Origin of the sequence: Bradyrhizobium sp. Leo170, from assembly GCF_004296405.1 — a bacterium.
Lineage (GTDB): Bacteria > Pseudomonadota > Alphaproteobacteria > Rhizobiales > Xanthobacteraceae > Bradyrhizobium.
Window position 1 is genome coordinate 1 of record NZ_PSRR01000035.1, and the last position, 41,101, is coordinate 41,101.

Consider the following 41,101-nt stretch of genomic DNA (forward strand, 5'->3'; position numbering starts at 1 on the left):
AAAAACTTAGCGCCAGCGTCGGGGCGCCAGGACCACACGACTTCGCCGTCCGTGATGCGCGCGCTCGTCAGTCACACACTTCACGTCCACCGCATCTCACCGCAACGTTCGTGACGATCGCGAGCCGCCCCTCATTCGCGCTGAGACGCGCGGAGTTAAATCACTGATTTGCCCGACGACGGAAGCGGAATGTTTTTTCTGCGAGGGCTGGACAGACTTTTGGTGATTTGCCCGTCGGGTTGTTTTGTCGCACCCAAAGCGTCCACATCGTCATTGCGAGCAGAGCGAAGCAATCCATAGCGCCGCAAGTGGAGGCATGGATTGCTTCGCGGAGCCTGTCATCGGGCGCGCGTTCGCGCGACCCGTTGGCTCGCAATGACGGGGGCCGTCATTCCGGGGCGATGCGACAGCATCGAGCCCGGAATCCATTTCACCACAGGCGCTTGCGGCCCAATGGATTCCGGGCCTGCATGCTTCGCACGCATCCCGGAATGACGGCGAAGTTTGCGGCGAGCGACGGCGCAAGGCGTCACCCACTATCATAGTCGCAAGCGAACGCCGGGCTATGCTTCGTCATCAATTGGGCCGTGGGCTCATTAGCGCAGAGCTACAACCGTGGGCCTCACCGGCTGCCAGTGCGATCCAGACCGGCAGGCGTTGATACCGACCAAATCGAGGTGTCGATCATCTGGACAGCTTCTTCGTCACCGTTCGCCCTTGTCATGCTTTAGCGGCCAAGCGGACATCAACCGATCGGTACACCCGGCTCACTCGGTCGAAAATGACCCGGAACGGACCTCCCGCGATGCCTGGTTGATGCGCTGCCGAGCATACAGCTGACATCCATTTTCGCGAGTAGGTCGATGTCCTCAGCCTGAACTGGTGACCTGAAACTCATGTATCACTACACTGATTGTTGGTTGCGGCTGCTGATGTCCGTTACTGTGCTGCAGCCGCCCAATCGAAGGAGACCGCCCGTGACCACGCTTGTCGAGCGCCTCGACTTGCCCGCCGCGCTCCCCGCGCGCAGTCGGCGCGACACCGAAACTGACACCGTTCAGTTTGCGCAGGCTGCGCTCGCAGCGGCTAAGCAGGAGGGCCTGCGGCTGGCGGTGCGGGCGCGCTATGTCGCGCTTGCCGTAATCGCCTGCCTGTTGCCGATTATCAACCCGGCATGGGAGCAGCTATATTATGTGGCTCTGCTGGGCCTGTTCGCGCTAATCGGCTGGGCTCAGGCCAGAGTCGGGCGGGTCGGCGTGTCGAGGCCGGAGCTTGCGCTGCTGTTCTGCGACCTCGCGCTGCTGACGTTCGTCATCGTGGGACCGAATCCCCTCGGCTCCGGGCACTGGCCGGCGGCGATGCAACTCCATTTCGGCAACTTCATCTATTTTTTCGTGCTTCTATCGGGCGCCACGCTGGCCTATTCCTGGCGAACGGTCATCGCGGTCGGAACGTGGACCTCCGCCCTCTGGATCATCGGCATTGCCTGGGTGTGGTGGCAGCCCGATCGCGATCCCGCGCTGACCGCCCGTATCGCAGCGGCAATCGGCAGCGATCACCGGCTGTTTCAACTGATCTCGCCCAACTCGATCGTGTTCGGCGAGCGCATTCAGGAGATCGTCGTGTTCATGATCGTCGCGGTGACGCTCGCCGTGGCGGTGCGCCGCAGCAATGATCTCTTGATCCGCCATGCCGCGGTGGAGCGCGAACGCGGCAATCTCGCGCGCTACTTCTCGCCGAACGTGGTCGAGGAATTGTCAGGGCATGACGAGCCACTGAAGCAGGTGCGCACGCAAAACGTCGCGGTGCTGTTCGTCGACATCGTCGGCTTCACGGCCTTCGCCGACGCGCGCACGCCGGACGAGGTCGTGCGCACCTTGCGCGAATTCCACGCGCTGATGGAGCAGGAGGTCTTCCGTCACAGCGGCACGCTGGACAAATATCTCGGCGACGGGCTGATGGCGACCTTCGGCACGCCGTTCGTCGGAAAGGCCGACGCCATTAACGCGCTACGCTGTGCGCAGGCGATGATGTCGGCGGCGGATCGATGGAACAACCAGCGCAAAGCGGCGGGCGAGACTCCGATCCGCGTCAGTTTTGGCTTGCATTATGGGCCGGTCGTGCTCGGCGACATCGGGCTGACCTGTCTCGAATTTGCGGTGATCGGTTCGACCGTGAACGCCGCAAGCCGGCTCGAAGCCTTGACCCGCGCGCTCGACTGCGCGCTGGTGGCGAGCGACGATCTCGTCAGGCAGGCCAGGACCGAACTCGACAGTGCAGAAGCGGTGTTTCGTCCCCTGATGGCCCAGGCCCCGCAGACCATCCGCGGGCTCGAGCAGCCGATCGCGGTCTGGACGCAGGCACGCGCGGAGGGGTGATAGATCGCGGTGATCGCAACAGGCTTGGCACTTTCGGAGCCTCGGTTTCGCATGAAGCCAAGCCTACTATCCCAAAGCGTCGTCCGACGAAGGAATTACGACGCAGTTCGATTTTGTCTGTTCCGCAGATGATTGATCAGCCCAGAGAACAGATGGCTGCTTCTGGCCCATCATTTGGTGCCGCGCAGCAATCGCGGCGCCAAGCCGCGCCTCAAATCCCGAGATACCGGTGCTGCAGATCGGGCTCGGCGACCAGTTGCTCTGACGTGCCGCTCCACACAGTGCGGCCGCGATCGATGATGTAGTGGCGGTCGACGATGCGGGCGAGGTTGCCGACGTTCTTGTCGATCACGAGCACGGATTGGCCGCGCCCTTTCAGCATCGAGAGGCAGCTCCAGATCTCGTCGCGGATAAGCGGGGCAAGGCCTTCGGTGGCCTCATCCAGGATCAGGAGCTTCGGATTGGTCACCAGCGCGCGGCCGATTGCGAGCATCTGCTGCTCGCCGCCGGAGAGCGTGACGCCCATCGCGCCTACTTCGGCAGAGACTTCAGAAGCGCGCGGATCTTGTCCGCGTCCGCGGGCGTTGCAGGATTGTAGATCACCATGTTGAGGTCGGGCCGGCCATCGACGGCGAAAGCAGAAAACTCCATCGAGAGCGGTCCCGCGGTGGGATGATGCAGGACTTTCACGCCATCGCCGTGCCCTTGCACGTCGTTGTCACGCCACATCGCCGCGAATTCGGGGCTTGTCGCGGAAAGTTCATCGACCAACGATTGCACATTGCGCGCCGCACCGGCGCGCGCCACATCCGCGCGGAAGGAGGCCACCACATACCGCGCAACACTTTGCCAGTTGGACTGCGCTGCGCGCACGCGGCTATCGCGGAACATCATGCGCAAAACATTGCGCTGCCCGTCCGGCAGTTTGCTGTAGTCGGTGAGGACCGTCGCGGCGGCCCTGTTCCACGCGATCAAATCCCATGTCGCCGTGCGAATAAAAGCGGGACTGCATTCCAGCGTGTCGAGCACGCGTTGCAGACGGGGTGAGATACCTTCGGGCGCATGATAGCGGACTTCGGGTGGCCGGCCTAGGCCGAGCAGAAACAGATGTTCGCGCTCCACGTCGGTCAGCATCATGGCGCGGGCAATGCGATCCAGCACGTCGGCCGAGGGTGCTCCGCCGCGCCCCTGCTCCAGCCAAGTGTACCATGTGACGCTCACATTCGCGCGCTGCGCCACTTCTTCGCGCCGAAGTCCCAGCGTTCGCCGCCGCTTCAGCGGAAAGCCGAATGCCGTAGGATCGAGCTTCGCGCGACGATCCTTGAGATAAGCCCCGAGCGAGTTCGCGTCCGTCATCCTGTTAGCGATTATACCTGTATAATCTCACTACTTTACCCGAATGACGAGCTTAGCAATATCCCGGCATTCCGAACAGGGAGTGCTTCTCATGCGCGTATTCGTCACCGGCGCCGCCGGATTTATCGGCACCGAAACTACAAAAGAACTCATCGCCAACGGGCATCAAGTCGTCGGCCTCGCGCGCTCCGAAGCGAACGTCGAGACGCTCGAGAAACTGGGCGCGGAGGTTCATCGCGGCTCGCTGCAGGACCTGGAAAGCCTGAAGCGCGGCGCAAGGGATTCGGACGGCGTGATCCATCTGGCCTTCATCCATGATTTCTCGAAATTCGCGGAGAATGGCGCGATCGACAAGGCCGCCATCGAAGCAATGGGCGACGTGCTGGCTGGCACGAACAAGCCTTTCATCGTGACCTCGGGAACGGGCCTCATCGCGCCAGGTATGATGATCACCGAAGATATGCGACGCGATTCAAGCCCGCATGTTCCGCGCGTGTCCGAGCAGGCCGGTTTGGCCTATGCGTCGCGTGGCGTGCGCGCGATGGCGATACGCCTGCCGCAAGTGCATGGCGCCGACGGAAAAGCTGGGTTGATCACTTATCTGCTCGAGCTCGCGCGTCAAAAAGGCGCCGCCGCCTATGTCGGCGAAGGCGCCGAACGCTGGGCAGCGGCGCATAGGCTGGATGTCGCCCGCTTATACCGGCTTGCGTTGGAGAAGGGCGCGGTAGACGGAATTTACCACGCGGTTGGCGAGGAAGGCGTACCCATGCGCCAAGTCATCGAAGTGATCGGCCGCGCGTTGAATGTGCCGGTCGTTTCGATCAAGAAGGAAGAGGCGGCCGATTATTACGGGCCACTGGCAATGTTCGCCGGTTTGGACATGCCGGCCTCCAGCGCTTTGACGCAGCAGCGGTTGGGCTGGACGCCCACTGGGGCTAACTTGATCGCCGACATCGGCCAGCCGGGTTACTTCAAGGTTTGAGCGGGAGGTTGGGCGCGAAGCGGACATCGACTTCAGTGGGTCGCGCAAGCGGGGTACGCGGCCCAGCTCGTCCAGACCGCCAAGCCGCGCCTCAAATCCCGAGATAGCGGTGCTGCAGATCGGGCTCGGCGACCAGTTGCTCCGACGTGCCGCTCCACACGGTGCGGCCGCGCTCGATGATGTAATGGCGGTCGGCGATGCGGGCGAGGTTTCCGACGTTCTTGTCGATCACGAGCACGGATTGGCCGCGCCCCTTCAGCATCGACAGGCAGCTCCAGATCTCGTCGCGGATCAAGGGGGCGAGGCCTTCGGTGGCCTCGTCCAGGATCAGGAGTTTCGGATTGGTCATCAGTGCGCGACCGATCGCGAGCATCTGCTGCTCGCCGCCGGAGAGCGTGACGCCCATGTTGCTGCCGCGCTCGGCGAGCCGCGGGAACAGCGCATGGATCTTCTCCAGCGTCCAGGGATCGGAGCTGCCCTGGCGATTGCCGGAGGCCGCGACCAGGTTTTCGCGCACGGTCAGATTCGGAAAGATCTGGCGTCCCTCCGGCACCAGGCCGATGCCGAGTTTTGCGATCTTGTAGGACGGCAGGCCGCGCACTTGTTGCCCGGCAAAGCGGATCGCACCTGACCGCGCCGGAGTCAGCCCCATGATGGAGCGGATCGTGGTGGTCTTGCCCATGCCGTTGCGGCCCATCAGCGCGATCATCTCGCCGCGCTTGATCGACAGCGACAGGCCGAACAGCACCTGGCTCAGGCCGTAGCAGGTCTCGATCCCTTCGACGTCGAGCAATGTGTCAGCCAATTGGGCCTCCCTGACGGGTCACCGCATGCTGTTCGCCGAGATAGGCGCGCTTGACCTCTTCATGCCGGCGGATCGCATCCGGCGTGTCGCAGGCGATGACGCGGCCATAGACCAGGACCGTGATGCGGTCGGCGAGCGCGAACACCGCTTCCATGTCGTGCTCGACCAGCACGATGGTGAACTCCTTGCGCAGCTCCTTCAACAGAGTGACCATCCGCGCGGACTCGGTGACACCGAGGCCCGCCATCGGTTCGTCCAGCAGCAAGAGCTGCGGCTTGGTCGCAAGGGCCACCGCAAGTTCGAGTTCGCGCTGCTCGCCATGGCTGAGCTCGGAGACCAGGACATCGGCGCGCGATCCGAGCCCGACGCGCTCCAGCGCCGCACGCGCGGTATCGCGCAGATGCTTCTCCTTCCGCGCGTTGCCCCAGAAGCGGAAGGAGTGACCATCATGCGCCTGCGCCGCGAGCGCGACGTTGTCGATGGCGCTGAAATCCTTGAGTAGCGAGGTGATCTGGAACGAGCGCGCCAGCCCGAGCCGGCTTCGCCGGTAGGACGGCAACCGCGTGACATCGCGACCGGCAAAATGGATGGTGCCGGAATTCGGCATCAATTGCCCGGTCAACTGACTGATCAACGTAGTCTTGCCGGCGCCGTTGGGTCCGATGATCGCATGCAGTTCGCCGCGCGGCACTTCGAGCGACAGATTGTCGGTCGCGAGGATGCCGCCGAAACGGCGCACCAGATTGTCGACGCGAAGCAGGGGATCAGCCACGACGCACCCTCCCGAGCAGGCCCATGATGCCACCACGCGCAAACAGGACGATCAAGAGCAAGAGCGGGCCCATGATCAGCGCCCAATATTCGGTGAACTGCGACAGCAATTCTTCCAGCACGAGATAGACGATCGCGCCGATCAACGGGCCGAACAGCGAGCCCATCCCGCCCAGGATCACCATCACCATGAGATCGCCGGACCGCGTCCAGTACATCACGGCCGGGCTGACGAAATCGGTGTTGTTGGCGAGCAGCGCGCCGGCAAGGCCGCAGATGGTGCCCGCGATGACGAAGCAGGTCAGCCGGTAGCGATAGGCCGGAAAGCCGATTGCCTGCATGCGCTGCTCGTTGGAGCGCACGCCCTGCACCACCAGGCCGAACCGCGAATTGACGATGCGCCAGATCAGGTAGACGCCGCCGAACAGGCAGGCCAGGCAGAGATAATAGAACTGCGTGCGGTCCGAGAGGTTGATCAGCCCGTCGAAGGTGCTGCGCTTGTAGATGGTCAGGCCGTCGTCACCGCCGTAGCGCGACAGCGCGGAGGCGACGTAATAGGCCATCTGTGCAAAGGCGAGCGTGATCATGATGAAATAGACGCCGCGGGTCCGCAACGATAGCGCGCCGATCACCAGCGCAAACAAAGCGGAGACGGCAAGCGCCACCGGCCACTGGATGAAGCCGGAGCCGATGCCCTCGGCCGCCAGGATGCCGACGGCATAGCCGCCGATGCCGAGATAGGCGGCGTGGCCGAAGCTCATCATGCCGCCATAGCCCATCATCAGGTTCAGGCTCGAGGCCGCCAGCGCAAAGATGATGATCCGCGTGAACAGCGTCAGGATGAAGATATTGCCTGTAACCGCCGAATAGACCGGCAGCAGGACAAGCGCGGCGCAAACGACCGCCACGACGGCGTTGCTGGCGTTGAGCTTGGACTTCATCGCTTGGCGGCCGGAAACAGCCCCTCCGGCCGCAAGACCAGCACGATCGCCATCAACAGGTAGATCAGCATCGAGGACAAAGCGGGTGCTGCGGTCGAGGCGGCGGCACCGCTCAGCACCGTGCGCAGCAAATCCGGCAGGAAGGCGCGGCCGAGCGTGTCGATGATGCCGACGAAGATCGCGGCAAGGAAGGCACCGCGGATCGAGCCGATGCCGCCGATCACGATGATGACGAAGGCGAGGATCAGGATGTTCTCGCCCATGCCGATCTGCACGGTCAGGATCGGCGCCTGCATCAAGCCGGCAAGGCCCGCGAGCGCGGCGCCAAGGCCAAATACCAAGGTGAACAGCAGCTTGATGTTGATGCCGAGCGCGCCGGCCATCTCGCGGTTGGAGGCGCCGGCGCGGATCAGCATGCCGATGCGGGTGCGCATCACCACGAGATAAAGCATTGCTGCGACCAGCAGCGCGACGATGATGATCGAGAGCCGGTAGGCCGGATAGTACACGCCGGGCAGGAGCTGGACCGGGGTGGTCAGCCATGTCGGCAATGGCAGCGCGAGGCCGGCCGGCCCCCAGATCAGCCGCACCATGTCATTGAAGAACAGGATCAGGCCGAAGGTCGCCAGCACCTGGTCGAGATGGTCGCGGCCATAGAGATGCCTGAGCGCCACGAATTCAAGGGCGATGCCGAGCAGAAGCGTGGCGGCGAGCGCGAGGACCGCACCGAGCACGAAGCTGCCGGTCCAGCCGACGAAGGTGGCGGCGAAATAGGCGCCCATCATGTACAGCGAACCATGCGCCAGGTTCACGAAATCCATGATGCCGAACACCAGCGTGAGCCCGGCCGCCAGCAGGAACAAGAGCAGGCCGAACTGCAATCCGTTCAGAAGTTGTTCGATCAGAAGGAACATCGGCGACTTATATCAGCCTCACAAACAAAACAGCGGCAGCGCGCATGCGCCGCCGCCTTCTCCCTCGCCCCGCCCTTGCGGGGTCGAGACGAGCGAAAGCTCGCTCTGAGAGCGTCGGGGTGAGAGGCTGCCTCCGCGAACACCGCGCCCGCGGAGAGTCCCCCTCACCCGGATCGCGAGAGCGATCCGACCTCTCCCCGCAAGCGGGGCGAGGTGAACCTTTTGGTTTGAGCATGATCTCCGCGCAAACGCTTCGCGTTTGTCGCGAGGGAAAACCGGTTTCCACTTTTCCGGATCATGCTCGAACATCACTTCATCGGGCACTTGTCGTGGAAGCGATCCTGGTCGTTCTCGACGATGGTTGCCACCGTCTTCAGCGATAGCTGGCCGTCCGCGTCCTTGACCACGTCCTGCAGGTAGAAATTCTGGATCGGGATGTGGTTGTTGCCGTATTTGAACGGACCGCGCAGCGACTTGAAGTTGGCCTTCTCCATCTCCGCCTTCATCGCGTCCTTTTTGGTCAGGTCGCTCTTCACCGCGACCACCGCGCTGTTGATGAGCTGGGCGGCGTCATAGGCTTGCGCGCCGTAATAGGTCGGGCGCAGGTTCGCGTATTTCTTGCGGTAATCGGCGACGAAGCGCTTGTTCTCTTCGTTCGGCAGGTCGTTCACCCATTCCTGGGCCCCGGGAATGCCGAGCGCGTTTTCCTTTTGCAGCGGCAAGGACAATTCGTCGATGGTGAAGGCGGTATAGAGCGGGATCTGCTGCTTGATGCCGGCCTGCACATACTGGTTGAGGAACTGCACGCCGGCGGCGCCCGGATAGAACACGAAGATCGACTCGGCCTTCGAGTTGCGCGCCTTGGTCAACTCGGCGGAGAAATCGAGCTGGCTCGGCCACACCGTATATTCTTCGCCGACCACCTCGCCCTTGAAGGTGCTCTTGACGCCCGCAAGCATGTCCTTGCCGGCGGCATAGTTCGGCCCGATCAGGAACACCGATTTCACGCCCTTCTGGTTCATGTAGAGGCCCATGGCGGCGGGCGTCTGGTCATTCTGCCAGGAGGTCGAGAAGACGTAAGGCGAGCAAAGCTCGCCGGCGAGCTGGGACGGGCCGGCATTGGCCGAGATCAGGAAGGTCTTGCTGTCGACGGCGGTCTTCAGCGAGGCCAGGAGCACGTTCGACCAGATGTAGCCGACAATGAAGTCGACCTTGTCGGACTGCACCAGTTTCTCGGTCTTCTGCTTGCCGACATCCGGCTTCTGCTGGTCGTCCTCATAGATCACCTCAACCGGCTTGCCGTCCATCTTGCGGCCGAGATGGTCGAGCGCCAGCTCGAACGAGTTCCGCATGTCGTTGCCGATGACGGCGGTCGGACCGCTGAAAGTCGAGACAAAGCCGATCTTGATCGTGTCAGCCGCAAGTGCGGGCTGCGCCAGCGCCAGCGCGGTCACGCCCGCCAGCCAAAATGACGTTTTCATGTTCACTCCCCTCCTCAACCATTCCAACCGGCCCGCCAGGCGGGTGAACCGTCCGGCGGCGCCATCCGTGCCCCCGTCACTCCCGCTCAGGGTGACGTGTTTTGTGCGCGGAATCCTGACTGGGCAGCAAGCGTGAACCGAAGGCGGCGTTTAGAACCTTCGGTGCATGCTCGCGCCTAATCTGCACCATAATTCGTAAAATACGAGGCTGGCAAGAATTATAGTGCCGGTTGCCGGGCAACCATTGTCGCAGTTTCGGAGCTGCTGCCGGCCGCCTTTGCCGCGCCGACTACACCAGATATTCCGCGTCCTCGATGACGTAGGACGCGTGGCGGAAATCCCGGATGCTTGCAACCCTGTCGGCCCGCCAGTCCAGCAGCACGAAATAGTTCGGCCGCGTCGCGGCGGGCACCGTGGGGTCGAACACCAGGATCGCGGGACGGCCTTCCACAAGCCCCGGCACCAGATGCCAGTCGCTGGCCTTGGCGTAATTGCCGAAATAGCGCGAAACCTCGGCTTTGCCATTGAGCCGGGTCCTGCTGACGAGATCAAGCTTGATGTCGTCGGCGATCATGGCGCGGATGGCGTCGAAATCGCGGGCGTTGAAATGGGTGACATAGGCGGAAAGACGGGCCCGATCGGCGTCCGTCAGCTTCGGCCGCGGCGCGTCGTCGCCTTCTTGCGCGAGCTGGCGCAGCCGGACCCGGCCACGGTGCAGGCTGGCCTTTGCCGCCACCAGGCTCAGGTCCATGATCTCGCAGACTTCCGCCAGCGAATAGCCGAGCACGTCCCTCAGGATCACGCTGCTGCGCTGCGCCACCGGCAGGCGCATGAAAGTACGCAGGCTGGCGGCGGCGATCTCGCGGCGGGCGATGTCGTCGAGCTCGTCGGCCATCATGTCGACCTCCTCCGCCGACCGGAGCGCGGCCTGCCGCTGGCGGCGGCGCAGGAAATCGAGCGCGGCGTTGTGCGCTATCCTGAACAGCCAGCCTTCCGGGTTTTGGATCTCCCCAGCCAAAGGAAACGCTTCCACCGCCTTGATCAGCGCATCCTGCAACACGTCCTCGCCGTCGATCACCGAACCGACCATGCGGGAGCAGTAGCGGTGCAGCCGCGGCCGCAGCACGACCAGGAGGCTGTCGAGACCCGCGGCCACCGATGCATCGGACACTGGCGTCATTCTCCCTGCTCAGGATCATGCTCCAGCATACGGTAGTTGCCGACCACCCTGGCGCTGCGAACCAGCGGCGGCTCGGCGCAACGGTCGCGAATGCCGCTCTGGAACGCCTTGAACGCGGCGAGCTGCGGCAACGCGCTGGACCCGTCGTCGGATGCGGTCTCCACGACATGGATGAACGTGTCGTCCTCCAGCCGCAGCGTGAGATAGCGCACGCCATCGGGCTTTGCCGCCTTCAGTTCCGCAAACACCGCCGCAACCAGTTCGGCGTTCGTATCGGCCATTTCGGGCTTCGCCTTGTACCTGATCAGCCTGGTCGTCATCGTCCTCTCCCTGGTTCGAGCCGCGATGCGGAAGCCATCGCGCATCCCAAGGACGTTTGGCGACGGTCAAAGGATACGGTCCTAGGGAAGAATTTTTGCGCTCCTAGGCGCCGTCGCCGATCACGGCCGCGGCACCACGGAAGGCCTGAGCCATACGTTTTCGCTATCGTGCGATTAGAAAGAAGCGCCTTGGAACAACTGCACAAATGAATACATAATCTACCCGGAGATACCGAGAACCCCGGGGCCATAATCCATGACGACGCCGTCGAAAGATCCGCATCACGTGGTGATCGTCGGCGCAGGCTTTGGTGGCTTGGAGGCGACGTTTGGGCTCGCCGGCGCGCCGGTGAAGATTACCTTGATCGACCGTCGCAATCATCATCTGTTCCAGCCACTGCTTTACCAGGTCGCGACCGCTTCGCTGGCGACCTCCGAGATCGCCTGGCCGATCCGCCACCTCCTGCGCGACCGCCGCGAGGTGACGACACTGTTCGCCAACGTCAACAGCATCGACGCCGAAGGCAAGCGTGTCGTGCTCGATGACGGCGACAGCGTCCCCTATGACACGCTGATCCTCGCGACCGGCGCACGCCACGACTATTTCGGCCACGACGAATGGGAACCGTTCGCACCAGGCCTGAAAACGCTGGAGGATGCCACCACGCTCCGGCGCCGCATCCTCGTCGCCTTCGAGCGCGCCGAGCGCGAGACCGATCCGGCGCGGCGCGCGGCGCTATTGACCTTCGTCATCGTCGGCGCCGGCCCGACCGGCGTCGAAATGGCCGGCACCATCGCCGACCTCGCACGCGACACGCTGGCGCCTGACTTCCGCAACATCGACACCCACAAGACCCGCGTCGTTCTGATCGAGGCGGGCTCGCGGGTACTCGCAGGCTTTCCCGACGATCTCTCGACCTACGCGCAGCGTTCGCTCGAAAAGCTCGGCGTCGAGGTGATGCTGGGCGCGCCGGTCACCGAATGCGATGCCGACGGCGTGGTCTATGGCGGCAAGAGATTGGAGGCGCGGACCATCATCTGGGCTGCCGGCGTGCGCGCCTCACGGGCCGCCGAATGGCTGAACGCGCCGGCCGACCGCGCCTACCGGCTACAGGTCAATCCCGACCTCACCGTCCCCGGTCATCCCGACATCTTTGCGATCGGCGATACCGTCACGATCGCCGGTCCCGACGGCAAGCCGGTGCCCGGCATCGCACCGGCGGCAAAGCAGGAAGGGCGTTACGTCGCGACGCTGATCAGGGCGCGGCTCGAAGGCCGCACACTGCCGCCATTCCGCTACAAGCACCAGGGCAGCCTCGCCCAGATCGGCAAGCGGTTGGCCGTGATCGATTTTGGTTGGCTCAAGCTGCGCGGCGCCATCGCCTGGTGGATCTGGGGCGTCGCCCACATCTACTTCCTTATCGGCATCCGCCACCGCCTCAGCGTCGCGCTGAGCTGGCTCTGGATTCACGCCCGCGACCAGCGCGCGGCCCGGCTGATCACCCAGGGCAGCAGCAAGGTGGCGCGATAGCCTTAAACCAAAAAGAACCGCTGGAACGACCTTATTGCGGGCCGTGACCCCGCAGCGATGATCGAAGAAATGAGCACTCAAACCTCCCCCAGGAAGCCGCGCCGGCCGAGACCCGCGCAAGCAGCGGCTGTCAATTCCGGCCCAACGCTCGATCTCGATCGCTACGTGCCGGCCTTCGTCACCTTCATTGCCAACAAGCTGTCGAACAGCGCCACCTCGTTCTACCAGCGTCATTTCGGCGTCAATGTCACGGAGTGGCGGATCATGTCGCAGCTCGCGATCGAGCCGGGCATCCCCGCCTCGCGCATCTGCCACATCATCGGCTTCGACAAGGGACCGGTGAGCCGGACGCTGGCGCTGTTGCAGAAGCGCGGGCTGGTCGCGATCCGCGCCAACCCGAACGACGGCCGCAGCCATTCGATCACGCTGACGGCCAGAGGCCGCGCCATCCATGACAAGGTCATCGTCGCCGCGCTCGATCGCGAGCGTCGGCTGTTGTCCTGCCTGCGCAAGGACGAGCGGGAGATGCTGATCGATCTGTTGCGCCGGCTGCACAACAATCTCGGCGCCGTCACCGGCCAGACCGGCTCCTGACGCTTTGCCCGGCGTCAGCCGGCGCAGGCGATCCATTCACGCGAGGTATCGTCATCCAGCATCGCCACCGCGTCCGCGCGGCGCGTCAGCACCGCGCGCTGGTTGATGTAGCCCTTGTCGGTGATCTCGCCGCCGTCAACGGAGGCGGGCTCCGCAAGCAACAGCGCGCGCGTGGCGTGGCCGGAGGAGTTGCCGCTCTGCGCCCTCAGTCTGGCAAGACCCTGCGCGATCGCGCCGCGGATCGATTCGTGGCCGATCACATCGGCGATATCGGCGCTGTCGGGTAACGCGGCCTGCGCGCGGCAGGCGGCGATGTTGGGGAATACCAGGAAGCGAACTTCGTCGCCGCCATGGGCGGTGACGACGATGTCCTGCGCGAGCGGCGCCAGTGCGGCGATGCCGGCGACGCGCAGCGTGCCGACGCTGACCCAGGTGCCGGAATTGAGCTTGAAATCCTCGGCAACGCGGCCGTCGAAGAAAAGCCCGCGCTCCGGCTGTTCCGGATCGGCAAACCTCACGGCATCGCCGATCCGGTAAAAGCCTTCCTCGTCGAACGCCTGCGCCGTCAGCTCCGGCGCCTTCCAGTAGCCCGGCGTGACATTGGGGCCGCGCACGCGGACCTCGAGCTTGTCGCCGGAGCTGACCAGCTTCAATTCGGTGCCCGGGACCGGAACGCCGATATTGCCGGAACGCTCCGCCAGAAAATGGCAATCGGTCGCGAGCGGCGACGTCTCGGTCGAGCCCCAGGCCGACACCATCGGAAGCCGGCGGCCGACGGTCTTCACGGACAATTCTTCCATCGCGTCCCATAGATTCTGCGGCAGCGCCGCGCCGGCATAGAAGGCGAATTTCACCTCGCCGAAGAATTTGCGGCGTAGCTCGTCATGGTCGCGAAGCGCCGCGATCAGCATGTCGAAACCGCGCGGCACGTTGAAATAGACCGTCGGCACCACGCTGCGCAGATTTGCGAGCGACGTCGCGAACAGGCCCGGCGCCGGCTTACCGCCGTCGATATAAAGCGTGCCGCCGTTACGCAGCACCAGGTTGAAATTGTGGTTGGCGCCGAAGGTGTGGCTCCAGGGCAGCCAATCCAGGATCACGAGATCGTCGCTGTCAGCATCAAGGAAGGTCCAGGTCTGCGCCTTGGCCTGCTGGCTCGAGGTCAGCATGCGCTGGGTGTTGATCACGGCCTTCGGCGCGCCCGTCGACCCCGAGGTGAACAGGAATTTTGCGATGGTGTCCGGCGTCACCGCCGCGAAGGCCTTTTCCACCTCCGCGGTCTCGGGCGTAGCCGCGATGGCGCGGAACGAAATCGCATCGCTGTCGTCGGCAGCGCCGCTGATGGTGCTCGCGGTATGCAGCGGCCTGATTGCCGCCAGCGCCGCCGCGAACGGCCTGGTGGCGGAGACATAGATCGCGCCGGGCTCGAGCAGCCGGACCATGCTCGTCAGCTTGTCGAAATCCTTCGACATCAGCGAATAGGCCGGCGAGATCGCAGCCGACGGCACGCCGACATGCTGGGCGGCGAGCGCGAGCAGCGCGTGATCGATGCTGTTGTCGGAAAGGATCATCACCGGGCGTTCGGCGCTAAGGCCCTGCGCCAGGATCCAGGATGCGAGCGCACGCACCTGCGCCAAGGCATCGGCATAGCTGACGGTGGTCCAGGGCACCTCGACATCGGCGCGCTCGGCGAGGAAGGCCCTGTTCGGCATCTGCCGCGCCCAATGCTCCAGCCAGTCGCCGACGCAGCGCGCGCCTTCGCGCAAGGGCACGGTCGATTTCACGATGATGCTGCCGTCGCCCCGCCGATCGGCAACGATCGCGGGCACAGCAAACAGATGATCGGGATTGTCCCCGCGCGCGGCGGCAATCGTCATGGTTTCCTCCTCGCCCGTCCTGACCGGGCTTGCCCGGCGCAGCTTATGGCCGCCGGCTGCAGCCTCGTTCCGGGCTGCTTGGTCATAATGTTGGGCAGGACAATTGTTGTCGTCAACAACAATCTTTTCTTGCCCCTGCTCGGGCGTTAAAAGGGACGCGGCATCGGAGGAATCACGTGGCCAACAGAGCGGCGCCGCTGCGGCTGACTTCCGCCAACGCGAAACCAGCAGGAAGACCAACAAGAAACGGCAAGGCGCGTCGAGAAGACGCGGACCGTGAGGTCGGGCTCGACGCGCTGGCCGGGCATGCCGGCTACGCAGTGCGACGATTTCAGATCTGGATCTTCCAGGATTTCATCAAGACGCTTGCGGCGGTCGATATCAGGCCGACGCAATATTCCGTCATGACCGTGATCGGCGCCAATCCGGGCCTGAGCCAGATGGCGGTGGCGAAGCGGCTCGGGATCGAGCGCGCCAGGCTGGTGCACCTCCTGGACGGCCTCGAGCGGCGCAAGCTGGTCAAGCGAGTCCAGTCCCCGTCCGACCGGCGGTGCCACGCCTTGTATCTTACCGCGCAAGGCGAGACATCGCTGCGTCAGTTCAAGCGGCTTGCTGCCGAGCACGAACGTCACGTAGCCGAGAAGATCGGCAAGGAGAACCGGGAGCGCCTGCTTCACATCCTCTCCTGCTTCACCTGACCCCCGGCGCGGGGCGTACCTCGCCTCAAATCGCCCTGCCCAATGATTGGGCAATCCCGTTGCGGCGGATTGCCTCCTGGAACTCTTGCCAATTCCCACGCCTGCCCTAAGCGGCTGATCTTGCATGCCGATTCCAGTAACCGCGCCCGGATCGGAAATGTACACAATGGCACATCGCTTGCTTCGGTCGGGCTTGGGTTTTGTCAGGCCGGGCGCCGTCGATCGTGGCGGAGATCGGTCGACCAACGGACGGGGCACCACGTGACAGAAACCGCCGCTGAGATCGTCGCTGCGCATCGCGCCGGCACCATGACACCTGCGCAAACGGTCGCGCGCAGTTTTCAGCGCGTCCGCGACCATGGCGATCCCGCCATCTTCATCACCCTGCGCGACGAGAAGGAGGCGCTGGCGGAAGCCGCAGCGTTGGCCGGCAAGGACGCCGCGCGCCTGCCGCTCTATGGCGTGCCGGTCGCGGTGAAGGACAATATCGACGCGCGGGGGATGCCGACCACGGCGGCCTGCCCCGCCTTCTCCTACATGCCGACGCATGACGCCACCGCAGTGGCACGGCTCCGCGAAGCCGGCGCGATCATCATCGGCAAGACCAATCTGGACCAGTTCGCAACCGGTCTCGTCGGCGTGCGCTCGCCCTACGGCATCCCCAGGAATCCGGTCCGCGACGACCTCATTCCGGGCGGGTCGAGCTCGGGATCGGCGGTCGCGGTCTCCGCCGGACTGGTGCCGCTGGCGCTGGGCACGGATACCGCGGGAAGCGGCCGCGTGCCGGCGATGCTCAACAAGATCGTCGGATTGAAGCCGAGCCTCGGATTGATCTCGACCGCGGGCCTGGTGCCGGCCTGCCGCACGCTCGATTGCATCTCGGTCTTCTCACTCACCGTCGACGACGCCATGGCTGCGCTCAAGGTGATGGCCGGCCCCGATGGCGCCGATCCCTTCTCGCGCGATCGGCCGCTTGCCGGGATGACGGAGTTTCCCGCCGAGCTTCGGCTGGGCATCCCCCGAAATGGGCAATTGATCTTCTTCGGCGACCGCCAGTCAGAGCAGCTTTACGCGGAAGCGGTCGAACGCTGGGCCGCGCTCGGCGCGACGCTGGTCGAATTCGACCTCGAACCGTTCTACGAGACCGCGCGGCTGCTCTACGAAGGCCCATGGGTCGCCGAGCGTTATCTGGTGATCCGCAATCTGCTCGCCTCATCACCGGAGTCGATCCACCCGGTCACGCTTGAGATCACCGCGGCCGGCGCGCGGCTGACCGCCGCCGAGACCTTTGCCGCGCTCTACCGGCTGCAGGCGCTGCGCCGGATCGCCGAGCGCGCTTTCGCCTCGATCGACGCGATCGTGCTGCCGACAGCGCCGACGGTCTATTCAACCGCGCAGGTGCTGGCCAATCCGATCGAGCTCAACAGCCGGCTCGGCACCTATACCAATTTCGTCAACCTGCTCGACCTCTGCGGCCTGGCGCTGCCGTCGGCGATGCGGCCGGACGGCGCGCCGTTCGGCATCACGCTGCTGGCGCCGGCCGGCCGCGACGCGCTGCTTGCCAGCATCGGCCGCGTCTTCCATGCCGACACCAGGCTGCCGATCGGCGCGAAGTCGCTGCCGCAGCCGCCGCTCGGTCCGCTACCGCCATCAAGCGGCGAGGACATTCCGATCGCCGTTGTCGGCGCGCACCTGTCCGGCATGGCGCTGAACGGCGAATTGCGCACGCTCGACGGACGTTTGCTCGAGGAGGCCACGACCGCTCCGGACTACAGGCTCTATGCGCTCGGCACCACGCCGCCGAAACCCGGCATGCTGCGGGTCGAGGCGGGCGCGGGATCGGCAATCAAGCTCGAACTCTGGGCGCTCTCACCGGCTTCCTTTGGCAAGTTCGTCGCCGCGATCCCGCCGCCGCTCTCGATCGGCACGATCCGCCTCGCCGATGGCCGCGAGGTGAAAGGCTTCCTCGTGGAGCCAGCGGCCATCAACGGCGCGCGCGACATCTCCGCCTTCGGCGGCTGGCGCGCGTTCGTGGCGGAGAACGCTACGGTCTAGCCGTCATTGCGAGCGCAGCGAAGCAATCCATGCCGCCGCTTGTGGAGAGATGGATTGCTTCGCTGCGCTCGCAATGACGCGGAGAAACGTTTCCGACAACACCGATTTCGTAGGGTGGGCAAAGCGAAGCGTGCCCACCACCACGAGCAGTGCGTGAGATGGTGGGCACGCTTCGCTTTGCCCACCCTACGGAACTACACCGAGACTGCGTAGATCTCGTATTCGCCGCGCACCAATGTGATGTGGGCGCGCATGGCGGTGGCGGCGCCGGTCTTGTCGCCGCGCAGGATCGCGACCACGACGCGGTCGTGCTCGGCATGCGATTTTGCCAATCGTCCGAGATTGCGGAACTGGGCGCGGCGGAACGGCTGCACGCGGACCCGCGTCGCCAATGTCATCTCCGCAATATAGTCGTTGTGCGAGCCGGCATAGATCGTGTTGTGGAAGCGCTCGTTGACCTCGTGAAAGCGCTCGGGATTTCCGGTGTAGCTGAGCACGCGCAATTCCTCATGCACGGCTTCGAGTGCATGCCGGTCCGCAGCCGTCATCCGCTCGGCGGCGAGCGCCGCGCACAGCGCTTCCAACTCCGCCATCGCCTCGAACATGCCGGTGAGCCGTTCGACCGAGGGCCGCGCCACCACCGCGCCGCGATGGGCGCGCGCTTCGACCAAACCACTTGCGGCAAGCTGACGCAGCGCCTCGCGCACCGGCGTGCGCGAGACATTGAAGCGGCGCGCGATATCGGTTTCATCGAGCGGCGAGCCCGGCCCGAGCGCGCCGCGCACGATCTCATCGGCAAGCTGCAGGCGCAGCTCCTCGGCGCGCGTGGTCTTGGATTGTTGCGGAAACGGACGGTCGACGCGCCGCACCAGCATTTCCGGTCCGGCGGCAGCAGGGCTACGCGGAAGATCGTCCAGACTCATGTCTTCGGATCCTTCGGTTCGTCGATGATGCTGACATGCGCGGCGACGATTCTCCAGCCCTCGGGGAAGCGTATCCACGTCTGCATCTGCCGCCCCACCTTGCCCGGTGCGGAGTCGCGAAAGAACAGCGTCGAGGCGACCGCGGTGTCGCGGCCGTAGGTCGATATCACGGTCTTGTCGGTCCGGCGATTGAGCCCGACCGACGAGCGCCCGGCGCGGAACGCCATGATCGCGTCATAGCCATAGAGATTTTCGCCCATGCCGTAGCGCAGCGTGCGCTTGTCGTTGCGGAACAATTCGTCGAGCACAGCGACGTCGTTCGACACCAGCGCCTTCTCGTAGCGGTCGAATTGCGCGGTCACTTCGGCAAGTACGTCGGGCAGATCGATTTCCATTCGCTAGATTCCTCGCGGCGGCGGCGCGGCGGCCGCACCCATGTGCTCCAGAGCGTAGGCGACCCGCAGCGCGATGTCCTCGCGCCACGGCGCGGCGATGATCTGCACGCCGATCGGCATCGGCTCGAGTGGAACCGGGACGGCCACCACCGGCAGGCCAATGAACGAAATCGGCTGGGTGTGAATGCCGATATTGGCGCGCACCGGCAGTTCGACTCCATCGAGCGTAAAATTCACCTGCCCAAGCTTCGGCGCCACGCAGGGCGTCGCCGGGGCCAGGATCACGTCGACCGTCCTGAACAATTCCAGCACCTTCTCGCGGTACCAGCGCCGGAACTTTTGCGCCTTGTCGACATAGGGCGCCGGAATCATCGCACCCGCGATCAGGCGATCACGCACCGCGGGATCGAAATCATTCGGCCGCTTGCGCAGGCGGTCGAGATGCAGCGAAGCACCTTCCGTCGTCGTGATGACGTAGGCCGCCGAGCGGGCGCGCGCGGCTTCCGGAATCTCCACCATTCGCGTCGCGTTGAGCGCCTTGGCGATGCGGCCAACGGCTTCAACCGCTTCGGGGAAGACGTTCTGCTGGAAATAGCCGCCAGCAATGGCGATGCGGAGATCACCGATGCCTTGCGCGAGCGGTGGCATCACCGGCTCGACCGGCCGCGTGGTGCAGGCGGCGTCATCTGCATCAGACCCCTGCATCGCATCATAGGCGAGCGCGAGATCGCGCGCGCTTCGCGCCAGCGGGCCGAGATGATCGAAGCTTGCGACAAATGGAAACGACCGCGCGCGCGACAACCGGCCATAGGTCGGCTTCAGGCCGAAGGTACCGCAGAAGGACGAGGGCACGCGGATCGAGCCGTTGGTGTCGGAGCCGAGCGCGATCGGTACCAGTCCGCCGCCCACCGCACTGCCGGAGCCGCCCGAGGAGCCGCCGGTCATCCGCGTCGGATCGTGCGGATTGCGCGACGGGCCGTCATGCACGTTCTCGCCGGTGAAGTCATAGGCGTATTCGCCCATGTTGAGCGCGCCGACCAGCACGGCACCGGCCGCTTCCATCCGTTCGATCAGCGTCGCATCGCGCGCGGCCGGCGGCAGATCGCGATTGATCTTCGATCCGGCGCGCGTGGAGAGGCCCTGCACGTCGAACAGGTTCTTCACTGCAAAGGGAACGCCGGCGAGCGGGCCGACGTCTTGGCCGGCCGCAATCGCGGCGTCGACGTCCCTGGCCTTGGCGCGGGCGCGATCGGCGGTGACGTCGGTGAAGGCGTTGAGGACGGAATCGTGCTTTGCGATGCGGGCGAGCGCCGCCTCGGTTGCTTCCAGTGCCGAGAGCTTTCGCGTGGCGACGGCCCCTGCGATGTCGGCGGCGGACGGGGATTGATCGGTCATTGCGCTATCAGGCGGAGTAGACACTGGCCGGCTCGGTCTCGTCGGGAAGCGGGAATTCATCTACCATGCGCGCCAGCCTCAGCGAGACTTCGAGGTTGGCACGAACCGCCGGCCGCCAGGCGTCCTCGACCGGTAGCCCCATCGCCGTCGCGACGGCGTCGATATAGTCATCCAGCTTGTCGGCAACCATCACGCTCCCACCCGGCGATCTCAACGCACCCATGATCCGATTACTTGAATCGGACCACAAACTCATCTGTTTTATCGAGCGTTTGGAAAGCCTGCTTGCCCGTTTTCTTCCCGGAGACTGCTCAATGAACAGGCAACGGCGGATGCGGGATCGCCGTCAGCAGCTCCTTTGTATAGGCATCCTGCGGATCGCCCAAGACCTTTTCGGACGTGCCCTGCTCGACGATCTTTCCGCTGCGCATCACGATGACGCGGTCGCATAACAGGCGCACGACGTTGAGATCGTGCGACACGAACAGATAGCTCATCCCCATCGACTGCTTGAGATCCTGCAACAGGTTCAGCACCACCGCCTGCACGGAGACATCGAGTGCCGCGGTCGGCTCGTCGAGGATGACGAGCTTCGGATGCAGCGCGATGGCCCGCGCGATGCCGACGCGCGCCTTCTGCCCGCCGGACAGTTGGTGCGGGAAGCGGTCGAGCAAATTGACCGGCAGGCCGACCAGCGTGGCGAGTTCCTCGCAGCGGGCGCGCAGCGCGTCGCGGCCCCTGATGTCGCCGAGCTGCATGATCGGGTCGACGATCGCACGCGCGGCGGTGAAGCGCGGGTTGAGGCTGTCGGTCGGATCCTGGAACACCATCTGGATGCGGCTGCGCAGCGGCAATCGCGCAAAGGATTGCGGCTTGATCTCGCCGATCTCGTCGCCATCGAAGGCGATGCGACCGGAGGTCTGGTCGAGCAGCCGCATCACCATCATCGATGTCGTCGATTTGCCGCATCCGGATTCGCCGACCAGGCCGACGCTTTCGCCGTGGCCGACATGGAAGCTGATGCCGTCGACGGCGCGGAACACTTCTTGTTCCACCGGCGGCTTGCGGCCGAACAGTTTTGACAGCACCGCGTTCGCGCCCTGGCGGGGATATTCCTTGACGAGCTTTTCGACCAGGAGAAGGGGTTCTGCCTTCTCGTCACCCCCGGGCTTGACCCGGGGGTCCATCCGTTCAGAAGAAGAGTCTTTCGAAGATTGATGGATGGCCGGGTCAAGCCCGGCCATGACGGAGGGCGTATCGTCCTCCGGCAGCAAATCGCGCAAGGAGACACCGATGCGCGGCGTCGCGCGCATCAGCTTCTTGGTGTAGGCGTGCTCGGGCCTGGCAAAAATATCGGCCGATTTTGCCGTCTCGACCACGCGGCCCTTTTCCATCACCACGACGCGGTCGCAATAGGCGGCGGCCAAGCCGAGATCATGCGTGATCAGGATGGTCGACATCGACCGCCGTTTCGTCAGCTCGACGATCAGGTCCATCACCGCCTTCTGGGTGGTGACGTCGAGACCGGTGGTCGGCTCGTCCGCGATCAGAAGCTGCGGATTGCAAGCCAGCGCGAGCGCAATCACGACGCGCTGGCACATGCCCCCCGAGAGCTCGAACGGATAGGCGTGATAACGCTCGCGCGGGCGGGCGATCTTGACCTGCTCGAGCGCCTCGATCGCCTTCTCGCCACGATCGGCCACGGTCGATTGCTGGACGTGCTGACGCAATACGTCCTCGATCTGGTCGCCCACTTTCCGGATCGGATTGAGCGCCGCGCGCGGGTTCTGGAAGATCATCGAGACTTCGCGGCCGCGCAGGTCGCGCATCTGCGTCTCGGTCGCCGCCTTCACGTCGATGCCCGAGAACATCACCGAGCCCTCGGCGATCTTGCCGGCGCGATCGAGGATGCGCATCACGGCGTAAGACGTCACCGACTTGCCCGAACCGGACTCGCCGACGATGCCGACGGTCTCGCCTTTTGCCACGGAAATATTGACGTGCTGCACCGCCTTGACGATGCCACGCCGCGTGGTGAATTCGACGGTGAGGTCCCTGACGTCGAGCAGCGGCTGCGCGGTCATGACGGGCGCCCCATTCTCAAATCGTCATGCGCGGGCTTGACCCGCGCATCCATCAAGAAATCAAGAATGCGCTTCGCACGATGGATTGCCGGGTCAAGCCCGGCAATGACGATCGGCTGAAAGAGCGAGCCCATCACGTTCTCCGCTGCGGGTCGACGATGTCGCGCAATCCGTCGCCGAGCAGATTGAAGCAGAACACGGCGATCATCAGAGCAAGGCCGGGGAACAGCGCGATCCACCATTCGCCCGACACCATGAAGCCCGCGCCTTCGGCGACCATGATGCCCCATTCGGCGGTCGGCGGGCGGACGCCGAGGCCGATGAAGGAGAGGCCGGCAGCGTTCAGGATGGCGTAGCCCATGGTGAGCGACATCTGCACGATCATGATCGGCATGATGTTGGGCAGGATGTGCACCAGCAGGATGCGGTACTCACCATTGCCGGAGAGCCGCGCCGCCTGGACGAAGCCGGCATTGCGGCGGACATTGGCCTCGGCACGGGCGACGCGCGCGTAAAGGGGGAAATTCACGATTGCGGTGGCGATGATGATGTTCTGCACGGTGTTGCCGAGCGCCGCGACGATGCCCATCGCCAGCACGAACAGCGGAAACGCCATGATGGTGTCGGCGATGCGGCCGACGATGCGGTCGGTCCAGCCGCCGAAATAGCCGGCCGCAATGCCGGCGAGCCCGCCCATCAGGAACACCAGCACTACGGACGCAACTGCAATGAAGGTATCGAGCCGAGTGGCCACGATGACCCGGCTGAAGATATCGCGCCCCAATTGATCGGTGCCGAACCAGTGCGCCGCCGACGGTGGCTTCAGCGCTGCGGCGGTATCGCTCGCGAGCGGGTCGTAGGGCACGACATAGGGGCCGAACAGCGCCGCGAACACGATCACGACCAGCAGCCCGAAGGCGAAGGCGGTGACCTTGTTCTCGCCGAGCACATAGCGCGTGTGCTCGAAGACGGCTGACAGCCCCGAGGTCGGCGCCGGAGCGACGGGTTCAACGACAGGCGCAACGGTGCTCATGCTTCACCCCTCACCCTTCCAGTCGTACGCGTGGATCGATCACGCCATAGAGGATGTCGATCACCAGATTGAGCAGCACATACATGACCGCCATGGTCAGCACGAAGCCTTGCACCGGCGCGAAATCCGACGAGATCAGCGCTTCCACCGCATAGGAGCCGATGCCAGGCCAGGCGAACACTTTTTCAACCAGCACATTGGCGCCCAGCAGGAACGAGAACACCATGCTGAGCGTCGTGATGACCGGCAGCATCGCGTTGCGGAACGCGTAGGTGACGATCACCGTCCCCGGCGACAGGCCGCTGGCACGCGCAGTGCGAACGAAGTCGGAGGACAGCACGGCCAGCATCGAAGCCCGGGTCATGCGCGCGATCGGCGCCAGCGAGAAGATCGCAAGCGTCGTCGCCGGCAGGATGAGCTGGCTGAGCGCGGAACGGAATGCCTCGAAATCGCGCGCGATCAAAGTGTCGATCAGATAGAAGCCGGTCACGGTCGGCGGCGCGCTATAGAACACATCGAGCCGCCCCAACGGCGCCGGCGACCAGCCGAGCTGGAAATAGAAGATGTAGACCAGCACCAGCCCAGTAAAGAACACCGGCAGCGATACGCCGGCGGTGGTCGTGACGCGACAGAGATGGTCGATCCACGAGCCGGGCCGCGTTGCGGCGAGCACGCCGAGCGGGATTGCGATTGCGATCGACACCAGCAGGCCGAGCAGCGTCAGTTCGGCGGAAGCCGGCAGGCGGTTGCGCAATTCGGCCGCCACCGGCTGTCCCGTGGTGAGCGAATTGCCGAAATCGCCATGGGCGAGATCATTGGTGTAGCGGAAGAACTGCTCGATCAGCGGCCGGTCCAGGCCGAGCTTCTTGCGGATCTGTTCGACCGCTTCTTTGGTGGCGGCAGGCCCGGCGAAATAGGCGGCCGGATCGCCCGGCAGCGCGCGGGTCAGCAGGAAGGTGACGATGACGACCCCGATCAGGCTCGGGATCGCAAACATCAGCCGCTTGCCGATCATCGTGAGCATGGCGCGCCCTCCCTGCTCGTTCGCTACCCCTTCGCCATCGCGCGATAGTCGAGGCGGCGGTGGAACCAGTACTGATAGCCGGAGATATTCTTCTGCATCGCCACGTTGACGAAGGGCTGATACAGCGGAATGCGCGGCACTTCCGCGAAGGCGAGATCGACGAAACCCTTGACGTCGGTGTCGTAGGCCGCGGTGTCGCCGATCGCGGCAGCCTTGCGGGCGCCGTCGATGAACCTGTCCATCTCCGGCGACTTGTAGCTCATGGTGTTGAACACGGAATTGTTGCCGTGATAGCACCAGTAGAAGAAGTACTCGGGATAATCGAGCCAGCCCGAGAACACATTGGTGAACAGCGGCATCTCCTTCTTGTTCAGCTCGGTGCGCCAGTTGGCGCCGGGCACCTTGTTGATGGTGGTCTTGATGCCGATCTGCGCCAGGCTTTCCTGCACCAGCACGCAGAGCGGTTCGTTGACGCCCGCAAAATTCAGATCGAAGGAGATCGTGGTCTCGAAGCCGTTGGGATAGCCGGCCTCCGCCAGCAACGCCTTGGCCTTCTCGATGTCGGTGAAATATTTGTGCGGCTGCGGCCAGGCGACCTCGGTCGGCTTGTCCTTGGGCGCGCCGAACATCGGGTTGGCAAGCCCGAACAGCACCGCGTCCATGATCTTCTGATAGGGAATCGCGTAGGCCACGGCCTGCCGCACCTTCAGATTATCGAACGGCGGCTTGGTCACGTTCATGCCGATATACTGGATGCCGTTGGAGAACGGCAGCGACACCACGTCGAGCTTGCCGTTCGCCTTCATCTCCTGGAAATCCTTGAACGGCAGCTCATAGGAGATGTCGGCGTCGCCGCGCTCCAGCAGCGCGCGGCGGTTGCCGGCCTGCGGCACCATGCGCCAGATCACGCGCTTGATCTTCGGCATGGGTCCGCCGACCCAGGCGTCGTTGCGCTCCATGATCACTTCGGTGCCGGCGGTCCATTTCGTCACCTTGTAGGCGCCGGAGCCCGCGGTCTGCTGCTTGGTGTATTCGAGGCCCCAAGGATCTTTTTCAGAGGCGTTCTTCTTCACCAATTCGGAGTTGACGACGCAGGGCACGATGACGGCGAGATCGGGGATCGTCAGCCGGTCCTTGGTGGCGAAATCGACCCGCACCGTGGAATCGTCGACGATGACGAACTGCTCGGGCTTGGTCAGCGAGCCCGCACTCATCTGGAAGGTCGGGAAGCCGCCGACGCTGACCGCGCGATCGAGCGACCATTTGACGTCCTTCGCCGTCACTGGCGCGCCGTCGTGGAATTTGGCGTTCTTCTTCAATTTGAAGGTGACGGACATGTCGCCGACATTCATGTCGTCGGCCAGTTCACCCTTGAACCTGTCGCGGTCGTAATAGGGCACGCCGCCCGGGCCGCTCTTCATCTCGTGGGCGATCAGGCGGTCGTAGCAATTCCAGGACACTTCATAGCCGGGCACATTGGTGCCGACGCCATGGATGTCGAGATTGTTCGGGCCGCCCTCGGAAACGATCAATAGCGTCTCCGAGCGCGCATCGGCCTTGGCCGGCGACCAGATCGCGGGCGCAGGCACCATCGCGCTAGCGGCTAATCCGGACGCGGACTTCAGGAAATCGCGACGTTTCATGGGTGATGCTCCAACGCCCCTGGGAAATGGCGTGGAACAGGTTCGCAAGGTTTGTGCCAAGCCTTAATGGAACGTTAGCGTACGCCCAAGTCGTTGATTTAACTTTCGAATATCAAGAACGGCAAGTTCAAACGCTGCGATCGATCGTCACCCTATTGCATACAAATCGGCATATTTGCTCACTGATTAAGCTGTTAATTTTGAACGCCCGTTTGTTAGGCGAGCCATTTATGTGGCCCAAATCAGCTCTTGCAGTTCCAGGAGATCGTCAGCCTTCGCTTGCCAGCCGTCGATGCAGATGTGCCGGTTCAGGTCGCTCGCGCGGTGCAACAGCATCAAGGCCATCAGCCGCCGCTTCAGCGCGAAATCGATGTCGCTGCGGGAATATCCGAAGCCTTCGAGCAGGCTCAGCACGCGGCGCGGCCGGCCCGCGGCCATGAATGCGCCGGGGCCGAGCAGGTCGTAGTCGCGCCATCCTGCCAGCACATCGCCGAAATCGATCAATCCGCAAAGGTGCCAGCGGCCGTTACGCTGCGTCAGCATGAAGTTTTGCGGGATGTATTCGCCGGTGAGGATGACCGGCGGTTCGTGCATCGGGATCAGCTCGGCGGCGTCGCGCAAGAGATCATCGAGCCCGTCGAGGAATTTTCGCGCCAGCCCCAGCCGCTCGTGCCTGGCACGACAGCCTTCCATCTGGCTCTGCATGAACACGTCCCAGCGCGGCTCGATTTCAAGCAGCGGGCCCGGCGGCACGCGCTGAACATCGGCAATGGTCTCGCCGATCTCGGCGAGCACGCGTTCCTTGTCGGGTTCGGGTAGCGAGGGCCACAGCTCCGCACCCAGGACACCCGACACGCGCGTGATGATCAGATAGGGCCACCGGTCGCGCTCGCCTTCGGCGATGATCTCCGGAATCGGAATCTTGACCCGCCCGCAAAGCTGCGCGAGCGACCCGCGCTCGGATACGAACTGCGCCCGCAGCACCGGCGGGAATATCTTCAGGATGAGATCATCACCGAGTCCAACGACGAGGTTGGTGCCGGTTGTGAAGACGTGAGGCGACGTGGAGGCAAATCCGTGGCTGCGGGCGATATCGATCGCGACCGGCAGCCAGCGCGATGGGTCAGCACGCCAGGTGCGAAAGGCTTCGTAGTCGGTGAAGGCGGGTAATGACCGCGTCATGAATTTGCGCCACGACGTCATTGCGAGGAGCGATGCGACGAAGCAATCCATTTCGACCCGCGCGGAGAAATGGATTGCTTCGCTTCGCTCGCAATGACGGTTGGCGAGACCAATTTCTACCTGTCCGGATTGGCGCGCTCGAACTGGCGCAGCAGCCGGTTACCGCGTTCGACGGCCAAATCGAGCGCGGCCTGCGGCGACTGCTTGCCGGAAAAGGCCTGCTCGAGCTCCTCATCGATGACACCGCGGATCAGCACGAAGGAGCCGAGCCGGATACCTTTCGAGTTCTCGGTCGGCGGCTTCAGCGTCAATTGCTCGATCCCGATCGCCGCGCCGGGGTTGTGGTCGTAGAAACCCTGCGAGCGCGTGAGCTCGTAAGCTGCGCGGGTGATCGGCAGATAGCCGGTTGCCTGGTGCCAGGCGGCCTGCACCTCCGGCTTCGACAAATAGGCGAAGAACTTCGCAACGCCTGCATATTCGGCCCGCGGGCGATCGCGCAGCACCCATAGCGTGGCGCCGCCGATGATGCTGTTCTGCGGCGCGCCGGTGACGTCCGGCCAATAGGGCAGCATGCCGTAGCCGACCTCGAATTTCGAGTTGGCCTTGATATCGGCGCTGGTGCCGGACGAGCCGATGAAAATGCCGCATTCGCCCTTCTGGAAGCGCGGCTCGGCCGCCTGCCCGCGACCGCTATAGTCGAACACCTTGGTGGCTTGCCATTCCACGAGCTGGGCGATGTGCTTCACCATCAGCGGATTGTTGAAGATGAGCTCCGCATCGAGCCCGCCGAAACCGTTGGCCTTGGTCGCGATCGGCACATTGTGAAAGGCTGAAAAATTCTCGACATTGATCCAGGATGGCCACGACGTGGTGAATCCGCAAGGAGCACCGGCCGCGCGCAACCGCTTTGCCGCCGCGCCGAGTTCGGGCCAGGTCTTGGGCGCCACCTCCGGGTCGAGGCCGGCGGCGCGAAACAGATCCTTGTTGTAATAGAGGATCGGCGTCGAGGCGTTGAACGGAAACGACAGCAGATTGCCGCTGAGGTCGGCGTAGTAGCTGGTCACGGTCGGCAGGTAGGCCGACGGCAGGAACGGCTCGGACTGGTCGCGCATCAGCTCGAACACCGGATAGATCGCGCCGCGAGCCGCCATCATGGTGGCGGTGGCGATCTCGTTGACCTGGACGATAGCGGGCTGGCTGCGCGAGCGGAAAGCGAAGATCGCCGCCGTGACCGTTTCGGTGTAGTTGCCCTTGTAGCTCGGCACGATCCGGTAGTCGGACTGGGACGCGTTAAAATCGGCAGCGAGCTTCTCGACCTGCTTGCCGAGTTCTCCCGACATCGCGTGCCACCACATGATCTCGGTCGCGGCATGCGCGGGAGATCCGAGCAGAGTGGCCGCAAGCGCCGCTGGGTATAGGAATCTCATAAACGATGTCACGGTGCGCCAATCCAGGCTTTCGCGCTTGAGAAGCAAAATCAAAATCACTTTTGCCCCTGATTAAGGCTGCGTCGTTACGGTTGCAATCCGGCAAAACGTCGGAATGGCCGATTAACCGTAGATCGTCGGATAGCTATCTTTCCGGCTTCTGCTAAAAAGTATTGAACCTTTTCTTCCTGCCACAGACCATATCACAAGGGGATTTGTAGCCTGTGTACCGCCGCGCCGGCCTTTCGCGGATCATGAAGCTTGTTGTCGCGCTGCTGCTGACGGCGGCCGCAACGGGTGCGGCTGCGCGCGAGTTTCGGGCTTCCGATACCCAGAGCGAGGACTATCCGACCGTCCAGGCGCTGCGTTACATGGGCAGCCTGGTGGAGGAGCGAAGCGGTGGCCGTCATCATGTGCGGGTGTTTCACTCACGGCAGCTTGGCGAGGAAAAAGAAACGCTGGAGCAGACGCGGGCGGGTGCGATCGACATCAACCGCACCAATGTGGCGCTGATCGGCGCCATGGTGCCCGCGGCCAACGTGCTGGCGATGCCCTTCCTGTTCCGCTCGGTTGAACATTTGCAGAAGGTGCTGGATGGCCCCATCGGCAACGAGATCCTCAACTCATTCGAGGCCTACGGATTCGTCGGCTTGGCCTTCTATGATTCGGGCGCGCGCTCGATCTACAACAGCGCCCGTCCGATCCGTTCGCTCGACGACCTCAAGGGCCTGCGGATTCGGGTCCAGCAGTCGCAGCAGATGTCGGACATGATCCGCGCGCTCGGCGCCGAACCGGTCGAGCTGCCCTACGGGCAGGTCAAGACCGGCCTTGCCACTGGATTGATCGACGGCGCCGAGAACAACTGGCCGTCTTTCATCACCGCCGATCACTACAAGTTCGCAGGCTTCTATACGCTGACCGAACATACGATGAGCCCGGAAGTGCTGGTGATGTCGCAAAAGGCGTGGGCGAGCCTGTCGGTCGAAGACCAGGCGCTTTTCCGCGAGGCTGCGAAGCGCTCCAGCACCTTCATGCGCGAGAAGTGGAAGGACCTCGACGAGCGCTCGCGCCAGCGGGCCGAAGCCGCAGGCGTGAAGATCGTCAGCGATTTCGACCGCAGGCCGCTCGAGGCGGCGATGGCAGGGCTCTACGCCAAAGCGCAGCGCGACCCCGCGATCGCGTCATTGATCGAGCGCATCCGCAAGGTGGAGTGAAGCAAGCTTGGCAGCGCCCGGACAGGATGGAGCAGTGGGACGGCAGGCGAGCCTCGCCGCGCGCGGCCGCGTGCACATCGTCCAGATGCTGCGGGCGGTGCCGATCCGCTGGCGCATCCTGTCGATCGCGCTGTTGAACTCGGCGGTCGTGGTGGTGCTGGCGGCATTGATCTGGAACGGCGCCACCGTGCTGCGCTCGGCCTGGGAGGACGTCCGGCAGGTCCGGGAATCCGACAAGATCCTGGCCAAGCTCGAAACCGAGACCAGCCGGCTGCAGAACCTGATCCACCGCTACATCAACCAGCCGAGCCCCGAGCTGTTCGCCGAGATCCTGCTGCTCCGCGAAGCCGTGCTCGGCACGCTGACCACGCGCGCCGCCACCGACCCGATGCTGTCAGGATCGGTGGAGCAGCTCGAGCGCGTCACCAGCCGCTTCCTGGACGGCTTCGGCGAACTGCGCGCCGTGCAGGCAAAGATCACCAAGACCTATGAGGAGCAGGTGCTCGGGCCGGCCAAGGACATGGCCGGTCTTTACTCCATCATCGAGGGCGCCACCGGCCATCGCGACGCGCTGATCTGGCCATCGCTCGGCAAATCCCGCGAGGCCTTCACCGCGATGCTGGTGGCGGCGAACGCCTATTATCTGTCGCTCTCGAGCACATCCGCCGAAGAGGCCCGCCGCAACACCGAGACGATCGAGAAGACGATCCCGGTCATGATCGACCTCGCCGACAACGACCTGCAGCGCCTGGCGCTGGCGCGGCTGAACAAGCGGACCGAAGCGTTGCGCGAGGGATTGGGAAAATTGACCGAGCAGCTCGCCAGCCGCACCGAGCTATTGCGCAATACCATCGACGCGAGCCAGGCCGACGCCATCGGCGTCATCGACGATCTCTCGATCAACATGCGCCAGCGCGAGCAGAAGGCGCAGGAAACCTTCGACCGGACGCTGTCGGACATTTCGCGCCGTGTGCTCTCGATCGCGGTGATCTTCCTCGGCATCATCGTTTCCGCGGGCGTCCTGATCGCGCTCTCGATCCGCCTGCCGCTGCAGCAGATCATGGCCTCGATGCACGCCATCACGTCGGGCAATTACGATCGCCGCGTGCTGGGCACCGATGCCAAGGACGAGGTCGGCGCGATGGCGCGCGCGGTGGAAGTGTTCCGCGAGAATGCGATCGCCAAGCGCCAGGCCGAAGACGAATTGCGCGCCGCCAAGGAACGGGCCGAGAGCGCGCTGCTCGAACTCAATACGGCCCAACAGAACCTGATCGATGCGGAGCGGCTGGCGGCGCTCGGCGGCCTGGTTGCCGGCGTCGCCCATGAGGTGAACAATCCGATCGGCATCAGCCTGACGGTGGCCTCGAGCTTTGCGCGCCGCACCGAGATATTCGAGCACGAGCTGAAATCAGAACAGTTGCGCCGCTCCAAGCTCGACGAATTCGTGAAGAGCTCGCGCGATGCCGCGCAGCAGCTCGTCGCCAACCTGCAGCGTGCGGGCGAACTGATCCAGTCGTTCAAGCAGGTGGCGGTCGATCGCTCGCATGCCGAGCGCCGCCAGTTTTCCTTGAGCGAAGCGACCGACCAGATCGTCGCCAGCCTGCGGCCGGTGCTGAAGAAAGCCGCGATCGCCCTGACCGTCGACGTGCCGGAAGGCCTGATGATCGACGGCTATCCCGGCTCCTACGGACAAATTTTAACCAATCTTTTCCTTAACGCCGTCAATCATGCCTTCGCCGACCGGCGATCGGGGACGATCACGATTTCAGCGCGGGCCCGCGGCAGCGACGACATCGAGATCATCTTCGCCGACAACGGCGCCGGCATGACGCCGGACGTGCAGCGCCAGGCGTTCGATCCATTCTTCACCACCCGGCGCAATGAAGGCGGCACCGGCCTGGGCTTGCATATTGTCTATAATCTTGTCACCCAACAGCTCGGCGGCCGCATGGTGCTGGAGTCAAGGCCGGGACAAGGCACCACTTTTCGCATTATCATGCCGAGAATCGCCAAGGGTCAGCCAACGGGTCAGCCAACGGGTCAGCCCACGATCGCGGACCAAGCCAATGACGGAACTGCTCAATGGCCGAACAGGACGATGTCCTCCACCTGATCGACGACACCGGGGTCACACCGGAGGATTCGTCCGCGCGAAAATGGAAGGTAGCAGTCATCGACGACGATGCTGCGGTGCATGAAGGCACCCGCTTCGCGCTGTCCGACTACAGCCTGAACGGGGCCACGCTGGAGATCCTGTCGGCCTATTCTGCGGCGGAAGGTCGCAAGCTGATGCGGGAGCATCCGGACATCGCCGCCGTCCTGCTCGACGTCATCATGGAGACCGACGTCGCAGGGCTCGAACTCGTCGAATATATCCGCAACGAGATCAAGAACGAGACCGTCCGCATCATCCTGCGCACCGGACAGCCGGGCCAGGCGCCGGAGCGGCGGGTGATCGTCCAGTACGACATCAACGACTACAAGGCCAAGACCGAGCTCACGGCCGACAAGCTGTTCACCTCGTTGACGGCAGCGCTGCGCAGCTACCAGCAGCTCGAGCGCATGGTGCAGACCAGGCGCGGGCTCGAGATCATCATCGACGCCGCCTCCACACTCTACGACTTCAAATCGATGCAGCGGCTCGCCGAGGGCGTGCTGACCCAGCTCGCCTCGCTGCTCAATGTCGAATGCGCCGGCATCCTGGTGCTGCGCGATGACGGCGCCGGCAGCGAATTGTCGGTGCTGGCGGGCTCCGGCTGCTACAGCCGTTTCATCGGCACCACCAGCTCGAAATCGCTCGACCCTGATCTGCGCGAGATGGTGGAAGCCGCCTTCCAGCGTCGCAAGAACGAATTCGCCGACCACCGCAGCGTGCTCTATTTGCGCACCGGCAGCGGCCGCGAAGTCGTGGTGCTCCTGCAGGCGGAGCGCCAGCTCTCCGACACCGACCGCGCGCTGGTCGAGATCTTCAGTAGCCGCCTCTCGATCGCGTTCGACAACGTGATCCTCTACCAGCAGCTTCATGAGGCCAACACGCAGCTCGAGGACCGCGTCGCCCAGCGCACCCGCGCGCTGATGCAGGCCAACCGCCGGCTTTCGGCGCAATGGCTGAGGCTGCAGCGTGCCAACGGCTTCAAGAACGAGATCCTGGGCACGGTTGCACATGACCTCAAGAACCCGCTCGGCGTGATCCTCGGCCGCACCGAGATGCTCACCGAATTGATCGGCGCCGGCTCGCCAAGGGAAGCGGTCGCGACCCAGGTCGAGCACATCAGGGATGCCACCAAGCGCCTGACATCGATGGTCGATCATCTGATCTCGGACGCGATGGCCGACGCCTTCGACATCACCATCCGCCGTGAACCGGTCGATGTCGCGGCTCTTATCAACGAGGTCGCCGAAGCGAACCTGCCGCTGGCGGTCAACAAGCAGCAGAGCATCTCGGTCTCCGCACCGCCGAATTTCGTGACCATGTGCGATGCCGACCGCATTCGCGAGGCGATCGACAATCTGGTCAGCAATGCCATCAAATACTCACCAATCGGCGGCAAGATCAGGGTGGTCGTCACCCATGAGGGCGACAACACGGTGATCCGGATCGCCGACGAGGGTGCCGGCCTCTCGCCGGAGGATTTGGGGCGCCTGTTCGGCCGGTTCCAGCGGCTGTCGGCCAAGCCGACCGCAGGCGAGAGCTCGACCGGGCTTGGACTTTCGATCGTCAAACGCATTATCGACATGCATGGCGGCCATGTAACTGCGCAGAGCCCCGGCCCCGGACAGGGCTCGATCTTTACGGTTACATTGCCGGCCACAGCAGAGACATCATGACCCAGAGCCCGCACATCATCATTGTTGATGACGAGGCACCGGCCCGCGAGATGGTCGGTGATTATCTGAAGATGCATGGCTTTGGCGTGACGTTGTGCGATGGCGGAAAGAGCCTGCGCAGCGTGATCGAGACCAACCATCCCGACCTCGTGGTGCTCGACCTCAACATGCCCGAGGAAGACGGGCTGTCGATCATCCGCGATCTCAAGAGCCGGATGAACGTGCCGGTCATCATGCTGACGGCGACCGCGAGCCCGATCGACCGCGTGGTCGGGCTTGAGCTCGGGGCCGACGATTACGTGGCAAAACCCTGCGAGCTGCGCGAATTGATGGCGCGGATCCGCTCGGTCCTGCGGCGGAGCACGCCGGCCAAAGCGGCCGCGCCCGAGACGACGGCCGCCAAGACCGAGAAGGAACAATTGGTCCGCTTCGGCACCAAATGGCTTGATCTGCAGGCGCAGGCGCTGCGCGACGACGAGGGCAACGAGCATCCGCTGACCGCATCCGAATTCGGGCTGCTGAAGGTGTTTGCGGCCAATCCGAAACGGGTGCTGTCGCGCGAGCGGCTGCTCGAACTGGCCAATGCGCGCGACGCCGAGGCCTTCGACCGCGCCGTCGACCTCCGGATCATGCGCATCCGCCGCAAGATCGAGATCGATCCGACCAAGCCCGCGGTCATCCGCACCATCCGCGGCGGCGGCTATCTGTTCTCACCAAGCGGCGAAAAGGCCTGATCTTCGCCCCTGCCCAATGACGGGGGCGCGCGAAAACGCGTCAGGCGCCGTTCGGTTCCGCCCGGTCCGCAACTTCCCGGCAATTTTCCGCGCATTGAAATTACTGGCATTTTTGCCCCGAATGTTTCGTCGCCCACGCCCCGACGAAACAATTCTCCTACGGATGAAACCATTTTCCGCTTTTCGCGCAGACATCCCGAAACCGTGGCTCATTAACAATTCTCCCAACGAAAGCCGCCAAGGCGAACTGGGAGCCTGTCATGTCGAACGTCGTCGCCATCAACGCTGCAGCCAACGATCATATCGCCGCTGCACGCCAGACATCCGACGAAATGCTGCTCGGCAAGATCGCCATAGGCGACCGCACGGCCATGCACGTGCTCTATTCCCGTCACAACGTCCGGGTCTACCGTTTCGTCCTCCGCATGGTCCGCGACACCACGGTGGCGGAAGATCTCGTGAGCCAGGTGTTCCTGGACGTCTGGCGCACCGCCGACCAGTTCGAAGGCCGCTCGCAGGTTTCCACGTGGCTGTTGTCGATCGCCCGCTTCAAGGCGTTGACCGCGCTGCGCCAGCGCCGGCACGAGGACATCGAACAGGAAGAAGTGCTCGACATCGTCGACGACGCCGATACGCCGGAAGCCGCGCTCGATCGCGCCACCACGAGCGAGATCCTGCGCGCCTGCGTCGCGAAGCTGTCGCCGGCGCACCGCGAGATCATCAACCTCGTCTATTATCACGAGAAGTCGGTGGAAGAGGCCGGCGAGATCATCGGCATTCCCCAGAGCACCGTGAAGACCCGCATGTTCTATGCCCGCAAGCAGTTGGCCGAGTTGCTGAGGTGCGCCGGCGTGGAAAGCCTCGCAGCGTGAAACAGCGATCGGGGAAGTCGTATGGAGGGTGAGAAATTGTAGGGATTGTTTTCGAAGCCAGAAAGCGGCGACGAAACAATTGAAACAATCGACGACATCACCTGGAAAAGCTCAGTCTCTATACGTTAACCATCGAACGCAACGCCAACGCCGAACAGGAGAACGACATGCTGAAGCCGTCCTTCCGCTTCTTCATCATCCCGCTCGGCGCAGTGGCTATGCTTGCAACACTATCGAGTCAGAGTGTGGCCCCGCGCGCGCAGCGCGATGCCGGTGTGACGCCGGTGCGCGAGCAAGTGATCGATTGCAGCACCAAGAGCGCCGCAGAAGTCTGCGAGATCAGGTAGCGAGTTTTTACGTCTTCAAGTTCTAACCTCCCAAGGACTACCTCCAACGACCCGGCCGGGATGCCCCCCAGCCGGGTCGCTTTGCTTTGCGGTCCGTACAATCGGCATGGAGGTCTCACACAGACGTGACCTCGCGCGAATGAGGCAGACGTAACGGCTGATCTCGTCGTCGCGAAGAACATCACACTGCCGGCGCAGGCATTGGGCGTGGCCGGTTGGCGATGGGCGGTTCTGATGCTGAATCTTGTTCTCGCGCTGCTCGCAGGTGTTGTCACCGTCGCGGCGCCTTGCACCCTGCCGATGCTGCCGATCCTGCTTGGGGCATCGGTGGGCCAGACCAGCAAGGCGCGGCCGGCGATGATCGCGCTCGGCTTTGTGATGTCATTCTCGATGGTGGCGTTGCTGCTGGGCGCGATCACGCGCGCCTTCGATTTCGATCCCAACGTGTTGCGAACCGGCGCCGCGATCCTCTTGCTCGGCTTTGGGCTGTTGATGATCTGGCCAGCGCCGTTCGAATGGCTGACGGTCCGAATTGCCGGTCTTGCCGCGGGCGGTTCGCCGGGCAACGCAACGCCATCGCAAAGCTGATCGGCGGCTTCGTGCTCGGCACCACGCTGGGGCTGGTATGGACGCCCTGCGCCGGGCCCGTGCTGGGCTCGATCCTGACCCTCGTGGCGACATCGAAAGATACCGGCTGGGCAAGTCTGCAGCTCGTCGTCTACGCCACCGGAGCGGCGATTCCAATGCTCGCTATCGCCTACGGCGGTCAGGCCGTCACGACTCGCGTCCGCAGCATCGCGCGAATCGCGCCGCGACTGCAGCAGGGCTTTGGCGTCGTCATCATCGCCTTCGCGGCCCTCTCCTACTTTCAATATGACACGCTGATCGTGGCGTGGCTGACCAGCTTCTATCCCAACGGCCAGATCGGCCTTTGACATCAGGAGGAAATGGAAATGATCATGCGCTCACTTGTATCCGCCCTGGTCGGCGCTGTTTGCCTGACCGGCATCACCGCTCCTCATATCGCCCGCGCGCAGGAGCCCGCGTTGAGGGTCGCGGCGACGCAACAGAACGCGCCGAATTTTGTCGGCATCAGCAAATGGTTCAATTCGCAGCCGCTCAACATCGCCGACCTGCGCGGCAAGGTGGTGCTGGTCGATTTCTGGACCTATGGCTGCGTAAACTGCGTCAACACGCTTCCCCATGTCGTCGCGCTCGACGCCAAGTACAGGAATCAAGGCCTCGTCGTGATTGGCGTCCATACGCCGGAATTTCCGTTCGAACGCTCGGCTTCCAACGTCCAGGCGGCGCTGAAACGCCACGGCATCACCTATCCGGTGGCACAGGACAATGAGTCGCAGACCTGGAATGCCTACCGCAACCAGTATTGGCCCGCGCAATACATCATCGACCAGAATGGAAATATCGTATTCCATCACGACGGCGAGGGACAGTACGAGCAGATTGACCGCACCATCGCCCGGCTGCTCAACGTCAACAGTTGAGCGCTTTTGCGAGGACCAAAGTACTATCGTCAAACCCGGCGTGCCAAGGTCCGCGCCGGGGTCGCTCGCTCTGCCTTGGTCATATTGACATGTTTTCACTACGATCGGACGCGTGATAACCTCATGTCGTAATTTACGATGGATAGCGCGTCATGTTCGAAGGCTGGGATGCGGTTGCGCTCGCCCGGGCGCAGTTTGCTTTCACGATGTCGTTTCACATCATATTCCCGGCCTTCTCGATCGGGCTCGCCAGCTACCTTGCGGTGCTCGAAGCGCTCTGGCTCTGGACCGGGCGCGAGGTCTTCATCAACCTGTTTCACTACTGGCTGAAGATCTTCGCGGTCGCATTCGGCATGGGCGTGGTGTCGGGCATCGTGATGTCCTACCAGTTTGGCACCAACTGGTCGGCCTTCTCCGACAAGACCGGGCCCGTCATCGGACCGCTGATGGCCTATGAGGTCCTGACCGCGTTTTTCCTTGAAGCAGGCTTCCTCGGGGTGATGCTGTTTGGGTTGAACCGCGTCGGTCCCCGGCTGCACTTTCTCGCAACCTTGATGGTCGCGATCGGCACACTGATCTCGGCATTCTGGATCCTCTCGTCCAATTCCTGGATGCAGACGCCGACCGGCTACGCCGTCAATGCGAGCGGCCAGTTCGTGGCCGCCGACTGGCTCAAGGTGGTCTTCAACCCGTCTTTTCCATATCGCCTCGTGCACATGGTGCTCGCGGCGTATCTGACCACCGCGCTCGTGGTCGGCGCGGTCGGCGCCTACCATCTGCTGCGTGACCAGCATCTCGCCGGCCCGCGCGTGATGTTCTCGATGGCGATGTGGATGGCGACTTTCGTGGCGCCAATCCAGATTCTGGCCGGGGACCAGCACGGGCTGAACACGCTGGAGCATCAGCCCGTGAAGATCATGGCGATGGAAGGCCACTACCAGAGCCACAAGGACGGCGCGCCGCTTATTCTGTTCGGATGGCCCAACCAGACGGCCGGCCGGATCGACTTCGCCGTCGAGATCCCCAAGCTCGGATCGGTGATCCTGAAGCATTCGCCGACCGCGCCGATGGCCGGCCTCGATACCGTGCCGCGCGAAAACTGGCCGCCGGTACCGATCACCTTCTGGTCGTTCCGCATCATGGTCGGGCTCGGCTTTCTGATGATGGGGCTCGGCCTGTTGAGCGCATGGATGCGCTGGCGCGGTCAGCTCTATTCCTCGCGCTTCCTGCACAGCTTCGCAATGCTGATGGGGCCGGCGGGCTTCATCGCGGTGCTGGCGGGCTGGATCACCACCGAGACCGGGCGGCAGCCATTCACGGTCTACGGCCTGCTGCGGACGGCCGATTCGGCTTCCCCGCTCGCTGCGCCTGCGGTCGGCTCTTCGCTGCTCGCTTTCGTCATCGTCTACTTCGCGGTGTTCACGGCGGGCGTGATCTATCTGCTCCGGCTGATGGCGGCGCCGCCACACCCGGGCGAAGCGGGGCCGCCGCGCGACGTACCCGCCCGCGCTGCCGGCATAACGCCGGCCGCTGCCGCGGCAGCGGAGAGCGCGTCATGATCGATCTTGCCATCGTCTGGGCCTTCATCATCGCCTTCGCGGTGTTCGTCTATATCGTCATGGACGGCTTCGATCTCGGCCTTGGCATCCTGTTTCCGCTGTTTCCAAGGAAGGCGGATCGCGACGTCATCATGAACAGCGTCGCGCCGGTCTGGGACGGCAACGAGACCTGGCTGGTGCTCGGCGGCGGCGGGCTGATGGCGGCGTTTCCGCTCGCCTATGCCGTGCTGATGCCGGCGCTCTATACGCCTGTCATCGCGATGCTGGTCGGCTTGATCTTCCGCGGGGTCGCATTCGAATTCCGCTGGCGCACCACGCAAAGGGAACGCAACCGCTGGGACGTCGCCTTTTTCGGCGGATCGCTGGTGGCGGCGCTGGCGCAGGGCGTTGCGCTCGGCGCCATCCTGCAGGGTGTGCATGTCGAGGGTCGGCAATATGCCGGCGGCTGGTGGGACTGGCTGACGCCGTTCAGCGTGCTGACCGGAATATCGGTGTTGGTGGGTTACGCGCTGTTGGGCGCGACCTGGCTGGTGATGAAGACGGAGGGCGCGCTGCGCGAGAAGGCCTATCAATTGAGTTGGGTATTGCTGTTCGCGATGCTCGGCGCGATCGTCGCCGTCAGCCTCGCAACCCCATTCCTCAGCGTGCAATATACCCAGCGCTGGTTCACTTGGCCGAACATCATCCTGACCGCGCCGGTGCCGCTTGCGGTGGCGGCCGTCACCGGGCTGCTGCTGCGCAGTCTTGCGAACAAATATGACTACCAGCCGTTCTTCCTGACGCTGGCGTTATTCTTGCTGTCCTATGCCGGCCTCGGCATCAGCATGTATCCCTATATCGTGCCGCAGAGCATCACGATCTGGGAGGCGGCCTCGCCCCCCAACAGCCAGATCTTCATGCTGGTCGGCGTTGCGATCCTGATTCCGCTGATCCTCGCCTACACGGGTTGGGCGTATTGGGTATTTCGCGGCAAGGTGCGGCCTGGGGGCGGGTATCACTGATGCCACGCGAGGAGAATCCACGCCCGCTCGCGAAGCGCCTGATCTGGTTCGCCGCGCTTTGGCTCGGCGGCGTCGGCACCGTGGCGTTGATTTCGTTCGGCCTGCGGCTTTGGATCGCACCGAAATAAGACGGCTCGGCTACAGCACCATAACGGAAATCGCAGGTATTCCAGCCAGCTACCTCCTTTGCCCCAAACTTGCCATCAAGCTGCCACTGAGATTTGATGCTTCCTGATTTGGGTGGAGCATCAATGCATTTGGCCCCGCGCCAACGAGGAGAGCTTTGTATGACGAAACTTCGTCACCTGATCTGGATGGTCATTGCCGCAGGCGGCCTGATGCTTTCGGCCTCGCAAAGCCAGGCCCAGGCGCCCGACGTCGGCGATCAGCCAGGCCTGGTCCCCGACGATAACGTCGAGCTCGATCCGGAATGGCGCAAGCAGGTGGTCTACTACCGCACCAACGAAGCGCCGGGAACCATCATCATTTCGACCAAGGAGCGCCATCTCTATCTGGTCCAGGGTAACGGCCGCGCCATCCGTTACGGTATCGGCGTCGGCCGCGAAGGCTTCCAGTGGCAGGGGCTCCTGAACATCACCCGCAAGGCGGAATGGCCGGACTGGACGCCGCCGCCGGAAATGATCGCACGCCAACCCTACCTGCCGCGCTTCATGGCCGGCGGCCCCGGCAACCCGCTCGGCGCCCGCGCGATGTATCTCGGCACCACCGTCTACCGCATCCACGGCACCAACCAGCCCAATACCATCGGCACTGCCATCTCCTCCGGCTGCTTCCGGCTGGTCAATGCTGATGTCGCCGACCTCTACGATCGCGTCCCCGTCGGCACCAAGGTGATCGTCCGGCAAAAGCCCGAACTGTAACCGTCTCTGCCTCCTTTCCTGACGCCCTATTTCCCTCATCATCTGGTGAAAATAAATGATGCGCACATTTCGAGGCGGCCTGCTGATCGGGCTCGCGGTCGCGGCCCTGGTTGCAGCCGCCGCCATCATCTATGAGCGATACGACACCAAGACTTTGAAGCGCACCGTTCG

Annotated in this window: 37 protein-coding genes and 3 pseudogenes; 19 read left to right on the top strand and 21 right to left on the bottom strand. The window is 63.7% G+C overall.

Annotated elements, in window-relative coordinates; translation table 11 throughout:
- Positions 1-977: 977 nt before the first annotated feature.
- Entirely contained in the window at positions 978-2,378 is a 1,401-nt protein-coding gene (locus CWO89_RS09135; protein ID WP_165421066.1) for an adenylate/guanylate cyclase domain-containing protein, read from the top strand.
- A 211-nt stretch (positions 2,379-2,589) separates the two neighbouring features.
- Here CWO89_RS09135 and CWO89_RS09140 read toward each other — a convergent pair.
- Positions 2,590-2,904: pseudogene (locus tag CWO89_RS09140) on the bottom strand (ATP-binding cassette domain-containing protein); the annotation flags it as partial.
- 5 nt (positions 2,905-2,909) lie between these two features.
- The gene (locus tag CWO89_RS09145) at positions 2,910-3,734 is read right to left on the bottom strand and encodes a helix-turn-helix transcriptional regulator (RefSeq protein ID WP_130578300.1); all 825 of its coding nucleotides are present in this window, start codon (positions 3,732-3,734) and stop codon (positions 2,910-2,912) included.
- 91 nt (positions 3,735-3,825) lie between these two features.
- On the opposite strand from CWO89_RS09145, the gene CWO89_RS09150 reads away from it, so the two are divergent.
- The gene (locus CWO89_RS09150; protein WP_130578301.1) at positions 3,826-4,716 is read left to right on the top strand and encodes an SDR family oxidoreductase; all 891 of its coding nucleotides are present in this window, start codon (positions 3,826-3,828) and stop codon (positions 4,714-4,716) included.
- Between the two features lie 91 nt (positions 4,717-4,807).
- On the opposite strand, the gene CWO89_RS09155 is transcribed toward CWO89_RS09150, so the two are convergent.
- From CWO89_RS09155 to CWO89_RS09185, 7 genes are all read right to left on the bottom strand, one after another.
- Positions 4,808-5,521, bottom strand: coding sequence for an ABC transporter ATP-binding protein (locus tag CWO89_RS09155; protein WP_130578302.1), 714 nt, complete (start codon positions 5,519-5,521; stop codon positions 4,808-4,810).
- The gene (locus CWO89_RS09160) at positions 5,514-6,293 is read right to left on the bottom strand and encodes an ABC transporter ATP-binding protein (RefSeq protein ID WP_130578303.1); all 780 of its coding nucleotides are present in this window, start codon (positions 6,291-6,293) and stop codon (positions 5,514-5,516) included. Before CWO89_RS09160 ends, CWO89_RS09155 begins: the two co-directional genes overlap by 8 nt.
- The gene (locus tag CWO89_RS09165) at positions 6,286-7,233 is read right to left on the bottom strand and encodes a branched-chain amino acid ABC transporter permease (RefSeq protein WP_130578304.1); all 948 of its coding nucleotides are present in this window, start codon (positions 7,231-7,233) and stop codon (positions 6,286-6,288) included. The genes CWO89_RS09160 and CWO89_RS09165 overlap by 8 nt, the downstream gene beginning before the upstream one ends.
- Complete coding sequence (locus CWO89_RS09170; RefSeq protein ID WP_130578305.1) at positions 7,230-8,147, bottom strand: branched-chain amino acid ABC transporter permease; 918 nt, start codon at positions 8,145-8,147, stop codon at positions 7,230-7,232. Before CWO89_RS09170 ends, CWO89_RS09165 begins: the two co-directional genes overlap by 4 nt.
- 308 nt (positions 8,148-8,455) lie before the next feature.
- A complete protein-coding gene (locus tag CWO89_RS09175; RefSeq protein ID WP_130578306.1) occupies positions 8,456-9,628 on the bottom strand; it encodes an ABC transporter substrate-binding protein in 1,173 nt (390 codons plus the stop codon).
- Positions 9,629-9,917: 289 nt separating this feature from the next.
- Complete coding sequence (locus CWO89_RS09180; protein WP_130578307.1) at positions 9,918-10,808, bottom strand: sigma-70 family RNA polymerase sigma factor; 891 nt, start codon at positions 10,806-10,808, stop codon at positions 9,918-9,920.
- The gene (locus CWO89_RS09185) at positions 10,805-11,128 is read right to left on the bottom strand and encodes a hypothetical protein (protein WP_130578308.1); all 324 of its coding nucleotides are present in this window, start codon (positions 11,126-11,128) and stop codon (positions 10,805-10,807) included. The genes CWO89_RS09180 and CWO89_RS09185 overlap by 4 nt, the downstream gene beginning before the upstream one ends.
- 256 nt (positions 11,129-11,384) lie before the next feature.
- Here CWO89_RS09185 and CWO89_RS09190 point away from each other — a divergent pair, with 256 nt between their 5' ends.
- Positions 11,385-12,659: an NAD(P)/FAD-dependent oxidoreductase gene (locus CWO89_RS09190; protein ID WP_130578309.1), complete on the top strand. Its 1,275-nt coding sequence runs from the start codon at positions 11,385-11,387 to the stop codon at positions 12,657-12,659.
- Between the two features lie 69 nt (positions 12,660-12,728).
- Positions 12,729-13,253: a MarR family winged helix-turn-helix transcriptional regulator gene (locus CWO89_RS09195; RefSeq protein WP_130578310.1), complete on the top strand. Its 525-nt coding sequence runs from the start codon at positions 12,729-12,731 to the stop codon at positions 13,251-13,253.
- Between the two features lie 14 nt (positions 13,254-13,267).
- Here the strand turns inward: CWO89_RS09195 and CWO89_RS09200 are convergent, their stop codons facing one another.
- A complete protein-coding gene (locus CWO89_RS09200) occupies positions 13,268-15,130 on the bottom strand; it encodes a feruloyl-CoA synthase (RefSeq protein WP_130578311.1) in 1,863 nt (620 codons plus the stop codon).
- Positions 15,131-15,333: 203 nt separating this feature from the next.
- Here CWO89_RS09200 and CWO89_RS09205 point away from each other — a divergent pair, with 203 nt between their 5' ends.
- Together CWO89_RS09205 and atzF are read left to right on the top strand one after the other, a co-directional pair.
- Positions 15,334-15,828: a MarR family winged helix-turn-helix transcriptional regulator gene (locus tag CWO89_RS09205; RefSeq protein ID WP_207234436.1), complete on the top strand. Its 495-nt coding sequence runs from the start codon at positions 15,334-15,336 to the stop codon at positions 15,826-15,828.
- Between the two features lie 261 nt (positions 15,829-16,089).
- Positions 16,090-17,883 (top strand): allophanate hydrolase, encoded by a 1,794-nt coding sequence (atzF, locus tag CWO89_RS09210; protein WP_130578312.1) that lies wholly within the window; start codon positions 16,090-16,092, stop codon positions 17,881-17,883.
- A 194-nt stretch (positions 17,884-18,077) separates the two neighbouring features.
- On the opposite strand, the gene CWO89_RS09215 is transcribed toward atzF, so the two are convergent.
- From CWO89_RS09215 to ugpB, 11 genes are all read right to left on the bottom strand, one after another.
- Positions 18,078-18,806, bottom strand: a complete 729-nt coding sequence (locus CWO89_RS09215; protein ID WP_130578313.1) for a GntR family transcriptional regulator — start codon at positions 18,804-18,806, stop codon at positions 18,078-18,080.
- A complete protein-coding gene (gene hpxZ, locus CWO89_RS09220; RefSeq protein WP_130578314.1) occupies positions 18,803-19,201 on the bottom strand; it encodes an oxalurate catabolism protein HpxZ in 399 nt (132 codons plus the stop codon). The genes CWO89_RS09215 and hpxZ overlap by 4 nt, the downstream gene beginning before the upstream one ends.
- Positions 19,202-19,204: 3 nt before the next feature.
- A complete protein-coding gene (locus tag CWO89_RS09225) occupies positions 19,205-20,596 on the bottom strand; it encodes an AtzE family amidohydrolase (RefSeq protein ID WP_245475855.1) in 1,392 nt (463 codons plus the stop codon).
- Positions 20,597-20,603: 7 nt separating this feature from the next.
- Positions 20,604-20,786 (bottom strand): DUF4089 domain-containing protein, encoded by a 183-nt coding sequence (locus CWO89_RS09230; protein ID WP_130578333.1) that lies wholly within the window; start codon positions 20,784-20,786, stop codon positions 20,604-20,606.
- 121 nt (positions 20,787-20,907) lie between these two features.
- Positions 20,908-22,680 carry a dipeptide ABC transporter ATP-binding protein gene (locus CWO89_RS09235; RefSeq protein WP_130578316.1) on the bottom strand — a complete coding sequence of 591 codons (1,773 nt, stop codon included), beginning with the start codon at positions 22,678-22,680 and terminating at the stop codon, positions 20,908-20,910.
- On the bottom strand, positions 22,677-22,814 hold the full coding sequence (locus tag CWO89_RS45770; protein ID WP_165421067.1) for a hypothetical protein: 138 nt from the start codon (positions 22,812-22,814) through the stop codon (positions 22,677-22,679). Before CWO89_RS45770 ends, CWO89_RS09235 begins: the two co-directional genes overlap by 4 nt.
- Positions 22,814-23,713 carry an ABC transporter permease gene (locus tag CWO89_RS09240; RefSeq protein ID WP_130578317.1) on the bottom strand — a complete coding sequence of 300 codons (900 nt, stop codon included), beginning with the start codon at positions 23,711-23,713 and terminating at the stop codon, positions 22,814-22,816. The genes CWO89_RS45770 and CWO89_RS09240 overlap by 1 nt, the downstream gene beginning before the upstream one ends.
- Before the next feature lie 10 nt (positions 23,714-23,723).
- Positions 23,724-24,737, bottom strand: coding sequence for an ABC transporter permease (locus CWO89_RS09245; RefSeq protein ID WP_130578318.1), 1,014 nt, complete (start codon positions 24,735-24,737; stop codon positions 23,724-23,726).
- Between the two features lie 23 nt (positions 24,738-24,760).
- Entirely contained in the window at positions 24,761-26,380 is a 1,620-nt protein-coding gene (locus tag CWO89_RS09250) for an ABC transporter substrate-binding protein (RefSeq protein ID WP_130578319.1), read from the bottom strand.
- 228 nt (positions 26,381-26,608) lie between these two features.
- Entirely contained in the window at positions 26,609-27,562 is a 954-nt protein-coding gene (locus tag CWO89_RS09255; protein WP_130578320.1) for an aminoglycoside phosphotransferase family protein, read from the bottom strand.
- Positions 27,563-27,678: 116 nt separating this feature from the next.
- Positions 27,679-28,989: a sn-glycerol-3-phosphate ABC transporter substrate-binding protein UgpB gene (ugpB, locus tag CWO89_RS09260; RefSeq protein ID WP_130578321.1), complete on the bottom strand. Its 1,311-nt coding sequence runs from the start codon at positions 28,987-28,989 to the stop codon at positions 27,679-27,681.
- A 254-nt stretch (positions 28,990-29,243) separates the two neighbouring features.
- Between ugpB and CWO89_RS09265 the strand changes: the two genes are divergently transcribed.
- The 13 genes and pseudogenes from CWO89_RS09265 to CWO89_RS09325 all read left to right on the top strand — a co-directional run.
- The gene (locus CWO89_RS09265) at positions 29,244-30,203 is read left to right on the top strand and encodes a TRAP transporter substrate-binding protein (protein ID WP_130578322.1); all 960 of its coding nucleotides are present in this window, start codon (positions 29,244-29,246) and stop codon (positions 30,201-30,203) included.
- Between the two features lie 85 nt (positions 30,204-30,288).
- Positions 30,289-32,316, top strand: a complete 2,028-nt coding sequence (locus CWO89_RS09270; RefSeq protein ID WP_165421068.1) for a sensor histidine kinase — start codon at positions 30,289-30,291, stop codon at positions 32,314-32,316.
- Complete coding sequence (locus tag CWO89_RS09275) at positions 32,286-34,031, top strand: ATP-binding response regulator (protein WP_130578323.1); 1,746 nt, start codon at positions 32,286-32,288, stop codon at positions 34,029-34,031. Before CWO89_RS09270 ends, CWO89_RS09275 begins: the two co-directional genes overlap by 31 nt.
- A complete protein-coding gene (locus tag CWO89_RS09280) occupies positions 34,028-34,765 on the top strand; it encodes a response regulator (protein ID WP_130578324.1) in 738 nt (245 codons plus the stop codon). Before CWO89_RS09275 ends, CWO89_RS09280 begins: the two co-directional genes overlap by 4 nt.
- 260 nt (positions 34,766-35,025) lie before the next feature.
- Positions 35,026-35,637 (top strand): sigma-70 family RNA polymerase sigma factor, encoded by a 612-nt coding sequence (locus CWO89_RS09285; protein WP_130578325.1) that lies wholly within the window; start codon positions 35,026-35,028, stop codon positions 35,635-35,637.
- A 167-nt stretch (positions 35,638-35,804) separates the two neighbouring features.
- Positions 35,805-35,984: a hypothetical protein gene (locus CWO89_RS09290; protein WP_130578326.1), complete on the top strand. Its 180-nt coding sequence runs from the start codon at positions 35,805-35,807 to the stop codon at positions 35,982-35,984.
- A 234-nt stretch (positions 35,985-36,218) separates the two neighbouring features.
- Positions 36,219-36,919: pseudogene (locus CWO89_RS49445) on the top strand (cytochrome c biogenesis CcdA family protein).
- A gap of 24 nt (positions 36,920-36,943) precedes the next feature.
- Positions 36,944-37,489 (top strand): thioredoxin family protein, encoded by a 546-nt coding sequence (locus tag CWO89_RS09300; RefSeq protein WP_394566086.1) that lies wholly within the window; start codon positions 36,944-36,946, stop codon positions 37,487-37,489.
- A 152-nt stretch (positions 37,490-37,641) separates the two neighbouring features.
- Positions 37,642-39,048, top strand: coding sequence for a cytochrome ubiquinol oxidase subunit I (locus tag CWO89_RS09305; protein ID WP_130578328.1), 1,407 nt, complete (start codon positions 37,642-37,644; stop codon positions 39,046-39,048).
- Positions 39,045-40,049, top strand: a complete 1,005-nt coding sequence (gene cydB / locus CWO89_RS09310; protein ID WP_130578329.1) for a cytochrome d ubiquinol oxidase subunit II — start codon at positions 39,045-39,047, stop codon at positions 40,047-40,049. The genes CWO89_RS09305 and cydB overlap by 4 nt, the downstream gene beginning before the upstream one ends.
- Positions 40,049-40,177 carry a DUF2474 domain-containing protein gene (locus tag CWO89_RS09315; RefSeq protein WP_130578330.1) on the top strand — a complete coding sequence of 43 codons (129 nt, stop codon included), beginning with the start codon at positions 40,049-40,051 and terminating at the stop codon, positions 40,175-40,177. The genes cydB and CWO89_RS09315 overlap by 1 nt, the downstream gene beginning before the upstream one ends.
- A 159-nt stretch (positions 40,178-40,336) precedes the next feature.
- Entirely contained in the window at positions 40,337-40,930 is a 594-nt protein-coding gene (locus CWO89_RS09320) for a L,D-transpeptidase (RefSeq protein ID WP_130578331.1), read from the top strand.
- A gap of 58 nt (positions 40,931-40,988) precedes the next feature.
- A pseudogene (locus tag CWO89_RS09325) lies at positions 40,989-41,101 on the top strand (amino acid ABC transporter substrate-binding protein); the annotation flags it as partial.

What these genes read in the sequence shown, in the direction of transcription:
- CWO89_RS09145 (WP_130578300.1), bottom strand. Translation starts at nt 3,734, where the DNA reads ATGACGGACGCGAACTCGCTCGGGGCTTATCTCAAGGATCGTCGCGCG.
- CWO89_RS09150 (WP_130578301.1), top strand. Translation starts at nt 3,826, where the DNA reads ATGCGCGTATTCGTCACCGGCGCCGCCGGATTTATCGGCACCGAAACT.
- CWO89_RS09165 (WP_130578304.1), bottom strand. Translation starts at nt 7,233, where the DNA reads ATGAAGTCCAAGCTCAACGCCAGCAACGCCGTCGTGGCGGTCGTTTGC.
- CWO89_RS09170 (WP_130578305.1), bottom strand. Translation starts at nt 8,147, where the DNA reads ATGTTCCTTCTGATCGAACAACTTCTGAACGGATTGCAGTTCGGCCTG.
- CWO89_RS09175 (WP_130578306.1), bottom strand. Translation starts at nt 9,628, where the DNA reads ATGAAAACGTCATTTTGGCTGGCGGGCGTGACCGCGCTGGCGCTGGCG.
- CWO89_RS09180 (WP_130578307.1), bottom strand. Translation starts at nt 10,808, where the DNA reads ATGACGCCAGTGTCCGATGCATCGGTGGCCGCGGGTCTCGACAGCCTC.
- CWO89_RS09185 (WP_130578308.1), bottom strand. Translation starts at nt 11,128, where the DNA reads ATGACGACCAGGCTGATCAGGTACAAGGCGAAGCCCGAAATGGCCGAT.
- CWO89_RS09190 (WP_130578309.1), top strand. Translation starts at nt 11,385, where the DNA reads ATGACGACGCCGTCGAAAGATCCGCATCACGTGGTGATCGTCGGCGCA.
- CWO89_RS09195 (WP_130578310.1), top strand. Translation starts at nt 12,729, where the DNA reads ATGAGCACTCAAACCTCCCCCAGGAAGCCGCGCCGGCCGAGACCCGCG.
- CWO89_RS09200 (WP_130578311.1), bottom strand. Translation starts at nt 15,130, where the DNA reads ATGACGATTGCCGCCGCGCGCGGGGACAATCCCGATCATCTGTTTGCT.
- CWO89_RS09215 (WP_130578313.1), bottom strand. Translation starts at nt 18,806, where the DNA reads ATGAGTCTGGACGATCTTCCGCGTAGCCCTGCTGCCGCCGGACCGGAA.
- hpxZ (WP_130578314.1), bottom strand. Translation starts at nt 19,201, where the DNA reads ATGGAAATCGATCTGCCCGACGTACTTGCCGAAGTGACCGCGCAATTC.
- CWO89_RS09225 (WP_245475855.1), bottom strand. Translation starts at nt 20,596, where the DNA reads ATGACCGATCAATCCCCGTCCGCCGCCGACATCGCAGGGGCCGTCGCC.
- CWO89_RS09230 (WP_130578333.1), bottom strand. Translation starts at nt 20,786, where the DNA reads ATGGTTGCCGACAAGCTGGATGACTATATCGACGCCGTCGCGACGGCG.
- CWO89_RS09235 (WP_130578316.1), bottom strand. Translation starts at nt 22,680, where the DNA reads ATGACCGCGCAGCCGCTGCTCGACGTCAGGGACCTCACCGTCGAATTC.
- CWO89_RS45770 (WP_165421067.1), bottom strand. Translation starts at nt 22,814, where the DNA reads ATGGGCTCGCTCTTTCAGCCGATCGTCATTGCCGGGCTTGACCCGGCA.
- CWO89_RS09240 (WP_130578317.1), bottom strand. Translation starts at nt 23,713, where the DNA reads ATGAGCACCGTTGCGCCTGTCGTTGAACCCGTCGCTCCGGCGCCGACC.
- CWO89_RS09245 (WP_130578318.1), bottom strand. Translation starts at nt 24,737, where the DNA reads ATGCTCACGATGATCGGCAAGCGGCTGATGTTTGCGATCCCGAGCCTG.
- CWO89_RS09250 (WP_130578319.1), bottom strand. Translation starts at nt 26,380, where the DNA reads ATGAAACGTCGCGATTTCCTGAAGTCCGCGTCCGGATTAGCCGCTAGC.
- CWO89_RS09255 (WP_130578320.1), bottom strand. Translation starts at nt 27,562, where the DNA reads ATGACGCGGTCATTACCCGCCTTCACCGACTACGAAGCCTTTCGCACC.
- ugpB (WP_130578321.1), bottom strand. Translation starts at nt 28,989, where the DNA reads ATGAGATTCCTATACCCAGCGGCGCTTGCGGCCACTCTGCTCGGATCT.
- CWO89_RS09265 (WP_130578322.1), top strand. Translation starts at nt 29,244, where the DNA reads ATGAAGCTTGTTGTCGCGCTGCTGCTGACGGCGGCCGCAACGGGTGCG.
- CWO89_RS09270 (WP_165421068.1), top strand. Translation starts at nt 30,289, where the DNA reads ATGCTGCGGGCGGTGCCGATCCGCTGGCGCATCCTGTCGATCGCGCTG.
- CWO89_RS09275 (WP_130578323.1), top strand. Translation starts at nt 32,286, where the DNA reads ATGGCCGAACAGGACGATGTCCTCCACCTGATCGACGACACCGGGGTC.
- CWO89_RS09280 (WP_130578324.1), top strand. Translation starts at nt 34,028, where the DNA reads ATGACCCAGAGCCCGCACATCATCATTGTTGATGACGAGGCACCGGCC.
- CWO89_RS09285 (WP_130578325.1), top strand. Translation starts at nt 35,026, where the DNA reads ATGTCGAACGTCGTCGCCATCAACGCTGCAGCCAACGATCATATCGCC.
- CWO89_RS09290 (WP_130578326.1), top strand. Translation starts at nt 35,805, where the DNA reads ATGCTGAAGCCGTCCTTCCGCTTCTTCATCATCCCGCTCGGCGCAGTG.
- CWO89_RS09300 (WP_394566086.1), top strand. Translation starts at nt 36,944, where the DNA reads ATGCGCTCACTTGTATCCGCCCTGGTCGGCGCTGTTTGCCTGACCGGC.
- CWO89_RS09305 (WP_130578328.1), top strand. Translation starts at nt 37,642, where the DNA reads ATGTTCGAAGGCTGGGATGCGGTTGCGCTCGCCCGGGCGCAGTTTGCT.
- cydB (WP_130578329.1), top strand. Translation starts at nt 39,045, where the DNA reads ATGATCGATCTTGCCATCGTCTGGGCCTTCATCATCGCCTTCGCGGTG.
- CWO89_RS09315 (WP_130578330.1), top strand. Translation starts at nt 40,049, where the DNA reads ATGCCACGCGAGGAGAATCCACGCCCGCTCGCGAAGCGCCTGATCTGG.
- CWO89_RS09320 (WP_130578331.1), top strand. Translation starts at nt 40,337, where the DNA reads ATGACGAAACTTCGTCACCTGATCTGGATGGTCATTGCCGCAGGCGGC.